The sequence below is a fragment of the Arthrobacter koreensis genome (genome assembly GCF_035792275.1).
Lineage (GTDB): Bacteria > Actinomycetota > Actinomycetes > Actinomycetales > Micrococcaceae > Arthrobacter_B > Arthrobacter_B koreensis_A.
The window spans coordinates 1-55,835 of sequence record NZ_JAMWKK010000010.1 but is presented as its reverse complement, the minus strand read 5'-3'; the positions used below and the strand labels follow the sequence as shown (position 1 = coordinate 55,835).

Here is a 55,835-nt window from a genome sequence, read left to right as displayed (position 1 = left end):
AAAAGACAAAGTCGGCCACGATCATTTCTCCGCTCCGCGCTTTGTACCCGTCCTGGCGATCATCGCAAGCGTCGCCCTCCTCACCCAGCAAACCGGGCCGATCTGGCTCGGCACCGCGGCGTACATTGCGGTCGGGTCCCTGCTGTTCCTCGCGGCGCGGGCACGGCGGAAGCACGAGGAACGGCGCCCGGCCCCGGGTGCGGCCCAGGACTGAGCCGCCGCACCCGCTTCTGGACAGTGCAGCCGGGCTTAGAGCAGCTGGCGGGCGTTCGCCCGGGCCAGGTCGATGAGCTCGCGGCCGTTGCCCGCCAGGACGGTGCGCAGCGCGTAGAGCGTGAATCCCGTGGCCTGCTTCGCCTCGATCTTCGGCGGCATGGAGAGCTCCTGCCGTTCCACGGCGACGGAGACGAGAGCGGGCCCGTCGTAGGCAAACGCTCGGCGCAGCGCGTCTTCGAGGTCTTCGGGGCGGGTGACGCTCTCGCCGTGCATGCCAATGGCCTGTGCGACGGCGCCGAAGTCCGGGTTCTCAAGCCCGGTGCCGAAGTTGACGATGCCCGCGGCCTTCATCTCCACCTCAACGAAGCTGAGCGCGGCGTTCTCGAAGACCACAATCTTGATCGGCAGCTTGTGCTGCACGGCTGTCAGCAGCTCGCCGAGCATCATCGCAAGCCCGCCGTCGCCGGCAAGGACAACAATCTGCCGGTTCCGGTCCACCGCCTGCGCGCCCAGGCCCAGCGGGGTCGCCGCCGCCATGGTGCCGTGCCAGAAAGAGCCGATCAGCCGGCGCCGGGGGCCGATGTGCAGGTGCCTGGACGCCCAGATAACCGGAGTGCCGACGTCGGGCAGGAAGACCGCGTCGTCGTCCGCGAGTTCATCAATCAGATGCGTGAGGTGCTGCGGATGGATGGCGCCAGGTCCCTGTTTCTCCAGGTCGTCGAGCTGCTTTCGGGTGCGCTGGTAGTGGTCCAGCGATTTCTCGAGGTGGGACCGGTTCTGCTTCCGCTCGAGCAGCGGCAGCAGCGCCTCGGCCGTCTCCCGCACGCCGCCAACCATGCCCTGGGTGAGCGGCACCCGGCGGCCGAGCTGTTCGCCCCGGATGTCCACCTGAAGGATCTTCGCCTTCTCCGGATAGAACTGCTGGTACGGGAAGTCGGTGCCGAGCATCAGCAGCGCATCGCAGTCCTCCATGGCGCGGTAGCCGGAGGCGAACCCGAGCAGCCCGGTCATGCCGACGTCGAACGGGTTGTCCCACTCGATGTATTCCTTGCCGCGCAGGGCGTGAACGATCGGCGCGCCCAGCGCATCGGCTAGGGCGAGGACCTCCTCGCGGGCACCTTCCACTCCGCCGCCGGCGAGGATCGTCACGTTGCCGCAGGAGTTCAGAGTGTCCGCCGCTTCCTGCAGCTCCGCCGCAGAAGGCACGGTCACCGGGTCGGTGCGGCGGACCGTAAAGACCCGCTCGTCCGCGGCGTCGTCCAGTGCCGTGTCTCCGGTCATGATGAGGACGGCGACGCCCCGCTTTTCGATGGCCGTCCGCATGGCGATCTCCAGCAGCCTGGGCATCTGCTCGGGGCTCATCACCATTTCGCAGAAGACCGTGCAGTCCCGGAACAGCTCCGTGGGGCGGGTCTCCTGGAAGTACTGGCTGCCGATCTCCTCGGTCGGGATGTGCGCGGCGATCGCGAGCACGGGCACCCGGCTGCGGTGCGCGTCGTAAAGCCCGTTGATGAGGTGCATGTTTCCGGGGCCGCAGCTGCCGGCGCAGACCGCGAGTTCGCCCGTCAGCGCTGCTTCCCCGGCAGCGGCGAAGGCGGCTTCCTCCTCGTGCCGGGCCAGCATCCACTCGATGCCCTTCTCCCGGCGGATGGCCTCGGTCACCGCGTTCAGGGAATCCCCGGGGACGCCCCAGATTCGCCGGATTCCATTGGCTGCAAGATTGCGGACGACGGTCTCGGCGATGGTGGCCATGGTGCTCCTCTGTTAGGCGGGCTAAGTTCGGCGTTTAGGCGGCGCAGTCTAGGGGCCGAAAGCTGGGCAGTGCCACCGTGCGGCTCGCGCTGCGGGGATCCACTGGCCCCCTATCCGCCCGCCGGTTTAAGGAGAATAGTGTCCCGGCCGCATGTGAGTTCCAGGCCGGCTGCCCCGGAACCGAGCGTGCAGTTCCCCTCAGTGACCGCCTCCATGTCTGTCAGCACCTGCCCCTCGAAGCGTTGGTACAGCGGCCCGGCATAAGGCGTCCAGATTTCGACGCCGTAGGACTGCACCCGGACCAGCGCACGATGGCCTTCTCCGTCCGAAAAAGAGGAATAGCTCCAGGTCCCTGCAATGAAGAACAGGAAGAGGGAAAAGAGCGCCCAGACTCCGAGCAGGCCCAGATACGTCATTGCCAGCAAGCCTTTCAGGCACCACCGCAGCCACCGCAGCCGGATTCTGCGCAGCAGCGGCGGAAACAGACACGGAACCGCCGCTGCCAGACAAATGCCGCCGAGGACGTAAAGCAAGCAGCTCCACTGGCTTTCGTCCATCACCAGGTAGAAGAGGAGGGGCTGCCCGCTTCCGCCATGGAGGGAGATCCCTTTCAGGAGGGCGTGGCCGCCAAACAACAGCAGCCCCGCAGCTCCAAGGGCGATGCCCCAGGCCAGCGTCACACGATCCCAAGCCGCCGGGTGATCCAGCACCGTGCCCTCAGCCGGCACAGCATTTGAATCTTCCGGTTCCGCTGCACTCATGTGCCCCCCCCTACGCGTTGTCAGACTGCAGGATACGGGCAGCAGCGCATGATCGCGTTTATGCCGCTCGCGCCGCCGCCGTCGGGCAAGCCGGCCGCACGGGGAACTAGGCTTGGTGGATGGCAACAGTAATCCTCGTGCGGCACGGCCGCACCACAGCGAATGCCTCCGGGCTGCTGGCTGGCCGGACCCCGGGTGTGAGCCTGGACCAGGTGGGCCAGGACCAGGCCGCCGCAGCCGGGAACCGGCTCGCCCCCGTGCCACTGGTGGGCGTGGTGTCCAGTCCGCTCGAGCGCTGCCGGCAGACCGCGCAGTTCATCCTCGACCGGCAGCACGGCACGCCGCATGCCCCGGTCGACGACGATCTCACCGAATGCGATTACGGCCAGTGGCAGGGCCAAACCCTCGCTGACCTCGCCAAAGAGGACCTGTGGAAGGTGGTGCAGTCACAGCCGTCGGCCGTGACGTTCCCGGGCGGGGAGTCCATGGCCACGATGCAGGCCCGCTCGGTCGCTGCGATCCGCCGCCACGATGCGGCGTTCGAGGCCGAGCACGGGCCGGGCGCCGTCTGGGCAGCGGTGAGCCACGGGGACATCATCAAATCCGTCCTCGCCGACGCGCTCGGCATGCACCTGGACATGTTCCAGCGCATCGACGTCGGGCCGGCGTCGCTCTCGATCGTGCGCTACGGCCCGGGCCGCCCCACCGTCCACGCCACCAATACCGATTCCGGGGACCTCTCGTGGCTCGCTGCCGTTCACGCGCCGGAGGATGCTCCGGTGGGCGGTGGCGCAGGACACGCAGCGCCGCCGGCTCAAGGAGCCTAAAGTAGTCCTATGCCTACTACCGTTCATGATTTCGACTGGCCGGACCGCGTCGTCGTCGGCACCGTCGGCGTCCCCGGGCAGCGCACCTTCTACCTGCAGGCGCGGACAGGCAAGCAGCTCATCAGCATTGCGATGGAAAAACTGCAGGCGGACCAGCTCGCCGAGAAGATCGATGAGATCCTCGACCAGCTCATGACCATCGACGGCAACCCCTTCCACGTTCCGGCGAACACCCCGCTGGAGCTCGTCGACAATGACGACCTGGATGAGGTGGAGGAACAGTTCCGCGCCGGTGTGATGAGCCTGGGCTGGGACCCGACGAGGGCGCAGGTGGTCATCGAGGCGTACCCCATCGAAGAAGTTGATGAGGACGACGACGGCCTCGTCGAGGACGAAGACGACGCCGATGCCGCCGAGGTGCTGCGGGTGCGCATGCCGGTGGGCACCGCCCGGGCATTCGCCAAGCGGACCCGCGAGGTGGTGGGTGCAGGCCGGCCAATCTGCGTCATCTGCGGCCAGCCGATCGACGCCGACGGACACACCTGCGCCCTGCCCGAGAACTAATGCCGGAGCCGGACCTGCTCACTGGTGAGCTGACGCTCACCGGGCGGATCACGACGGCGTCGAACGCCACCTTCCTGGGCAGCATCGGCGATGCGGCGGTGGTCTACAAACCCATTGCCGGTGAAAAACCGCTGTGGGATTTCCCCGACGGCTGCCTGGCGCACCGCGAGGTGGCCGCCTATCTGGTCTCCGAGACCCTGGGCTGGAACATCGTGCCGCACACCTGGCTGCGGAACGGTCCGCTCGGCGAGGGCATGGTCCAGCTCTGGCAGGAAACTGATGCGGAGCAGGACCCCGTCGACCTGATTCCCGTGGATGACGTGCCGGCCACGGGCTGGAAGGAAGTCCTCCAGGGCGAGGACGAAAACGGCCGGATCATCTCCCTCATCCATGAGGACACTGAGGCGTTGCGGCGGATGGCGGTGTTCGACGTCGTCGTCAACAATGCCGACCGCAAGGGCAACCACGTCCTGGCCATGCCGAACCGGCACCGGTACGGCGTGGACCACGGCCTCACCTTCCACGCCGAGCACAAGCTGCGGACCGTGCTCTGGGGCTGGATCGGCGAGAAGCTCGCCGATGAAGAACTCGCCGGTATCGACCGGGTGCTTGCCGGGTTGGAGGGTGAGCTGGGAGAGCAGCTGGCTGAGCAGCTGACAGCTGAGGAGATTGAGGCGCTGGCCGCTCGCTGTGCGCGGCTGCGCACGACGGCGGTGTTCCCCGGCCCGAGCGGCGGGATGCCTGCTGTCCCCTGGCCGTTGTTCTAGGGGCTTCCTGCTAGTCGACCGGCCAGCAGATCTGGGTCCGTGCATCCTCTGAGTTCTGCTCGGTTTCGGGATCGGCAAGGTAGTTCTCCCACATCACCGCACTCGGTGTGAGCTTGTGCTCGGCAAAGTAGGTCTCAATGTCCGCATAGGTATTGGCCAGCGTGTCGAACGTCCCGACGTGCGTCGCCTGCACAATCCTGCCGGCCGGCAGCTGCCCGGGCACGACGTTCCCGGCAGGCTCAATGCTCCCGGCGACGGGAAATCCAGCTTCCACATCCACCGTGGCTCTGGGCATCCCGTAGTACTTGCCGAAGGGCGGCCCCGCCGGTCGCACGCCCTGTTTCTGCAGGGCAGCCATGACGTCCGAGAACGTGCTCGAAAAGAAGTCGGCCAGTTCGGCCATCGGCACATGGGCCCGAATAAACGCCGTTGCCTGCTCGGGATGTTCCGTAATCTGGATCTCCGTCATGCTTTCAACGCTAACGGCCGAGCAGTGCGCCGGATAGGGCCGGACTGCTGCGGGGTGGGTTAGGCTCCGTCGCATGAAGCTCCAGAGCGCCGCCGGCCGTCCGTCACGCCGGTCCGTCAGCAGGTTCATCAGGGCAGCACTGGTGGGCTGCATTGCCCTTCTGGCAGCGGGGATCATTGCGGCGGCCGCCGCGGGGATGAAGCCTGCACCCGTCGCAGCGCTGACGGGTAGCTTGGCCTGCCTGGGCTGGGTCCTGGTCATTGTGTTTCAGGGCGTGGGCAAATGGGCGGCTGACTCCGAATATTCGCTGCCTAGCAAAAGCGTCGCCCTGCTGCTGGCGTTCACGGTTGCCGCATTAGGTCTGGGGTTCTGGTCCGTTTCACTCTAACCACAGCTTGGTCCTGCTCTGCTGTGCCGCCGTCATCACGTAACAGCGGCAGCGCTGGTCTTCCAGTAAGCCCCTAACCGACCAATCCTGCCGGTCATGTCAGCGGCTGTCCGGTACTGACCGGCTCCGCGGATCAATTCCCAGCTTCGCCAGGCGACGGTAGACCGTGGCACGGCTGATGCCCAGTTCAGCAGCGGCATCCGCGACGGAACTGCCCGGCCTGGCGAGAACCCTGCAGATCTCGTCACGTTCAAGAACTTCCATCCTTGTCAGTTTCCGTGTAGACGCTCCCCGCAATTCCGGCGGCAGGTGCCGGACGTCGATAGTTTCGGTCAGGAGTGCGGCGGCATGAACTACCCGAATGAGTTCATCAACGTTGCCCGGCCAAGCGTGTTCAGTGAGTGCGCGCTCAGCTGCCGGGGTGAAATCAAGGTCCCGCAGCCTGGTCTGGCGGGCCGCGAACCGTGCCAGCGGCATCACGTCGGCCGTCCGGTCCCGGAGGGCCGGAACCGGAACCACATGAGCGGCAAGGTGGGTCAGATCCGGCGGAATATTCTCGAGGTCCACGGCAGTGAACGCCCAAAGCAGTGAGGGTGCTGCCCCCAAAGCAAACGAGTGCTCCTGCTTCCGGACCCGCAGGATGTTCCGAACCTGTCCGGCGAGCTCACGTGCAGCCCACGCAGGAAGGAAATCGGCATTCTCCAGAATGATGGCTGTGTCTGGTTTGGAGAGCTCCGGTGTCCAGAGCGCCAGCCAGTCTTCAACCAGATCGGGGGCAGGCACGGAAGCGCAGAGAATGCGGCTGGTGGGGCGTGCCTGGCGAATCGCCTGGCCAAGCAGCGTGGCCCTTCCGCTTCCGGGCTCCCCGACGGCGGAGACAACCTTCCCAGCGGACAGTGCTGCCGTGGCTTCTTCAAACGCCCTCAGCCAGGGGCCGGACATAGCCCTCATCGTCCCCGAGGCGGGCTCCAGTCGAGGACGCTGCACACGGAACACTCCGCCCTGGGGCTTCGGCTGCGGTTCCCCGCGGCGGGACCGGCTGGACATCAGGGTGGATGTATTCGCTGCGGCAGACTGCGCCAGGGCCACCAGCAAGCCAGGTGACGCATTGGACCACGTGGTGATGTTGACGCTTCCCTCCAGTTTCCCGGTGACGGGATCCAGCACCGGAGCCGCCGCGCAGGTGTAGGTACGCAAGCTGGCACTGTAGTGCTCCTCTGCCCGAACCAGCGTGGGAACACGGTCGGCCAGGGCCAGCCCGAGCCCGTTCGTTCCAGCTTCCCGTTCGGAGAACGCGAAACCGGGGGCCAGGTACACACGGTCCAGTGCCCGCAGGAGGGAAGAGTCGCCGCTGAACCGGTTGAGGACCAGCCCGTCCGCGTCCGTCAGCATCATGCTGAGGGGCTCATTAACCAGGGACTGGTGCAAGCCGGCCAGCACTTCCTGACCGCACTGGTAGAACAGCGAGTCGTCCGGTATTTCGCCGGTCCACGCCGGATCCACGCTTTCCGCGGAGACGCCGTATTCCTGGCTGCGCTGCCAGGATGCCAGCAGCCGCCGGGCACCGGAGGAGGCCTCGCTGCTGCCGCTTCCGCCCGGAGACCGAAGAACGGTGTTGTTATGGTCCGGCTTCATTGCCGCCCTCCTTGCAGATCGTCCCCCGAGACTAACGTGCGCGGATGCTCCGCGGCAGGGAACGGCGTCTCAAATTGAGACTCGCGTCACATCACGGAGCCAACGAAAACCCGTACGGTCAACCGCATCGTGACTATGGCAGTCATGAGGAGACGGAGATCTGACATGTATTCAAAAGACGGCGAGAACTATTTCATCGTTGACGCTCACATCGCCCTCTGGGACGCGCGGCCGGAGAACCAGCTGAACATCCACGGGAAGCAGTTCATTGACTGCTTCTACGACTATCACCGCAACCTCTCCCCCGCTGAAGAGCTGTGGCCGTATGAGGACTACCTCTACCAGGGCAGCGAGCGCCTGATGAAGGACCTCTTCCAGGACGGCTACGTGGACCACGCGATCTTCCAGCCCGCCTATCTGGGTGAGTTCTACAAGAACGGATTCGGCCAGACGGAGGAAGCCTACGGCCTGGCCGCGGCCAATCCGGAGCGCCTTACCTACAACCACTGCTTCGACCCGCGCAACGGCGAAGCCGGACTGGACCAGCTGCGCGCCGACCATGAGCGGATGGGTTTCAAGGGCGTGAAGCTCTACACGGCCGAGTGGCACGGGGATTCCCGCGGCTACAAGCTGAGCGATCCATGGACCTACAGGTACTTCGAGGAGTGCCAAAAGCTGGGGGTAAAGAATATCCACGTCCACAAGGGCCCCACCATCCGCCCGCTGGACCGGGACGCCTTCGACGTCTCCGATGTGGACCACGCCGCAACGGACTTCACGGACCTGAACTTTGTCGTCGAGCATGTGGGGCTGCCCCGGCTGGAGGACTTCTGCTGGATCGCCACGCAGGAACCGAATGTCCACGGCGGCCTCGCCGTCGCCATGCCGTTTATGCACACCCGGCCGCGGTACTTCGCGCAGATCCTCGGTGAACTCATCTACTGGATCGGTGAGGACCGCATCCAGTTCTCCAGCGACTACGCGATCTGGACTCCGCGCTGGCTGATCGAGGCGTTCGTCGACTTCCAGATTCCAGAGGACATGACCGAGTACGCCCCGCTGACCACCGAACAGAAAAAGAAGATCCTGGGCCTCAACGCGGCGAAGATGTATGACATTCCGGTTCCTGAGGAACTGCGTCTTCCGGACGCACCGGAGACCGCAACGGGGCCCCGGCAGCCAGAACGCGCGGATCTGGGGGCCGTCTAATGACGCAGGTGCAAACCAGGCCCGCGCCACATGCCGGCGCTCTGGGGAGGGACGAGATCCGCCGGGCACTCGGTGCCGTTCAGGACCCGGAGCTGGACGAACCGATCACGGACCTGGGCTTCGTCCGCTCCATCGAGGTGGCCCCCGGGGCCCGCGGTGCGGCTGTCAGCGTACACCTGCGCCTGCCGACGTCGTTCTGCTCACCGAATTTCGCGTACCTGATGGCGTCGGACAGCAAAGATGCCATAGCCGCCCTGCCCGGGGTTGGCACGGTGACCGTGGAACTCGACGACCACCACGATTCGGACCTCATCAACGCCGGCCTGGCCGCCGACGCCGGCTACCGGGGCACCTTCGGGCATGAAGCGGAGGAGAGCCTGGACGAGCTGCGCTGGACCTTCCGCCGCAAAGCCCACACAGCGGCAATGGAGCGCTGCCTCACCGAACTGCTCCGGGCGGACCGGAATCTGGCGGAGGCCGACGTCGGGCAGGTCCTGCTCGCTGACCTGCCCGCCGGGCGCGCCAAGGACGCACTGGTGCGCCGGCGCGAAGCCCTCGGCCTGCCACTGGATCCCGCGGCTCTGGTGCTGGTTGACGATCAGGGGAATTCCTACCCTGCGGAGACCGTGCCCTTGGCGTTGCGCCGTGCCCGGTCCACCCGCATCTCCATCGACGGCAACGCCCATTTCTGCCGCGGCCTGCTGCGCACCCGCTACGAAGGCTCCGGCGCGGACCAGACCGACCGGCCCGAAGGCGCCGAACCGGGCGAGAACCACACCCTGCTTCCCATCACTGTTAAGGAGAATGCGTGAACACCATGCGAGCTGTCCAGGTTGTCGGCTACGGCCAGGGCCTCAAAATGGCCGAAGTCCCCCGGCCGGAAGTCACCGGTCCGTTCGACGTCCTGGTCCGGATCGGCGGAGCGGGCGTGTGCCGCACCGATCTGCACATCCTTGAGGGCCAGTGGGCGGAGAAATCCCAGGTACAGCTGCCTTACACGATCGGCCATGAGAACGCCGGCTGGGTGGAAGCAGTCGGCAGCGCCGTGACCAATGTGAGCGAGGGGGACAAGGTGATCCTGCACCCCCTGGCGACCTGCGGCCTCTGCCGCGCCTGCCGGTCCGGAGACGACGTGCACTGCGAGAACAACAAGTTCCCGGGAATCGACACCAACGGCGGCTACGCCGATTACCTGCTGACCACCGCCCGTTCAGTGGTGAAGATCGATGACTCGCTGGAACCGGCCGACGTCGCTGCTCTCGCCGACGCCGGCCTCACCGCCTACCACGCCGCCGCGAAGGCAGCCCGGCTGCTCACCCCGCGGGACACCTGCGTGGCCATCGGCGCCGGCGGTCTCGGACACATCGGCATCCAGGTGCTCAAGGCGCTCACGCCCGCGCGGATCGTCGTCGTCGACCGCAACCCGGCCGCCCTGGACCTGGCTAAGAGCATCGGTGCCGATGAAACCGTCACCGCGGACGGCACACAGGTACAGCAGGTTTTGGACCTCACCGGCGGCAACGGGGCCGAAGTGGTGATCGACTTCGTCGGCGAAGGCGGGGCGACGTCCGAGGGCATCGCAATGACCCGGCAGGGCGGCGACTACCTGGTGGTGGGCTACGGCGAGAACGTAAATGTCCCCACCATCGACCTGGTGTCCGCCGAGATCAACATCATCGGCAACTTGGTGGGCAGCTACAACGACCTGCAGGATCTCATGGCACTCACCGCCCGCGGCGCCGTCACGCTGCACACACAGAAGTACCCGCTGGATAACTTCCAGCAGGCCATCAGCGACCTCGAGGCCGGGAAAGTCCGCGGCCGCGCCATCCTCATCCCCTGACCAGCCCTGTAAATCGCACCCATAAAGGAGACACCATGTCAGAAAACGGAGCCCGTGTTGCCCTGATCACCGGAGCAGGCCGTGGAATCGGGCGTGCCATCGCCGAACGGCTGGCCGATGACGGCCTGGACATCATCGTCGCTGACGTGCCCGGCGCCCGGGAGAACATCGACGACGTCGTCGCTGCCGTCGAGTCCCGCGGCCGCCGCGCCGTCGGCGTCAGCGGGGACGTGTCGAATCCCGACGACGTGACCCGGATGGTCGCCGAGGGCACGAACGCCCTGGGGAACCTGAGCGTCCTCATCGCCAACGCCGGAATCGCACAGGTGGACGAAATCTTGGATGTGAAGCCCGAAGCCCTGGACCGCATGCTGGATGTGAACATCAAGGGCGTCTACTACTCCTACCAGGCGGCCGCCCGGCAGTTCATCTCCCAGGGCACCGGTGGGAAGATCATCGGGGCAGCGTCCATCGTGGCGTTCCGGCCCTTCCCGGTGCTCGCGTCCTACTCGGCCACCAAGTGGGCGGTGCGCGGCCTAACCCAGGCAGCTGCCATGGAGTTCGCCAAGTACAACATCACGGTCAATGCCTACGCCCCCGGTGTGGTGGGCACCGCCATGTGGGACCTCATCGATGAGCGCCTCACGGAGCGGGACGGCACACCCCGCGGCAGTGCCCTTCAGGCACAGGTGGACAACATCCTGGCCGGTCGGGTGTCTGAGCCGGAGGACGTGGCCAAGCTGGTCTCCTTCCTCGCCGGCCCGGATTCGGACCACATGACCGGCCAGACGGTCCTGATCGACGGCGGGATCAACTTCTCCTGACAGGCGAGACCTCCGTCTGGCCACACTGCGGCGCGCACCCAACGGTGCGCGCCGCAGTCGCCTGAGGGGGTGCCAGTGTGCCGTCACGGAACTAATTACTTCGTGATTAATATCAAGCAGCATGATATTCTCCTCGAAAGTTTGATCCGTGATGCAGCTCACACTCAGGAGATCGCCATGAAGCTCAACCGTTTCAGCACCGTCGCCGTTGCCGGCGCTGTCCTTCTCGCCCTGACGTCCTGTTCGGCGTCGGACAGCGAGGCGGAACCCGCGGGCGGCCAGGGAAGCCAGGCCGCGTCCGGCGGGGTCAACACCGAAGCGCCGGTGTATGACCAGCTGCCGGAGGCCATCAAGTCCGCCGGCGTCATCAACATCGCCGGTGACACCCACCCGCCGTACCGCACGCTCGAGCAGAACGGTGACATCACCGGCATTGACCCGGACATCCAGGCAGCCCTGTCCGAGCAGCTGGGCGTCCCGTTCGCCATCCAGACCGCCTCCGGCCTGGATGCCATGCTCACCGGCATGCTCTCCGGCCGCTACGACGCGTTCAACGGACCGGTCCGCACCACGGCTGAACGGGAAGCCGACTTCGATGCCGTCGTCTGGATGACCACCCGCACTTCCTACCTTTACCTCGCGGAGCGGAAGGATGATCTCGGTGCCCCCGAGGATCTCTGCGGCGCCCGCGTAGCCGGCGTCACCGGATCAGTCACCGAGTCCCAGCTGGAGCGTTACACCGAATGGTGCGCTGAAAAGGGCCTTGAGGCGCCGGAGTTCGTCGGCCTCAAGGACACCAACTCCACTATCCTCGCCGTGCAGTCGGACCGCGCGGACTATGCCGGCACCACGCAGACCGCGGCACTCGACATCCAGGCGCAGGACGAAGGCACCTTCGAGTTCCTGGTGCAGAGCGACGAACAGGGCGCCGGCGTGGACCAGCTGGCCATGTTCCTGCCGAAGAGCAACGAACTCGCTCCCGCCATGCTGGCCGCCTTCGAGGGCATCTTCGAGAACGGCGAATATGACCGGATCATGTCCGAGTGGAAGCTGGATGACGTCACGGTGGAGAGCCCCACACTGAACCCCATGACAGCTGGTGAATCAGGCAAATGAGCATAACGGACACCCCCATGTCCTCCGGACCCGCAGTACGCGCCAACGCCGTGGACGTGGCCCAGGCCCGTCCCCGGATTAGGCCGCTGCGGATTCTGGGCACCGCCTTCCTGCTGCTGATAGCCGGCGGCATCCTCTACTTCCTCATCTCCAACAAGCGCTTCGAATGGCCCGTCGTCGCCGAGTACCTCTTCGCACCCAGCGTGCTCCTCGGCCTGATGACCAGCGTCCTGCTCATGGTGGTCACCATGGTGCTCGGCACCATCCTGGGAACCGTGCTCGCCGCCGGCCAGCTCAGCGACTACTGGCCCGTGCGCGTGGCATGTATGGCCTTTGTGGGCTTCTTCCGGGGCGTCCCGCCGCTGGTCCAGCTGATCTTCTGGTTCAACCTGGCGTACCTCGTCCCCCGCATCGCCGTCGGCGTGCCGTTCGGCCCGGAGTTCTTCAGCTGGTCCACCAATGACCTCATCACCCCGCTGACCGCCGCCATCATCGGCCTCTCACTGCATGAGGCCGCCTACATGGCGGAGATCATCCGCGCCGGCATCCTGTCCGTGGACCAGGGACAGCACGACGCCGCGTCCGCCATGGGATTCAGCCGCTGGCACTCCTTCACCCGGATTGTGATGCCGCAGGCCATGCGCGTGATCATTCCGCCGACCGGCTCCCAGATCATCGCCACCCTGAAGGGCACATCGCTGGTGAGCGTGATTGCCATGGGAGACCTGCTGCACGCCGTCCAGGTCATCTACAACCGCACCTATGACGTGGTGCCCATGCTGATCGTGGCGGTGATCTGGTACCTCGTGGCCGTCACCATCCTGACCTTCTTCCAGCGCCGCGTCGAAGAATACTACGGGCGCGGTGCCACCCGCTCCGCGCCCAAGGCAACCACCAGTTCCAAGCCCGACGTCGGCACCACCGCCGCGGTCCGGACCCAGGAGAACCAATAATGAACACCGCACAGATCCCGGCCGGGGCCGCGGGCACCGCCACGGCAACCCGCCCCGTCCTGGAGGTAGTGGGCCTGCGCAAGCGCTTCGGGGACCACAAGGCCCTGGACGGCATCGACCTCACCGTTGAGGAGGGCGAGGTTGTCGCCATCCTCGGCCCCTCAGGGTCCGGCAAGTCGACCCTGGTCCGGTGCCTGGACCAGCTTGAAACCATTGACGGCGGCGCCATGTACCTGGACGGGGAGCTGCTTGGCTTCGAGCAGGGAAAGGTGCTGCGCCCGCTGACGGATGCCGGTGTCCGCGCCCAGCGCCGCCGCATGAGCATGGTGTTCCAGCAGTTCAACCTCTTTCCGCACTGGACCGTGCTGCGTAATGTCACCGAGGCGCCAGTCGCCGTGCACGGCGTAGCCCCGGCGCAGGCCAAGGCGAAAGCCCTGGACCTGCTGGAAAAGGTCGGGCTCTCGGACAAGGCGTCCGCGTACCCGCGGCAGCTTTCCGGCGGACAGCAGCAGCGCGTCGCGATCGCCCGTGCCGTCGCCGTCGAACCCCGTGTGCTGCTCTTCGACGAACCCACCAGCGCCCTGGACCCGGAACTGATCGACGAGGTGCTGCAGACCATGCAGGCCCTCGCCGCCTCGGGACGCACCATGGTGGTGGTGACCCATGAGATGGAGTTCGCCCGCGAAGTCGCGGACCGCTGCGTGTTCATGGCTGACGGCAAGGTCATCGAGGACCAGCCGTCCGAGGCGTTCTTCCGCAACCCGCAGACGAACCGGCTGCGTTCCTTCCTCGCCCGCTCGATGCGCCGGAATGACGAGCAGCAGTGACAGCTACAACCCTGATGGCCACCGGGGACCTGGTCCTGGAGCGCGACGACGCCACGTCCCTCTTCAGCGCCGCGGCCCCCGTGCTGGCCGAAGCGGACCTTGTCATCGGCCACCTCGAAGTCCCGCACACCACGTCCACTGCCACGGCCTCCTCGGACGTGCCCGCACTGCCGGCCCCGCCGTCGGCCCTCGACGCCGTCGCCGCAGCCGGGTTCGGCGTCCTCACCCTGGCCGGGAACCACGTGTACGACTTCGGCGCGAAAGGAATCGAGGACACCCGGCGGCACTGCCGCGAGCGCGGCCTGACCACCACCGGCGCCGGACGCAACCTCGCAGAGGCCTGGGAACCGGCGGTTGTTGAACACGGCGGCCGGCAGGTCATCGTGCTCAGCGTCAACTGCGTGGGACCCAAGGAGTCCTGGGCCGGCAGCTCGAAGGCTGGCTGCGCCTGGGTGGAGGTCGTCACGCACTACGAGCCGCAGGGCGCCAATCCCGGCGGCCCGCCGCGGACCTACACATTCGCCGAACCGCGGTCCCTGGCCGCTTTCACCGAACAGGTGGCGGGCCATGCCCGCCGGGGTGCCGCCGTCGTCGTCGCCCTGCATCAGGGGCTGGTGCACCAGCCGGTGGAGATCGCGCAGTACCAGTACCAGATTGCCCATGCGGCCATCGACGCCGGAGCTGTGGCGGTGCTCGCCCACCACGCCCACATCCTCAAGGGTGTGGAGGCCTACCGCGGCCGCCCGATCTTCCACGGACTCGGCAACTTCGCCACCGTGACGCGGGCACTGGGCGGCGCACCGGATGATTCGCCCGAGCGCCGGGCCTGGGCCCGCGCAAGGACCCGGCTGTTCGGCTTCCAGCCGGATCCGGCCATGCCCGAGTACCCGTTCCATCCGGAGAGCCGGAACACCCTCATCGCCGTTCTCACCCTCGGCCCGGACGGCAGCGTTGCGGCGGAGGTTCTTCCCTGCTGGATCGACGACGACGCCCGGCCGGTCCCGCTGACCCGCGCCAACGGCGGGGAACAGGTGGGCGACTACTTACAGCGCATTACCCGGGAAGCCGGCCTGGACGCTGTCCTGGACTGGGCAGGAGACCGGCTGACCGTTCACTTGAAGGAGACACCTCATGAGCATTGAGACCAAGCCCCTGGCGGGCAAGACAGTCATCGACCTGACGACGGCGCTGGCAGGCCCTTATGCGACCCTGCTGCTGGCGGGGCTCGGTGCCCGGGTCATCAAGGTGGAGAACCCCACCCGCGGCGGGGACTCCTCGCGCAACAACTCCCCCTATGTCACGTCCCAGGGACTCAACGTCCGGCGCACGTCGGAGGATGACATGTCCGTCTCCATGATGCTCCGCGGCCGCGGCAAGGAATCCGTGACGTTGAACCTGAAGCACCCTGAGAGCAAGCAGGTCCTGTTCGACCTCATTGCCGAAGCGGACATCGTCGTGGAGAACTACAGCGCCGGCGTCACCAAACGCCTCGGCATCGACTACGCGAGTGTGAAACACCTCAACGACAAACTCGTCTACACCTCCATCAGCGGTTTCGGCGCCGGCACGGAGAACGGGGACCGGAAGGCGATGGACACCATCGTCCAGGCGCTCAGCGGCGTCATGATGACCGCCGGTGAACCCGGCCAGCCGCCGGTGCGCTTCGGCCTGCCGATTGGCGACCTGTCCGCTCCGCTCTTCGCGGTCATCGGCACCTTGAGTGCCCTGCTACAGGCCGAGCACACCGGCCACGGGCAGCACGTGGACGTGTCGATGCTCGGGGCACTGACCTCGATGGTGGCCTGCGAACCCTTTGACGCCCTTGAATCCGTGGGCTTCCCGCTGCGCACCGGCGCCTACGTTCCCCGCCTCGCCCCGTTCGGCACGTTCCGCGCGGCCGACGGGTACTTCGCAATCTGCGCCCCCACGGACCAGTTCGCGGCGGGCGTCCTCCGCGCCATCGAGCGTCCCGATCTGCTGGACTCCGAGGACTTCGGTTCCCGCGACGCCCGCGTGTTCAATGCCGACCGCCTGCACGGGCTGATCGCCGGATGGGCCGCCGAGAAACCCCTGGACGAGGTACTGGAGGCACTTACATCCAACGGCGCTCCCGCGGCACCGGTCCGCACCACGGCCGAAGCGGTGCGGGATCCGCTGGTGCTGTCCCGCGGCGAAGTGGTGCCGCTGTCCCACCCCAAGTTCGGTCACTTTGACGGCCTCTTCGGCTCGGGGCTGCCCATGGTCCTTTCCGGCAGCCGCACCACGCTGGACGCGCCGGCCCCGTACCTGGGCGAGCACACGGACGTGGTCCTGAAGGCCCTGGGCTATGACTCCGACCGCATCGAGAACCTGCGCACCGCGGGTGTGTTGTGACAGCAGAGCCTGTGACGGTACCGGTGCCCCGGATCGGGATCATCGGGGCGGATGCGCCCCGGCAGATTCTCCTGGCCGCGGGCGCGACGCCGGTGCGGCTGTTCGGCGCCTGGTCCGGGGACGTCTCGCGGGAAGCGGCTGAGCTCCTGGGCGCGGCCGACGCCGTTGCCGCCCGGGTGCTCGACGGCGTTCTGTCCGGTATGCATGACGGCCTCGCCGGGCTGGTGGTCTGCAACGACTCCGCCGCGAACCTGCGGGTGTACTACGTGCTGCGGCTGTTGGCCGAACGCGGGCGCATCCCGTACCCGGTCCAGTTGCTGGATGCGCCCCGCGGCGGCGGCCCGCACAGGAACCTCTTTGTTGCGCGGCAGTATGAGCGGCTGGCCGGGTTCGTCTCCGGATGTACCGGGCAAGTGCTCGACGCCGAGACGTTGGCTGCCGCCGCCGCCCGGGAGAACTCGCTGGGTGAGGCCCTCGAGCGGGTGCGGGAACGTCGGGTCTCGGGCGCCCTTTCCGGAAGCTCCGCCCTGCGGTGTTACGCGGCCGCGACGCAGCTGCCACCCGAGGAGGCGCTGGCTGCCATCGACGTGATTCAGCAGAATGCTGCCCCGGGAACTCTCCTGCCGGTGTTTATGACCGGCAGTTCACACCCGGACACCACTGTCTATGAGGCGCTCGAGCAGTCCGGCATCGTGGTGGCAGGAGAAGACCACGACGCCGGGGACGCCGCCTGGATCGGACAGACCGTGGACGCCGCGTCGCCCGGCGAGGCCTTTATCGCGCTGGCCGAGCTGCATGCGCAGCGTCCGCCGTCGGCGTCGCGGTCCCTGACCTCCGAACGGACCGAGCACCTGCTCGCCGAAGTCCGCCGGACGGGCGCCGCGGGAGTGGTGGCCCTGGTCCGGGACCTCGACGACGGCCCCGTCTGGGACCTGCCCAGCCAGCGCGAGGCGCTGACTGCCGGCGGAACCTGGCTTGCCGGCGTCGTCCGCGTACCCGCCGACGGAGCCGCGGCTGCCGCCGCCGAACTTATTGCCAGCGTCCAGCTGTCCGGGGAGATTGCCTCATGACCGACACCAGACTCCGCTCAGCCGTGGCGGCTACCCGCTACCAGAAGGAATGGTTCCAGTCGGTGCGCCGGCGGGCCGCGGCAGGCGAACCCGTCGCGCTGTTGAACGCCGATGCCCCGCACGAAGTCTTCCGCGCCCTGGACATCCCCTACGTGGTGACGCAGTGGTGGTCCTCCATCATCGCGGCCAAGCGCGCGGGGCCCGCCTCGATGGAGCGGCTGGCGGCCCGCGGGGTGCCGGACTTCAGCCAGCAGTACGATGCGATGCCGCTGGGCGAGCAGCTGCTCGACGCCGATGACCGCCCCTGGGGCGGCTTGCCGGCGCCGCGGTTCGCTGTGGCCGAGCGCAGCGGCGACGTCACCGCCAAGATTTTCGAGCAGTGGGGCCGGCTCCCCGGCACGGAAACGTTTCTCCTCTCCCGCACGGGCGCTGACCCGCTGCCGGACCGGTGGTGGGAGCTGGTGCCGCACGACTGGGAGAAGGCCTTCGGCTCGGACCGGCTGGATCTGCTGCAGGGTGAAATCGAGGAACTGATTGGCTGGCTGGAGGAGCGAACCGGCCGCACACTGGACCGGGACCGGCTGGCGGAGATCATGGACCTGGGCAACCAGCAGGCCGAATGGAACCGCAAGACCCGGGACCTCATTGCCGCCGCGCCGTTCGCCCCCGTCCTGGTGAATGACACGATGCCCGCCGTCATGGCACCGCAGTGGCAGCGCGGCACCACCTGGGCGGTCGACGCCGCTCGGTCCTTGTATGAGGAAACCGCGGAACGGGTGGCCGACGGCGTTGCCGTATGTCCCGGGGAGAAGCGGCGGCTGATGTGGGTGGGCCGCGGACTGTGGTCCGATCTGGGCCTCTATACCCGGTTCCAGGAGGAGTTCGGAGCGGTGTTCGTGTGGTCGATGTACCTGGCGATCGCCGCTGACGGGTACCTGCGCTACGGCGATGACCCGGTCCGTGCGCTGGCTGCCCGCTTCGTCGGGATCACGGACCAGCTCTACGTGCCGCCGTGGTCTGCCCAGTGGTACGTGAAAGAGGCGCTGAGCCATCGGGTGGACGGGGTGGTGCACTTGGTAGCGGACGATACCCCCGGGAGCGGTTTCATTACCGATGCCCTGGAGGCCGAGGGGATTCCGGTGCTGGAAATCCGGGCCAACAATGCCGACCAGCGCTCCAGCGACGCCGCCCGCATCCCCGAGCGGATGGCCGAATTTATCCGCGACCGTGTCTGATTCCAGCTGCCGTTTCCGCTGCCTCTGCTGCCCGGCCGGGCCCCGCCGTGGGTAGCGGCGCGGGGCCGGCGGGCCCGTTCCGGTACCCGAACTTCTCCTGGTACTTCACCGGTCAGGTCCTCTCCAACACCGGCGTCTGGTTCCAGAACCTCGCGCTGCAGCTGGTGGTCCTGGGGGCTACCGGCAGTGCCCAGGCGCTAAGCGGCATCACCATTGCCCAGTTCCTGCCGATCTTCCTGCTTGGAATACCTGCGGGGCGGCTGCTGGACCGGGTGGCACCGCGCACTGTGCTGCTGGCGACGTCGCTGGCTTCCGCCGTTGTCACCGCCAGCCTGGTCTTTGTGGTGACCCGGGATCCGGATCTGTGGCTGCTCTACGCCATGGTGGGGGTGCTGGGGTCGGTCCAGGCCTTTGAACGGGTGGCTGCGCAGACCATCATCTTCGAGCTGGTCGGCCCGGACGGCCTGTCCAAGGCTGCATCCGTCAGCACCATTTCGCTGGCCGCGGCCCGGTCGGTGGGCCCGGCGCTAGCCGGACTCGCTTTCCAGGGACTCGGACCCAGCGCCTGCATCCTTATTAACGCCGCTGCCTACCTGCTGGTGTTCGCGTCGCGGCTGCGGATCCGTCCGGACGAGCTGCATCGGCGGTCGTCCCAGGCCCAGCGACACCCGGATGTAAAAGGCATCAAAGCGGTTGGGGCGGCAGCGTCGGGTACGTTCCGGCACAGCCGGGATGTGAACACCCTGTTGGTGGTCAACGTGGTGATTTCTCTTTTGGCCATGAACTTTGGGCTGGTACTCACCTCAACCGTGAATCTCTCCTACGGTGGTGATGCCGGAGCGGTGAGAGCTGTCCACACTCTCAACGCCGTGGGCGCGGTACTCGGAGGCATCCTGGCTGCCCGGAGGCCACGTGTGTCGGTGCGGTCCATGATTGCGGCAACCAGCATTTTCGGAGCGGCGCTGGCCCTGAATGCCGCGGCCCCCACGCTCCTGTTGTTCCTGGCGGCCGCCCCCGCTCTAGGCATTGCAGTGGGCTATTACCAGGGGATCGTGAACGCTGCCGCCCAGGAGTCGGTCCGGCCGCAGTTCATTGGGCGCATGATGTCGCTGATGACGATGGGGAGTTACGGCATGGTGCCGTTTGGGGCGCTGCTGATGGGCTGGGTGATCGATGCCAGCTCGGGCCGGGTGGCACTAGCCGTCTCTGCGGTGAGCGCCTTTGTCTGCCTGGTCGTTGTGCTGGTCCGGACGCGGTCCGCGTCGAAATAGGGTGCTTGTCAGCTACCCGGGCTGGCGCCGTCGGCTTCTCGATTGAGGCCTTTCAGGCGGCTGGCCGCCAGCCGGGACGGCACGTGCCGCGGCCGGCTGGTGATCTGGCGGCGGGAGACTGCCGCCGCTTCCGCTTCATCGTCCCCGAAGTAGCCACCTGCAAGGACCTCGGCGGCGTGGTCAAGGACGCCGACAATTGAGTTGCCCAGGTCCTCGCCGATGAGTCCGGTGAGGCGCTGTTCGTGGTCGCGCAGTTCCTGCGTGCAGGCCTCCACAACGTCCCAGCCTGCTTCGGTGAGCTGGACGAGGCGGATCCGCCGGTTGGTTGGGTGGCTTCCGCGTTCCACGAGTCCGAGCTCGAGGAGTTCGTTCGCCACCAGGTGCGCGGCCTGGGAGCTGACGAAGGTCCTGCGTCCCAGCTGGGCGTTGGAGAGCGGCAGCCCCTCACCCAGCACCTGGAGCACGAGGAACTGCGACAGCGTCACGCCGTGAGCCAGTGCCAGGTTTTCGGTGAACCGGTCGAGCGCCCTGCCGAGACGATAGGCCGTGTAATTCAGGCGGTTTGTGGCCGGCTCGCCGCGTTCGTCTCGTTCAAGCTCCATCAGGGGAGAATATCAAGTTATTTGCGATCTCCTTGCGACTTACCGTGATCTGGCGGGGACTGTTCCGTGATCTGGCAGGGACGTCATGCCGTTCACCTTAGCGGGGCGTCGAAGTGCCAGGCGCCCCAGCCAACAATTCAACCCAGTGCAATGAGACCACCAGATACACCCAAGACCGCCTGTTCCCGGAGGGTGCCATCGAGTCTTTGTGGGCATCGATGCTTTCGTGCTCGGTCAAATCAACTCGGCTTTGGGCATGGTGGTCCGGGCGACGCGCTCAAAAGAGATATCTGGTTGTGTCTCTGCACTGCCTGGTCTCTGTCAATCGCTGCGGAGGCCTCGGTGGCGGCCGCGGCCAGCGCCGGCTTTATGGCACGGCGCCGCCACGGTTAATCTTGCCAATTTGCGGTCACAGCGGCAATCTCGACGTCCAACCAATCTTGCTTCCACTCAGTGCGGAAATTAATGTCGTGGGAGTCGGGGAGGTTTTTTATTCTGTGAACCTTAACGACCGATGGCACGGTAACCGAGTCTCCGATAACAATCGCCTCTTGACGCTCCAAGGACGGCAGAGCGTCCGTAATTGCACCCAAGTTGTCGGGCAGGAGCCTCTTCACATACCGCTGATCTGCCGGGTTTGTAAGCCGCATGGCGACGAAGTTATTGCATTGAGAGAACACAGTCTCCGAGATCTCTGAAGGTCGCTGGCTAACTATCATCAGAGAAATACCATATTTTCGTCCTTCTTTAGCAATACGCTCAATCGCCCGCTTAACCGTCCCATACTTCGCACCTTCACTCTGCGGTATGTAGTTATGCGCCTCTTCGTACACCAAGAGGTACGGCAGTTCCTGCGACCCCTTATTCCTCACTTTCTTAAAGTGAAAATTAAAGGTAAATATCAGGCGAGTGATAAGAGATACAACGACACTCAGGACCTCGAAAGGGATACCGCTGAGATCTAAGATCGTTACGTTACTTCGATCCTTGCCGTACCCCATGAACTGAGAGAGCAGAGCTCCCAGATTTTCGGTTTTATATTCGCACCCCTCATGATCCTGGGGCGCGAGCAGAAAATCCAGGCGCCGATCATTCCGCCGCCCCTCCAACCGCATTAGGAATCTATTGAACTCACCATTAAACGGGCCGTTAGAAGCCTTGGTAGCACCTGCAGTACTAGTCTCTACAAAGCTCCTTGGCACCTCAAAATACACTGCTGAACGATCATCTACGAGAGTTCCGTCCTTGAATTTCGGCCTACTCCCCTCCCCCGGCGCCTTCCCGATAACTTCGGCGTTGAGGTTCCTTAGATAGTTAACCACCTCATCAAGACTGAAATAAACGGGCGAATCGTAGGAAATGGAAGGGGCGGAAGCGCTCGCATACTTTTTCTTGTTTTCAATTACCGCGTTTCGAAATTGTGAAACTTGATTGTGCGAATTTTGCTCGTTACTTTCAATAAACATCTCTTCGAGCTCTTCTGAGTTCATCATCCAGTATGGCAACTTGAGATCTTCAACCCCAATCGTCCGCGCGTCTGGAAAGGCACTGCGGTACTCACCGTGCAGATCGAAGATGATCACATGTGAGTTGTTGAGCACCCCCTCGGTTGACTGCTCGGCAGAAGGACGTATTCCCTCTTGAAGGATTGCAGCCACGGTCGAGGACTTCCCGGACCCAGTTGATCCAACGACGCCAATATGCTTCCCGAAGAACTTGTCGCCATCTAGGTGCACGGCAATACTCTCATCTTGCGCCAACTGACCAAAAGAAAAACGCTTACCTACTTCGACATTTGAATATATTTCTTCCAACAACTTCTTGGAGGCAATCTCGACACGTCGCGGCGGTATGGTTATTTGTTTCCCACCTCGCTTGAAGACTCCTTCTTCGAGACGCCCGACCGGCTGAAGCGAGAGCACAAAGTTGATCCTGGGCAGTTCAGCGTCATCTTGGCGGGTGACCGAGTCTTTCACCCTAAAGCTCTGAACGATCGCAATCAGACAGGAATCGTTATCGTCAGAGATCTGCACATAGCTTCCGATTTCAAGCTGGACGTCGCGGTTCTGATACTCCTCCGTGGAGCTGACTTCCACCTCGATCAAGTCAGGGCCAACGGCAACCACTTTTGCCAGGTCGGTGATATCATTTACGTCCATTTGAACTTCCCCCAATTACCTTTTGAATGTGCGCCGCACTGAGGCCCTGATAAAAGATCGGAGGATTTGTGCTTCCGGTGCGACATAAGTCATCCTCCAGGCCCTTAACTGACATTATTTGATCGAAACGATAACCATTTTTAACAAACTCACAGAAACTGGCAAATGAGATAATCCGGATGGCATATGATGCCAGCTTTATTATGTCCCCTCCAGATCGTCGATTAATGACAGGTGGGGTATCAAAGATGTGTGGCTGGAACTCAAATGACTCATAACCATCGTTTATTGATATCCCATTTCGGATCACAGCTAGCTTTATCTGCCGGACTTGATCCTCGCTTCCGTCGACGATTAGTGTCCACGGTTTTGTTGTGTGAATCTTCCCAGGACCATATTCCGTCTCTGCAAGACTGCAAGCAAGCCTTTTTACATCATCTTCATTTGAGGAGACAGTGACTATAATCGCCTTCCGCTTGGTCGGCCTCAACATTTTCTGATCTTTGAGGCGCCGAGCCAATGCTGTGGCGTAGTCGTCTGCGCTAACCGTCTGGGAATGCCACCGCGTGTACAATGCCTCTTTGTTATTGATTAACGTAAGGAAATCTGAACGACGAATCCTTCTGTTCTTTATGTTCGGGTTCATCGCGAGTGCTTGAATATGCGAGAGTGCGGCAGCATAGTAGAGATCATTCACGTCTTGTTCAGTTGCTGACAGGTGTTTTGCGAGACTTATTCGAACAAGGGTGTTTTGTGTATCGAAATCTGGCCCCACGCGGATCGTGAGTCGCTCCGCGAATCCGCTCAGTTCTTCTCTCGTATATGTCAATAGGGGCTTGCCAAGTTCCTTTTGACGCTTTGTTGACCGCGAGGGTGTCAGGCATGCGACGAGGTCATCGACAGTGAACCTTGCCGGAGGGTGGCTCTCGAGTCCGAAGTGTGCGTGCAAAATAAAGCTGTGCTTTGCACCGCTCACGTAAGCTTTAAGCATTAGTTCAATGGGTTCATGGATGGACCGCGGCGTCGCGTACTTCTTTGAAGCCCAATACTTGACCTGTACTGCTGCTACCGTTTTTTGGTTAGGGTCGAGGAGGTCGACGTCTTCGAGGCCCTCCACCAGAACGTCAGTTTCCGCATCTGCCTCGAGTATCTCAAGTATGGTCCGATCGAATTGGTAACAGTAGCCTCGAATTGATGCGTGCGCCGTTCGATCTTTAGGAACCTTCACAGGGCCAGTCATGCCACGTCATCCCCACACGCCATGGCGCCCATAGTCTCGCCTGTAATTGATTCCATCCCGAATAAGGTACCACCGCGCATGGAAATCTATGGTCCATAGGCTGAGCGGAAGTTTCAAACAGACTCGGTGCTTCCTCCACAGCAATGAAAGGTTTGCCTGCCGTATGCCTGCGACGTGCATCCTCCCCACTCAGCTAAAACCAGACACGCCCGTTTTACCCCTTCGTTCCGGGCGGAAAGCGCGAGCGCAGCATGTCCTTCACAGAAAACGCCGTAGCCCGCTGGGCGGAGCTGCAGCGGTTACAGGCCTCGCCCGGCTGGAAATTCATCAACGCGAACCCCTGGGTCCTGGCCCTGTTCCGCGAGGCCTTCACGCGCACCCGCCCGCGCATCCCCCTGGACGAATTCCACAGCATCACCGACTCATTCCTGCAGCAGCTCAGGCTCAACGGGCAGAGCCTGCGCGAAGACTGGACCGGCAAGAACTACGCCGATGACTGGGTGGCCCGCCGCTTCCTGGCCCGCCCCCGCGCCGACGGCCGCTTCGTCTACGAACTCACCGAACCCGCCGTCCGGTTCCTCTCCTACCTGGACGGCTTCACCGGGGACACCACCAGCCTGAACTCCTCCCGCCTGAACACTCTCCTGTCCAGCGTGGAAACCCTGGCGCACGAATCCAACCCCGACCCCGAAGCACGGTCGAGGACAACCCCTTCCATCTCCCCGCGACCACGCCGTTCGAGCTCGTCGACAATGAAAATTTGGAGGCTGATTAAGGAACGGTTCCGCGCTTGCGTAATGAGCTTGGCCGGAACATCTGAACGCGCGACGGTCCTCTCTGGTGAAGCCATGATCCAGCTCTGGCAGGAGACGTGCCCCGCGCAGGGCACGGTGGACTTGGTGGGTATGGTCGAAGTGCCGGACCCGGGCTAGAAAAAGACATAGAAGGCTGGGCGACAGCGGGCGGACGGTCACCCTGGAACAAAAAGGACGCGTCGGCGCTCGACGGATGAGGTGTTCGACGAAGTTATCCCCATCGTGGCAGTGGGATGCAGAACTACGCATATGTACTCTACGAAGGCTAATCCTGGAGTTGTTCTGCCAAATTTTCCAGGCATCCGTATCAGTACCTAGGGCCGACGCAGAGTTTGGGTCCACCCGCCAGCGGTCGCCATGCAATGTCAGTGCTCTCGCATACTGTGGGTCTCAGGAGATGTCATGAGGCGAGGAGACAGCAGATGAGCGCAAGTCAGTACCGTGGTCAGCTCGAACGCAAACGCAAACAGCGTGTTGAGGCCGACAAGAAGACAGGCGAGTTCCGGGCCAAAGAGTCCGCAAGGCGTGCCGAAGCCGCAAAAGCACGACAATCTGCTTCAAAGTCCACTAGCGAGGCGACCGCGAAGAGCAGGCTGCGCGAGGCCGAGCGAAAGGACCAGGAGGCTGCGACTGCTGGAAAAGAGGCCGCTCGCTGGCAGACGAGAGCCGCCGGATACATGAAGGAAGAATCTGCGTTGCAGACGAAACTGGCTCGCGCCGAAAAATCAGAGACTGACGCGGCCGACTTGAAGCGAAAACGTGAGCAGCAGCAGGCAAGGCGACGGGCCGCCACGGAATTCGCTGCTTTGGACGCGCGAATCAGCCAGACGGAATCGGCAGTGGGCCACGTACTTCGTCTGGTGCCCGAGCCAAAGCCGGAAAAGCTCCGAGTCCTCATTCTCGGTGCCTCCTCCGAAGGAGACTTGCGCGTAGGCCGTGAGCAAAAGCGTATACGTGCGGCCGTTGAATCGGCTCTGCACCGCGATCAGATCGAGCTAGACGTACGTCCAGCAGCAACCACGCACGACTTACTTGATGGGATCACAAGATTCCGCCCCCACGTGGTGCACTTCTCCGGTCACAGTAACACCGCCCTAATCGTGTTTGAAGATGAGCAAGACGAGCCGCATGTGGGCGTCGTCGTCACTGCACGGGCGTTTGCCAAGGCTATCGCGGCCACAGATGCCCCGCCCTTACTCGTCCTTCTGAACTCCTGTAAATCTGCGTCACAGATCGACGGACTGGTCGAGTGCGTGGTGCCGTTCGCGATCGGGATGGCCGACAGTATCAACGACGGCGACGCAATCAACTACGCAGCCCAGTTCTACGCCGCCATCGCCAACGGGCAGTCGATCAACTCTGCACATCTGGCCGGCAAGGTCCGCCTCGAACTCGATGGCCTCGACGGCGCTGAGCTGCCGACATTGGCGTGGGCTGCAGACGCTGACCCATCCACGACGATACTCGTTAGGCCTCTACCCCGAGCTGACACGCCCGTCGGTACATTGGAGGATCAGCAGTAAACCCGGTGCCCTGCTGATCCACAAGATGGAGGTTTCGCAGGATAGAGATTTGAACGATTACGGTCGTGGCGATGTCACATCCTTCGGTGCTCTACGACGCGGAGCGGAGCGTCCGCTGTATCGAGTTGAACCTCCCAGATACCATCCGCTCTCCCGCACCTCAGCTAAAATCAGACAGGCCCGTTTTACCCCTTCGTTCCGGGCGGAAAGCGCAGCATGTCCTTCACAGAAAACGCGGTGGCCCGCTGGGCGGAGCTGCAGCGGTTACAGGCCTCGCCCGGCTGGAAACTCACCAACGCGAACCCCTGGGTCCTGGCCCTGTTCCGCGAGGCCTTCACGCGCACCCGCCCGCGCATCCCCCTGGACGAATTCCACAGCATCACCGACTCATTCCTGCAGCAGCTCAGGCTCAACGGGCAGAGCCTGCGCGAAGACTGGACCGGCAAGAACTACGCCGATGACTGGGTGGCCCGCCGCTTCCTGGCCCGCCCCCGCGCCGACGGCCGCTTCGTCTACGAACTCACCGAACCCGCCGTCCGGTTCCTCTCCTACCTGGACGGCTTCACCGGGGACACCACCAGCCTGAACTCCTCCCGCCTGAACACTCTCCTGTCCAGCGTGGAAACCCTGGCGCACGAATCCAACCCCGACCCCGAAGCACGCATCGCCGTCCTCGAAGAAGAGATCGCCCGCCGCGAAGACCTCATCCGGTCTCTCCGCGCCGGCGACGCTCCCCCACCCCTGGATGACGACACCGCCGTCGAAGCCGCCCGCGACATCCTGGACCTCGCCGCTGCCCTGCCCGCCGACTTCAAACGCATGCGCGACGGCCTCGAGAAAATGCTGCACACCCTCCGCCAGGAAATGGTCGAAGCGCAGGCCTCCAAGGGCCTCACCATGGGCGAAATCCTCGAAGCGGACAAGCGGCTGCGCAGCACCAGCGAAGGCCGCACCTATGAAGGCTTCACCGCCTTCCTGAACGACGCCGACCAGCAGGGACGCTTCCGGCACGCCATCGCGCAGGTCCTGGAACGCGACTTCGCCGACGCCATGACCCCCGGCGACCGGCAGGCCCTGTACCGGATGATCAGCGACATGCGCGAACAGGCGGCCGAAATCCAGCGGATCTACGGCCGGCTCTCCGAATCCCTTCACACCTACGTCCAGAGCGACGAATACCGGGAATCGGTCCAGCTGCGCAAACTCATCCGCGCCGCCGAAACCGCCATCCACAAGGCACCGCGCGGACGCCGCCGCGCCGCCGTCGTGCCCGCACCGAAGCTCTATGCGTCCGCGTTTGAATCGCTCAGCATGGTCCGCACCTACGACCCCGCCGAGCACGCCGCACCGCGGAAGCTGTCCGCACCGCCGTCGTTCACCGAAGCGGACATCCACCGCGCCGCCCGCACCCCCAAGGCCGACCGCCGCATACTGCGCGACGCCATCATCCGGGCCGGCAGCCGCCGCGGCCGCGCCACCGTCGCGGAAATCTTCGCCGAACTGCCCGCCGAACACCGCCACCTCAACAGCATCCGCGCGCTCCTCGCCTCGGCCGCCCCCACCGGGGACAGCAACAGCACGACGACGGCCGCCAGCGAAACCATCCCCTTCCTCCAGATCGACGGCAGCTCCCGCACCGCGGTGCTGCCCGTCCTCACCGTCGCCGAAAGCCCCCAGCCATGATCGAAAACCCCACCGCCGAAACCGAAGATCACGACGAGCTGGACGAGGACGCTCAGTTTGACGACTACCCCCAGCCCGCCCGCGACGTCCTGATCGACGGCCCGGAACTGTTCCCCGGCGACACCGGCACCCTGCCGCTGAAGCTGCGCCAGGCCCTCATCCGGCTGTTGCGCGGGCCCTACCTGGACGCCAACTCCTCGGACAACGTGTACAACACCGTGGTGGATAACCAGGAGCAGCTGCGCGTCCGGCTGAGCGAACTGTTCCTGGAACTGGTCGTGGACGAGGACCACAAGGTCGCCCTGCTGCGCCCGGTGGAAATGGCCGAACCGCACACCACCGCCCTGCAGCGCCAGCGCGAAATGACCCGCGAGGAAACCCTGCTGCTGCTGCGCATGCGACTGGTCCTCGACCGTCACTCGGGCACCGGCAACGACGCCACCATCGCCCGGCAGGACATTCTCGACGTCCTGGAGCAGTACGTGGACCCCGAAGCGCACGACGCCAAGGGCGTGGAAGACCTGGCCGACGCCGCCATCCGCAAGCTCGTCACCGAACGCCGCCTGCTGCTGCCCACCGAACTGGACGACGTCTGGGTCATCTCCAACGCGCTGCCGCTGGCCCTGCCGTACGAGCACATCGGCGACATCATCACCTACATGAACTCGCTGACCGAGGCCCCGGCGGAACCGGAGACGCCTGACGAAGCGCCCGCCGAAGAAGCCGCTGAAGACGCGGTTCCTGAAACACAGCACGACGGCGAGGAGCCGGCATGAGCATCGAAACCACCCTCCCCATGGGGGACCTGATCAACCCCGGACAGAACCGGCTCTCCCGGATCCAGATCGTGAACTGGGGAACGTTCGACGGCGCGCACACCATCCACGTGGACCGCGCCGGCACGCTGCTCACCGGTGACTCCGGCGTCGGCAAGTCCACCATCTTCGACGCGATCCTGCAGGTCATGGACGCCCGGCCCAAGATGAACGAGGCAGCGCAGAACAACGGCGGCACCGCCGCAGAGGAAAAGCGCACCGCGTTCTCCTACATGCGCGGCCGGCTCGGCACCCAGGGCAGAGAAGCCGGCGACGGCACCGCCTACCAGCGCCCCGGCGCCACCTGGTCCGCTGTCTGCCTCACCTTCGACAACGGTCTGGGCCAAATCACCAGCCTCTCCGTACTCATGGACCTGCCCGCGACCGGCACCGAACACCACGTGGGCCGGTTCTACGCCGTGCACAACCGTCCACTGGACATTCCCTCCCTCGAAACCGGCATGCGCGGCCGGTTCACCAAGGGTGCCCTGGAATCCCTGCTCCCGGGCGCGCAAATCTTCGATTCGCACAAACTCTTCGCCGAGCGGTACCGCACCGCCCTGAGTGTGGACGACGAGAAGGCCTTCGGACTGCTGCGCATCCTGCAGACCGGCAAGGGCCTGGGCGGAACGGTCAACGACTTCTTCCGCAACCACGTCCTGGACACCCCCAAAACCCTCACCGCCGCCGACGAGGCTGTGGAGGACTTCAGCCACCTGCGCAGCATCCGCCGCCAGCTCGAACGCGCCCGCCAGCAGCGCGATCACCTGGCCAACGTCCCGGACCAGCATCGGCTGTTCCTCACCACGAAGGCCGAACTGGACCGCGTCCGCACCCTCACCGCCGACGGGCTGCCCGCCTACCGCCGTCGTCTGGCGCTGGCCAGCCACGAACGCGACGTCGACCGCCTCACCTCCGCCGCATCCACCGGCCGCGAAGCACTGAAGGCCGCAGAGAAGCAGCGCACCAAGCTCAAGAAGCAGGTCGCCGAGCTGACCGCCCGCTACACGCAGGAGGGCGGCGGCGCGATCGCCACCCTGGAACGCGAAGTCGCGGCCGCGCAGGCGCAGCTGGTTTCCCGTGAAACCGTGGAGAACGCGTTCCGCGCCGACCTGCGTGCCGCCGGCATCGACACGGATCTCTCCCCCGCCGGGCTGGTCACCGCCCGCAGCCGCGCCAATGAGCTGATCAAGACCCTGAACGCCGACGTCGACGCCGCCCGGGAGCGCAGCTCCGACGCGCACGGCGAAGCGTGGGCCCTGAAGGGTTCGATCGCGAAGCTTGAAACCGAGATCGCGTCCTTCCGCCGCCGGCGCAGCAATATCCGCCCGGAAAGCTTGGAACAGCGCGCCCGGATCTGCGAAGCCACCGGCATCGACGAAGCAGAGATGCCCTTCGCCGGCGAACTGATCGACGTTCCGGCCGAACACGCGCAGTGGCGCGCCGCCGCCGAACGGGTGCTCCGCCCGCTCTCCACCGCCCTGCTGGTCCCCGGCGAGCACATGCCCGCCGTCACCCGCTACCTCAGCGAAACCAACCTCCGCGGTTTCCTGCGCTGCATCGACGTCAGCATCCCCGTGGACGGCCCCGCCGAGCCGGGACCCCGGGACCTGATCACCAAGCTCAGCACCTACGACTCCGCCATGGGCGACTGGGTAGCCCGCAAGATCACCGCGCACTACGACTTCGAGTGCGTCGAGAACCCGGACGATCTCGCGCGCGTTTCCCGCGGCGTGAGCCTGGGCGGTGCCGTGAAGCGGAACTCCTCCACCACGGAGAAGGACGACCGGCACACCAAGGCCTCGGACAACGTGCTGGGCTTCGACAACAAGGACAAGGTCGCCGCCCTCGCCGCGGAACTGCTGGCCCTGCGTGCCAGTTTCGAGGAGGCCGACGTCGTCTCCCGCAAGCACGCCTCGGAGCAGGACGACCTGATCCGCCGGCTCGCCGCCGTCCGCAAGGTTGCCGCAGACACCCGCGAGTTCGAGGAGATCAGCGCCGAGGAGCAGCGCGCCGCGGTGACTGCCGCCGTCGAGCGCCTTGAATCAGCCCGCGATGCCAACGCGGACCTGGAGCAGATCCGTTTCGAGCTGGACACCGCGGAGCTGGACCTGACCGCCGCGACCGAGAAGATCGGCGTGCTCAAGGGCGACCTGGCCCGGCTCGAGGCCGAGCTCACCGTCGCCACCGAACGCCGGGACACGTTGGCCGGCCGCGGCCCGGATGCCCTGGCGGAGGACCTGCGCGCCCAGCTCGATGAGCTGTTCGCCCCCTTCGGCGAGATCACCGACGTCGTGCACCTGAACGACGCCGCCGGGCAGGTGGAGCGGAACCTGCTCACCGACGCCGCGCGGCTGGACAAGACGCTGCTGGAAACCCGCACCCGCCTCGAGCGCACGTTCGAAACATACAGCGAGAAGTGGGGATCGGACTTCGGCACGGGCGTGGACTCGGCTGAGGAGTACGTGCGCCGGTATGAGGACATTGTCACCGAGGGTCTGCCGCAGCATGAGTCGGAGTTCCGCGAGTACTTCAACAACCGCACCTACGAGCGGTTTAGCGACCTGCTGCAGCTGCTCGACGAGGAACGCCGAAGCATCTCCGCGCGCCTGCTGCCGCTGAACTCCGTGCTGCGCCGGGTGCCGTACCACGTGGACAGCCACCTGGAGATCGACGTCAAGACCACCGTCCCGGACGACGCGCACAAGTTCCGCATGGAACTGAAGAACGCGCTGCCGATGATGGGCGTGCGGCAGGACAAGGCGGACATGGACGCCCGGTACGCCGCGCTCGAGGGCCTGGTGGAGAAGCTGAAGGACCCGCAGGAGCGCCGCTGGCGGGCCGAGGTCCTGGACGTCCGCGCGCACGTGACCATCACCTGCACCAACAAGCTCGCGAACGGGCAGTCGTTCACCAACCTGCAGGCGTCGCTGATGTCCGGCGGCGAGGGGCAGCGGTTCACCGCGTTCATCATGGCGTCGGCGCTGGCGTACCAGCTGGGCATCGTGTCCCAGGGCTTCAGCACCTACGGCACCGTCATGATGGATGAGGCGTTCGTGAAGTCCTCGCTGTCCTTCGCGGAGGCGTCAATCAACGCGCTGCACGAGTTCGGCTTCCAGCTGCTGCTCGCGGCCCCGGAGGACAAGGTGGATCTGTCCCGGTTCCTGGGGTCGGTCACCGAGATCCTGCGCGACGACGCCGCCAACCGGTCCGGCACGCTCGAGCGGGTTCCGGTGGGGTCATCTGGGGGTTCGCGGGCTGTGGATATTCTCCTGCGGTAGGGGTTCGGGGCGGGGTCGTCACTGCACACTGAAGAGCACCATAAAGATGCTGGCCATACCCAAAGCCACACTAGCCACAGTGATACTGACTACACCCTTGAGGTCAGCTCGGATGCTTTCGTCGGTCAGACCCCATGACTGGCGGGCGTAGCGCGCACGCTGTGTTATCTGGATGGCGGCTCCTGCCCCGGCAGCCATGCCGAAAAGCACGAGTATCCAGACACCATGTGCGGGCAGCCAGCGCAGAAACAGGGCAGCAGAAATGTAAAACGACAGCAGGGTACGTCCCCAGGAAAGGACGGTTCTCTCCGGTTGGAGTCCTGCATCTGTGTGACGAGGACCAGGCGGGAATGCGGCGAGACGCGTCCCGGGGGCCTTGCTCAGACGTTGGCCGGCCCTAGTTCTGCAGGACAAAGGCCACCAACATCCCGGCAGTCAATGCACCGAAGATGCTCAGCACGGGAATTACAAGAGGCAGTGGCAATGGGCGTTTGGCCCTGAGGCTACGTTCGACTCTCAGCCACCGCAGGGCAGCCCCAGAGCTGAGGAGCACACCCATAAGGAGCATCCCCACGCTGAAGGACGTACGCACAGCAGCGGGGAAATAGTCCAGGGTCAGAGCTTCAACGGCTATGCCGCCGGCGAGAAATGCTAATGACGTACGGATCCACGCCAGGAAAGTGCGCTCGTTGGCCAACGTGAAGCGTGGATCTGGCTCCATGCCTCCGCCCATGACGCGGGCATGGAATTTTGGGTGCTTCGGTGAGTCCTCGCCAGTCTTCACTGTGATCCTAGGGGGAGTTGAATATGGGCAGGCCAACCGTTGGGTCCGCGGTGTCCTTCGGAGAGACAGACCCAACGATTGGCAGAGCCGTGAATGCTAGGCGCCAGCGGTGGGCGCTGTTGTCTTGACCGTTTCGGCATCGCTGATCCCAGCTGGCTCGGGAATGGCGTTGTGGTCAAGATGCTGGATATCTTCTCCGGACCGGTCCTTGGCCGCCAGGAGGGAGAGCAGGCTCATTCCTGAGAAGGCTATCCACAAGCAGGCAACCATCCAGAGGGATCCTCCTCCAACCATGACGAGAGCCGTCGCAATCATCGGTGTGAAGCCGGCGCCCAGGGTCGAAGCCAGCTGGTAACCGATCGAGGTTCCTGAATAGCGCACCGAGGTCGGAAAGAGTTCACCGACGAATGCACCGTATGGCCCTGCTGTGAATCCTTGAACAACTGACAAACCTAGAAATATGGCCAACAGGAAGGCAGTCGTCGAACCCATCTCAAGGAGGCTCATGACCGGAAAAGCCAAGGCCATCGCGGCGATGTTTCCGCAGACAAGGACGCGCTTACGCCCCAAGCGGTCTGAGAGCTTGGACGCGAGGATGATCATCGCGATGGTGCCGACACCCGCCAGGGCTTTCATGTTGAGGACGTCTGTCTGCGCGAGAACAGCCTGCTGCACGGCGTAGGACAACGCCCACGCACCCATGAGGCCCTGTGCCATTTGTCCGGACAATCCTGATCCCACCGCGATGAGCAGCGATCGGGGATGCTCCCGAAATAGCTCGGCCGCGGGGACTTTCCGTTTTTTGGACTCTGAAGCTGCGGACAGATCCTTGAATACCTTGGACTCAGAGACCTGCATGCGAATGTAGATGGCCAGCATCATAAGAACCGCAGAGAATACGAACGGCACTCGCCAGCCCCAGGACAGGAACTGTTCCTGAGGCAGCGTGGACATCGCTGACAGCACCAAGGTTCCCAGAATCGTGCCGGCGGGTGCGCCCATGTAGGCAAATGACGAAGCGAATCCGCGAGATTCCCGCTTTGAGTTTTCAAATGCGAGCAGCATGGCGCCGCCCCATTCCCCGCCGACGGCGAGACCTTGAAAAACGCGCAACGTGACGAGGAGAATCGGCGCCCATACGCCAATCTGCTCCGTCGTGGGCAGCAGGCCCACAAGGGTGGAAGCGATGCCCATGATGAGGACGGTGCCCACAAGAATGGTCTTCCGTCCGAATCTGTCACCTAGATGCCCGAAAATGAAGCCGCCGAGAGGACGGGCCACGTAACCGACTGCGAGTGTTCCGAACGAGACAAACAGAGCCATCGCTGGGTCTAGTCCCGCGAAAAACACCTGGTTGAAGACCAATCCTGCCGCTGTGGCGTACAAAATAAAATCGTAATATTCCACCGCCGTCCCCAAGAAGCTGGAGAACAGAATCCGGCGCATCTCTTTGGGACTGGCGTGGTAACTCTGAGTAGATGCAGATGAACTGCGGGAATGCATAGTCACTGTAGTTGTCCTCGTCCTTAGCTTGCCGTAAGAATTGCGGCGCGGTCGGGAGAAACCGGCGTAGTCCGCCCGAACGGGATGATGTCCAGATCTGCGGGTACGGTGAGTTTCCCTTGATAAGTAGTGCGTGCCTCCAACCAGGCCTCGGGTGGCGAATAGCTCGGCACGAGGTGGTGCAGGGCAAGGTGGCGGGCTCCGGCCTTCTGGGCGATCCGGCCCGCTTCAACAGCGGTTGTATGTGCACGTCTGTGGTGGTCCATAGTTGCCCGGAGCATCGTTGCGTCGGTGTACCGGCTGGCCAGGAGTTCCAGGTTTATCGCCTCGTGGAGCAGCAGGTCCGTGCCCTGCGCCAGTTGTACGAGGTTGGCACATGGTGCCGTGTCGCCGGAAACGGTGACGGAGCCTGTCTCAGTGTCGAATCTGTAGGCGTAGGCAGGTGCCGTCGGCTGGTGGGAAACCAAAATGGCCGTCACCGTGACGTTCTGGTCCTGAAACACGACAATCGGATCCATCTCGGGGGCCACCTGGGTGTCCGGATCGAAACCAATGTCTTCGGGCAATTCGATTTCCACCGCTCTGAACTGCTCATTGGGACTCTTGGTCAACGAGTCGAAAATCCTGTCGTTGAAATCCGTGGCGTATGCGCTGTGGAGCCCTTCCAACAGACCGGCGACCCCCGGCGTCGGACGTTGAGGAGCTATGGGGGTGGGCACTTCGATGGCCCGTGAGGACAACGGCGGGAGCTTTCCGCGGTCGCCCGGTCCGAAGACGGGTATGGGCTCTCTGTAGCCATTTGCGAGTTCAAATGCGCCGAAGAGCAACATTGAAGGCAAATCAACGGTGTGATCCGAATGCATATGCGTAATGAAAATGCCTGCCAGGTTCTCCATTGCCAGCCCAGCTGCATGGGCCTGATGGCCCGCCCCCTGGCCACAGTCCACGAGGTACCAGCTGTCGTTGACGACCACGGCTGTGGCTATGCCAAAGCGCGGAGCACCGTGGGGATCGCTCCACCATCGGGGTCCTCCTGCGGTGCCGAGCGTGATTACATACGGGGCCTGCTGCATAACGGATGTCTCCAATCGAGGGCGGCGCATCACTTATTAGTAGGTTGGTGGCCTACATCACATTTGTCGAGCTAAAATAAGTGACATGACCCATTAGGAGAGCTAATGAGCGAAGTAACCCTAAGGCAGCTCGAGTACTTCGCTGCCATCGCTGAGACCCAGTCCCTAAGCGAAGCGGCGCAACGTTGCAGCGTCTCGCAGGGCGCGGTCAGCCTGGCTCTGGGTCAGCTTGAGAACGCCGTCGGGGCAACTCTCGTCATACGGCGTCGAGGCAGGGGGGTGTCGCTGACGCCTGAGGGACAAGTTGTCGCAACACGCGCACGCCAGGTGACGGACCAGATAGTGGATCTCGCCTCGGCGGTGGACCTCGTTCACGGCGCCCTCTCAGGGCGCCTCACCATCGGGGTGTTCAGCACGCTGGCGATGCACGTGATTCCGCCGCTCGTCGAATGGTTTACCCAGCGGCATCCCAGGGTGGACCTGGATTTTCTTGAAGGCAGCGGTCCCGAAGTCCAAGAGGCCATGCTCACCGGGAAACTCCAGCTCTGCGTCGTATATGAGGCCCAGCTGTTGCCGGATTGCACGGCCGAGATACTTAGGCGAACGAAGCGCCAAGCAGTCTTCGGACTCGGCCACCCACTTGCTGCGCACCCTATGGTCACCCTTGCCGAGCTAGGAGCGTATCCTGCCATACTCATGGATGAGGAACCGGCCCTTCAACGAACTCTGGAGGAGTTCGCCCGGGCCGGAGTCGAGCCGGACATTCGGTGGCGTTCCGCCAGCGTTCAGGCAATCCAGAACGTGGTGGGCCGCAACTTGGCCTATTCGCTCCTGATGCAACCAACGCCAGTCAGCCCCGAGGGACGGCCACTCGTCTTTCGGCCGCTGGCAGGCAATATGCCCGACAATTCGGTAACTGCCGCCCTGCCCGCTCACGTGATCCGCAGTGCCATCGTAGAGGAATCACTGCGGGCATTGAGGGAACATTGGCGCCAGCCAGCGCGGCTCGCAGGAGAAGATCAACCGAGCCCTTCGTAGCTCTGGCCGTGCGGGCCGGTGAAGGCCTGCGGCTTACCGTTCAGGGACAGGACCAGGTTGCCTTCGGCGCTGCGGGTCAGCTGGTTCTTCACGGCGGGCAGGGCAGCTTCTCCTTCGTTGCTGATCCACGTGACGTTCAGGTCCTGCACCCGGTCGACGAACCGCTGCCGGTGTTCGGCTTCCAGATACGGCAGCACCGCGCTGTGGAAGACGACGACGGTCGCATCCTTTGGTGCCCGGGCTACCAGCTGCGGAAGTTCTTCGACGATGTCGCCCTGCAACAGGTGCGGCGGGTCTGCGGCTGCAATGCCGGCGACGGCACTCAGGCGGTTCCGGCGTTCCCGGTGTTCGGGCCAGACGAGGGTTTGCAGCCAGGCCATGTCCTGCGGGTCCTGCACACTCAGCGGGTTCAGGTCGATTCCGGCCCGCCAGACGACGTCGGGCAGCCGCTTTGGAGGCTCCGCGCCGGTCAGCGCGCAGGTCAGCTGTACCGGGCTGGGACAGGAATCGGGATGCAGGACCGTCTCGCCGCCGTCGTGCTGGTACCGGTAGCTGTAGCGGTCCGGATAGAGGCAGAAACCCGCTGCCGCGCCGGCTTCGATGAGCGCCACGGGCCCCTCGATCCGGCTCAACAGCGGCAGCAGGACTGCGCATCGGGCGGCCTCATTGGTCTGCGTCATCCGCGCCTGAATGACGGGTTCGACGGCGGGCCAGTGCTCGAGCAGCCACTCGCGGAACTGGGGGTATTTGCCCAGCGGGGCGCCGACCAGCCGTGCGGCGGCAAAGACCAGGTTGGGCTGCCGCTTGGGCCGCGGCAGTCCGTCGATCAGGCCCAGTACGGCGTCGTCCTTGGCAATGGAGGCGGCCCATTCCTCGTAGAGCGGTGACACGCCGTTGGCCTCGAGGGCGGCGAACCGTTCATATCCTGCTGCTGTCTGCGAAGGCATGGCCCCACCCTAAGGGTCGTCGTTGCGGGGAGCCATGCACCCGGCGGGGTGCCGCCGTCGTCATCCTGTGTGGCAATAACGGCGTTCCTGAAGAGCTGCAGAAATCCTGTGGCGCAATAACGTCGTTCTGCACAGCTGAGAGGGACGGTATTGCAGCAGAAGATTCCCGGCGGGCCCCCAAGGCAGCGTTATTGCGACACAGGATGCCGCCACTACCCCAGCCAGTACCACGGATGCCGCCACCCTGCCTCCTCCCAGCCGGCGGGACCATACTGGGACGATGGGCAAGCTTCTTGAATCCTGGCGCCGCCAGCTGGTTGGTACTTTCAGCAACAACTCGGAGACCATCCCGGAATGGGAGCTGGACCTCGCCAACGGCACCGACCGCGGCTACTACAGACCGGGCTCCGCAGTCTGGGCGGTCCACGGATCCATGACGACGATCGTCGCCGGCATCCGCGCCCTGCTCCTGCAGGCGCTGCACCCGGGCGCGATGGCCGGCGTCCGCGACTTCTCCAACTACAAGGAAGATCCGCTCGGCCGGCTGGCAGGAACCATCCGCTGGATCTTCACCGTCACCTACGGGGATACGACGGCGGCACGCGGCGCCTCGAACTGGGTGCTGCGGCTGCATGAACGGGTTCAAGGCACCTACGAGGACGCCGCCGGCGTCGAACGCCCCTACTCCGCGAACGATCCCGAGCTGGCCCGCTGGGTCCACCTCGCCTTCACCGACGCGTTCCTGACCTCCCACATCGAGTTCGGCGGGCCGATTCCCGGCGGGCCGGACCAGTACGTGGCGGAATGGGCCACTGCCGGTGAACTGATGCAGATCGACAACCCGCCCCGGGACCTGGCGGGACTGCGGAAACAGATGGCCGCCTTCGACCCGGAACTGCGCTCCAGCCCCACCGTCGAAGAAGTGGTCCGCTTCCTGCGCCGCCCTCCCCTGCCCCGCAACCAGATGATCGGCTACCGCGTCCTGTTCGCCGGCGCCGTCGCCTCCCTGGAACCGCGGCACCGCGAACTGCTCGGCCTTCGCGAACCGCATCTTGGCCCGGTCAAGCTGCCGGTTCACGGCCCAGTGAAACTCGTACTGCGGGTGATCCGGTTCGGGCTCGGGGACATGGGCCCGTCCGAACGCTCCGCCCGCGAGCGCATCGCCCGCCTGGACGCGGAAGCCGCCGAGGAACGCCGTCCGGCCTAACCCCGCCCACTCCCGCGCCCTTGCATCCACCCGGACCAGGTAAGCCCCGCCACACCCCCGGTCGACCAACATCACCCCTCCTCCCCCTTCAGCCACGCCGCGTCGGGTGGAAACATTAAAAGTGCAGTGAAATCCCAACCCGTATGTGCGCGCACCGGCGCGTGCTGATTTCATACCGGAAAGGAATCATGCGCAAGGCCGTACCTTCAGTACTCATCGCCGGCGTGCTGGTAAGCGGCGGAGTAGTGTCCTGCGGGACCTCAAGCGAACCCGCGGCACCGGAGACCACCGCCGCAGTCGAAGCCGCCGTCCCGGCAGACCAGCAGGACAAGCTGGTCCCCGCCGACGCCCGGACAATCACCAACCCGGCAGATCCGCAGGCCACCCTGGTCCTCTTCACCGACTACCAGTGCCCCTACTGCGCCATGATGGACACCCTGATTCAGCAGGCCAAGGCCGACTACGGCGGCCAGGTTGAAATCGTGGTGCGGAACTACCCGCTACCCAAGCACCAGAACGCGGAGCCCTCCGCACGTGCGGTGGAAGCCGCAGCGGAACAGGGTGCACTGGAGGACATGGCCGCCAAGGTCTTCGAGCACCAGCAGGACTGGAAGAACGAAGCCGACGTAGACAGCATCTTCGCCGGCTACGCAGAGGAGCTGGGCCTGGATATGGAACAGTTCACGGCCGACTACAACTCGGAAGCCATCAAGGAACGCGTGGCACGGGACCTGCAGGACGCACAGGACCTCCAGGTCAAAGGCACCCCCACGCTGTACCTGAACGGCCAGGCAGTCCAGCTCCAGTCCGGCGCCTACAGCGAGATCCAGGAACCCCTCGACGCCGCCTTGGGCAACTAACGCGATCCCTTCCCCCCTCCCGCCCAGGGCGGCAGCAGGCACGAGGGCGGCGCGCGGCACAGTACGCGGCCGCCGCCAAAGCCCGACGCCGGACGGTGCCGTCCAGGACGCCGCAGCACCGGCGCGCGGGCATCACCCAGAACCCGCGCGGAGAAGACCGAAGCGGGAATAGACTCCGCTCATGCGACTGGCGATCATCGGGGCGGCCCTGCTGCTGCTTGGCGGCATCGCTGCCGCGGCGGGAATCGTCACCCCACCTGAGCTGGCCGAACTTGCCGACCGGGTAGTGCCCATCCTGGTGTTCGTCGCCGCCATCACCGTGGTGACGGAACTTGCCAGCGAAGCCGGAGTCTTCCTTTGGGCTGGCCGACGGCTGCGCCGCTGGGGCCTGGGGTCCGGATTAGTTCTTTGGCTGCTCCTGGCACTGCTGGCCGCGCTGAGCACCATCTTCCTTTCCCTGGACACGACGGCCGTGCTCCTGACCCCTGTCGTGGTGGCCGTAGTGCGGCAGGCCGGCCTGCCTCCGCTTCCCTTCGTACTGACCACTATCTGGCTGGCCAACACCGCCAGCCTGCTCCTCCCGGTTTCCAACCTGACCAACCTGCTGGCCCAGCACAGCCTCGGCGGCCTGAGCCCGGCCGGATTTGCAGCGCTGATGTGGGCGCCGGCACTGGCATGCGTGCTGGTGCCGCTGGCCTTCATCGCGATCGTCTTCCGCCGTGACCTGCAGCTGCGCTACACGCGCACCCCCGCTCCCGGAAAAGCGACTCCAGCCCCGGACCGGTTCCTGCTCGCCGCGTCCGGTGCAGTGCTCCTGGCGCTGCTGCCGCTGCTGGTCTCCGGCATCCCGGTGTGGATCCCGGCCACAGCCGCCGCCGTCGTGCTTGTCCTGCTGTTCGCCGTCCGGCGCCGGCAGGTCCTGACCATCCGGCTGATTCCCTGGCCGCTGCTGCTCTTTGCCTCCGGGCTGTTCCTGGCGATCGAGTCCTTCCTCGGACTCGGCGGCTCAGCCTTGTTGGGCGTCCTCGCCGGCGAAGGCGAGAACTTCGCGGACCTGCTCCGGCTCGCAGCCACCGGGGCGGCCGGCGCGAACGCAGTGAACAACCTGCCCGCCTATCTGCTGGCCGAGCCCCTCGCCGCCACCCCGGAGCGCATGGCCGCCCTGCTGATCGGCGTGAATGCCGGCCCGCTCATCACCCCGTGGGCCTCCCTGGCCACCCTGCTCTGGCACGACCGTCTGGCGCGAATGAACGTCCGCATCAGCTGGAAAGGCTACGCACTCGCCGGCCTGATCGCCGCGCCGCTGACCGTTACCACCGCCGTCGCCGCCCTCGCAGCGGCCTCCTAGCTACACCCGCCCGAACGCCACCACGCAGTTCTGCCCGCCAAACCCGAAAGCGTTCGTCACCGCATACTGCACGTCCTGCTCCCGCGCCACGTTCGGCACGTAGTCCAGGTCGCACTCCGGATCCGGGGTTGAATAGTTGATCGTCGGCGGAATGACGCCTTCGACGATCGACATGGCGCACAGCAGCGATGCGAGCGTTCCGGCTGCGCCAATTAGGTGCCCGGTCATCGACTTCGGTGCCGTCACGGCCAGGGACCGGGCATGCTCACCAAACACCGCATGCAGCGCCAGCGTCTCCGTCCGGTCATTGGCCTTGGTGGACGTCCCGTGCGCGCAGACCAGATCCACGGCCGACGGGTCCAGCCGGGCCTGCGCCAGCGTCCGCGAAATCGCCTCCGCCGCATACTTCCCGCTCGGTTCCGGCGCCACAATATGGAAAGCATCCGAGGTCATCGCCCCGCCCAGCACCTCCGCATACACCCGGGCGCCGCGGGCGCGGGCGTGCTCCAGCGTCTCCATCACGCACACCACCGCACCCTCGCCGAACACAAACCCGTCCCGGTCCGCGTCGAAGGGTCGGGACGCTTCCTGCGGCACGTCATTGCTCCGCGAGAGCCCGCGCATCGTCGTGAGTCCGGCGAACATCACCGGGGTGATCGCGGCATCCGTGCCTCCGGCCAGTACGACGTCGGCGTCCCCCGCCAGCAGCGTCCGGCGCGCCTCCAGCAGGGCATGCGTTCCGCTGGCGCACGCGAGCGCGCTGGCGTTGACCGGCCCGTGCACAGCCAGGTCGATCGCGACTTCGCAGGCCGGCATGTTGGTCAGCGACGACGCCACGAAACTGGGGCTGACCGGGCGGATGCCCTCGGCGTCGAACAACCGGGTGGCGTCCTGCACCTCGGGATAGCCGGAGACCGCGCTGTTAATGATGACCGCCGCGTCGGTGCCCTCCATGCTGTCCCCGAGTCCGGCGTCGGCCGCTGCTTCCCGGGCGGCGGCGACGGCGAGCTGCGAGGCACGCGAGGAACGGTTGATCCTTTTCACGGGGAGCCAGGCCGCGGGGTCAAAGCCCTTCACCTCGGCGGCGATCCGGGTGGGGAACTCGGAAGCATCAAACGCCGTAATGCGGTCCACGCCGGATTTCCCCTCCTTGAGCGCCTCCCAGGTCAGCGGCCACGAACCGCCGAGCGGGGTCTGCGCCCCCATCCCGGTGATGACCACCCTCCGCTCATCCTCCATGCCGTTCCTCATTCCGTCGCCACCGAGGATCCGGGAGCAATGAGCCGCCCGGCGCTGTGGTCCTCCACCGCGGTTTCGGCCAGTTTGAAGTGCATCTTCTTGCCGGTGGCGGTCAGCGGCACCGAGTCGACGAACCGGTAGGCGCGGGGGCGTTTATAGTCGGCCAGGCCGGGATGGGCCAGGCAGAATTCCTCCAGGGCGTCCGCCGTCGCGCCCTCGCTGCGCGGCACCACATAGGCCACCACGCGCTGGCCCCACTGCGGATCCGGGACGCCCACCACCACCGAATCCAGCACCTCGGGATGCTCCGCCAGCACTCCCTCGACCTGCACGGGGTGGATGTTCTCGCCGCCGGAAATAATCATGTCGTCCTTGCGGCCCAGGATGGTCACGAACCCGTCCTCGTCCCAGGTGGCCATGTCTCCGGGATAGAGCCAGCCCTCGAAGAACTTCTCCTCCTCCACACCGGGCAGGTTCACGTAGCTGTACCCGGCCTTCGGCGAGCGCATGATCACTTCTCCGGCCTCGGTGCCGTCCTGCGCCGCGAGCTCATCAGGCCGTCCGCGCCGGTCCGGAAAGACCCGAACGACGGCGACGTCGTCATCCGTGCAGGACCGCCCCGCGGTGCCGGCGCGGGCGGGCAGATCCTCCGGGCGCAGGAACGTGTTCCAGAACGCCTCGGTGGTGCCGTAGCCGTTGAAGATCCGCGGCGTGAGCAGCTCCTGGTACCGCAGCGCGGCGGCCCGGTCCAGCGGTGCGCCCATGGTCACAATGCCCTTGAGCGTGGAAATGTCCCTCGGCTGTTTCTCCTGTTCCGCGGCGATCATTTCCAGCGTGGTGGGCGCGCCGATCAGGAACGTCAGCCCGTATTTCCCTACCCAGTCCAGCACGGTGGCGGGGTGAAAGCTGCGCAGCGGCACTACTCCTGCACCGATGTAGAAGGACGGATTCGGCCCGCCGGAGTGCAGCCCGCCGCGGTGGAACCACGGGGTCATGTTCAGCGTCCTGTCCTGCGGGGTGAGCGGGAAGTGCATGATCACGTCATGCGCGCTCATCAGTTCCGCCAGCGACGGCAGGGACACCCCCTTGGGCATCCCGGTGGTGCCGGAGGTGTACAGCCGGGTGGACTCGTCGTAGGCGGAATAACCCGCCGGCAGGTCCGGAACCTGCCCGGCAGCGCCCTGCACTGCGGCGTCGAAGTTCTCCCAGCCCGCCGGCAGGCCAGCGTCCCCCACCACGAGCATCCGCGGCGACGCACCGGAGAGCTCAAGCGCCTGCGCCGCGGAGGCCGCGCATTCGGCGTCGACAATAAACACTGCCGGGTCACTGTCCCGGAGGATGTGCGCGGTCTCCCCCGGGGCGAGCCGGTAGTTGACCGGCACGCTAATCGCGCCCAGCCGGTGGGTAGCCAGGTAGAGCAGGGCGAACTCGACGCCGTTGAAGAGCTGGTACATGACCCGGTCCCCGGCACCCACGCCGTGCTCGGCCAGCATCGCCGCGCAGCGGTCCACCTCCGCGCCCAGTTCGGCGTAGGTCCACTGGCGTCCGGTGGGCGGATCGATCATGGCGACGGCGCTGCCATAGCGGGCGACGTTGCGCCGGAACCCGGCACCGTAGGTCATCTGGGATTCGAAGTAGTCCTTGAACCGCCCTGCGTCGTATGGCATGGGTCCTGTCCTTTCGTCAGTCTTCCGTTCGCGGCCGCCGTGGGCGCTCGGGAAGGGCTACGGGTTCCGTGGTATCGCTGAAGAAGGGCGGGGCAATGACGGACAAGCCGCCGTCGACGGCCAGGCTTTGTCCGGTGATGTACTCCGCGCCCGGAGAAAGCAGGAAGTCCACGGTGGCGGCCATTTCGTCCACGGTTCCGGGCCGGCGCTTGGGGACCCGGGAGATGACGCTGTCCATCGGCGCCATGCCTTCCATGGAGTAGAAGTAATCCAGGGAGTCGGACTCGATCAGGCCGCCGTTCACCGCATTCACGTTGATCCCGTAGCCGGCCAGCTCCACGGCCATAAACCGGACGAAGGATTCCACGGCAGCCTTGTAGGAGCCCAGCGCCGCGTAGGTGGGAAAGGCCCGCACGCTGCCGTAGCTGGTCAGCGCCACGATCCTGCCGCCGTCGTCCATCAGCTTGACCGCTTCCTGCGTGCCGATCACGAACGGCCGCACATTCACGGCATAGGCGCGGTCCAGGTGATGGGGCTTGAGGTCAACGATCTTCTTGAAGGCGGCGGCCGCGGCGTTGTTCACGAAGAAGTCCAGGCGCCCGTATTCCGCGGCGGCGGCGTCGAAGAGCCGGACGATGTCCTCGGGGTCCTCAATGTCCGCCTGCACGGCAAGCCCGCCGCCGCCAAGGCGCTGCAGCTCCGCGACCGTTTCTTTGGCCAGGTCCGCGTTCTTCCGGTAGCCGACCACCACCTGCGCGCCCTGCGCAGCGAGGCGTTCGGCAACCCGCCGGCCAATGCCGCGGGAGGCTCCGGTGACCAGGGCGATCCTGCCCTCGTACTGGCGGCCGGGCTGGACCTGGCGGCCGGGCCCGGTCTGGGACTTGCCGGACTGGGACTGTTCGGACTCTGCAGGCTGTTCCACGGGCAACCTTCCGCACCGTGAACCCGGCGCCGGCGTCTCGATTTCGGGCTGCGGCTCCCGGACGGGCGTTCGGGAGCCGGCAGGGAACGTACGACGCCGGTGCTCCCGGCTAGTTGGCAGGTCCCCTTGGTCCGTAAATCGTTATCCCGCACCGGTGCTGCGTCAAGGGTGTGCGGGCTGGTTTGGGGTGACACCTGCGCGTTGGGTTTGGGGCGGTGCCGCGGAGTGCATGGGGCGTAACGAACTTGGGAACGATGCCCCCGCTCAGTAGCGTGTAAAAACCAATATTGAAATATTGGTTTTGGAGACTACCCGAGGAGCCCGCATGGCAATCGTCCGCAGCATCGTCCAGGTTGAAGAGTCCGAGAAGACAGTGGAGCCGCTCGCGCTTCCGCTGGCCGACCCGCTGGGCGCGGACATCGAGACCAAGACCTACAACCTGTTCTCCACCGACGAGGAAACCATCCACGCCGGCACGTGGGAAACCGCCGTCGGCCTGTCCAAGTGGGACTTCTCGGACGGCGGCGAGGTCATCTACGTGCTCGGCGGCCGCATGACCGTCCAGCGCGACGGCGAAGAGCCCAAGGAAGTCGGCCCGGGCGACCTGGCCGTCTTCCCCAAGGGCTGGACCGGCACCTGGAACGTGACGGAGGCCCTGTCCAAGGTCTACGTCATGTACAGCTAGCCCGCCTGCGGCCGGGGACGGAAACCGGAGCGGACGCGGGTCCGTAAAGTTGTGGAGGGCGGCTGCACCTTGCTTGCCCAGGATGGAGTATCGGATGGCCCGCGGCAAAGAGCTGAAGAAGCGCGCGATCCTCGCGGCGGCACTCGAGTGCATCTCGAAGAGCGGCTACGAGGCAACCCGCCTTCGGGACGTCAGCGACGCCGCCGGCGTGTCCATCGGCATCATCCAGCACTACTTTGGGACCCGCGAACAGCTCCTGGGCGAAGCGCTCGGCCGTGCCAGCGGTGAGCTGGTGGAGCACTTCGCGTCCCTGGATGACCAGCTCGCCCCGTGGGACCGGCTGCGCGGCATGATCGGCGTCGTCTGCGGCATGCCCAGCCTGCACGGCCGCGGCCTGCTCTGGCTGGAAATGTCCAGCCTAGCCCGCCGCCATCCCGAGCTCCGCGAGCGCCTGGACAGTGTCTACGAGCTGTGGGACGCCCACATTCGTGCGGCAGTGCAGCGCGGTGCCGACGACGGGTCGCTCGGCGTCGAGCCCGGTTCGGTGGAGGACCTGACCGCCATCTTCCTGGCCTTCTTCGACGGCTATGAGTATGAGATCGCATCATCCCTGGTGCCCGACGATCCCGCCGTGCTGGAACGCCGCGCCCTCCTGCTGGCGGAGCGGCTGTTCCGTCCGGTCAGCTAAGCCGGCCGCGTGCTGCCAGCAGCAGCCGAAGCAGCCCGGCGTCGTCGGGCAGCGTGGGGTCCAGCCCCGTCAGCGCACTGAACCTGCGCAGCCGGTTCAGGATCGTATTGCGGTGGCAAAACAGCGCTGATGCAGTCCGGGAAATGCTTCCGGTCGACATGAGGTGAAAAGCCGTCTGCAGCAGGTGTTCAAGATCCTGCTCCGGCCGGCTGAAGAGTCCGTCGAGCTGCGAGCCTGCAACGATGCGCAGTTCCTCGGCGAACTGGCCGTCGGGAAGGGCCGGCCACTGCCCTCCCAGGGTGGCTGCGGTGCCGCCATCCGGAACCAGCTTGGCCAGGCGCGTTGCCAGCTTCCACATCACGGACAGCTGCTCGATCCGCACGGCAAAAGGCGCGACGCCGACCGGCGCCGCCGCAAGGAGGTTCCGGTGGGCGGCGGTCAAAGCCGCGTCATCGAGCAGGACAAACTCGCCGCCGTCGAGGCTGTGCAGCCGGATCCGCGGATCGATGGCACGGACGGTGTTCCGGAACTCGTGCCCGCAGCCGGGACCTGCCGCAACCACCAGGTACTTAGCGGTGAGCCGGAGCCCCAGCTGGGCGGCGGCATGGCTGTGCAGCCCCGGGTCGTCCACGGCCGCAACGAGCAGGCGGCGCAGCAAATAGGTTTGTTCAATTTCGAGTTCCCGGTTCATGTCCGCGAGTTCGGCAATGTACCCGGCCTGGACGTTGCTGACATGGGTTTCAATCGTGTCCCAGACCGAAACGACTTCCTCGGCGAAGGCCGCCTGCGAGGCAGGCGGCACTTGGGCGCGCATGGCCCGCCACAGGAACGGAAAGTCCAGCCGGACGGCCCGGAGCAGTGAATCCAGGGGGACGCCCTGACGCGCCCGGCGGCGGCCAATGTTCTCGCTTACCGCCTGCAGTCCGCCGCTGTCCGTGGACCCGGCAAGCACCCCCAGCATGTTTTTCAGGGCAGTGGCAGCTGTCCGGTGCAGGTCCTCACGCGGAATGTTCGACTCGGAGTAACCGGTGAGTGAGCTGAGTTCGTCCACGTAGGAATCTGCGAGACCGGGCAGGCCGGCCAGGCACCCCTCGGCCGCCTGGCGGATGACAAGACTCGGTTCGGCACTGCCCTGGATATGCATGAGCACAGTCTAGGGCCCATATTTGGGCACAATTTCCCGTGCCTGACTGGGCAGTTGGAGAAATGATGGCTTATAGGTGCCTAATTCCCGGCACACCGCATGAACCGATTCGGAGCAACAACCACATGGACTCATCCGCGAATGCAACCCCGGCCGGCACGGCACTGCCCCAGGACGTCCGGGACAGGATCCTCGCCGCGGTAGACGCCGCCTTCGACAACCAGCTCAGCTTCACGCAGGAACTGGTCCGCCACCCCTCACTGCGCACTCAGGAGAGCGGCGCCCAGCAGCTGCTGTTCGATGCAATGGAGCAGCGGGGCCTGGAGATGGACCGCTGGGAACTGGATACCGAAGGGCTCTCCGCGCACCCCGGTGCCGGCGCCGTCACCGTGTCCTACGACGGCGTGACCAACGTGGTGGGCACGTGGCAGCCGGGCGTCGAGAAGGGGCGGTCCCTGATCCTCAACGGGCACGTGGACGTTGTGCCGGAAGGACCAAAGTCCCAGTGGACAGCGGACCCGTGGGACTCCTATGTGAAGGACGGATGGCTCTACGGGCGTGGAAGCGGCGACATGAAGGCCGGCCTCGCAGCAAACCTGTTCGCCTTCGACGCCGTCCGGGCCGCCGGCTATGAACCCGCCGGAAGGATCCATTTCCAGTCCGTGGTGGAAGAGGAATGCACCGGCAACGGTTCCCTTGCGGCCCTGCTGCGCGGCTACACGGCCGATGCCGTCATCATCCCCGAACCGGAAGAAGACATGCTTGTCCGCGCCAATGTCGGCGTGATCTGGTTCCGGCTGGAGGTGGACGGAGAACCCACGCACCCCCGAGAGATGCAGACCGGTTTTAACGCCATCGACGCCGCCTATCACGTGGTGGGCCGTATCCGTGCCCTTGAAGCCGACTGGAACGCCCAGCGCGGATCCCACCGCTATTTCGAGGACCTTCCCCACCCAATCAACCTCAACCTGGGAGGAATCAGCGGCGGGGACTGGCCCTCCAGTGTTCCGGCCTGGTGCCACGCAGACCTTCGGGTTGCCCTGTACCCCGGCACGTCCGCTGAGAGCGTCTGGCAGCAGATCACCGGCCTCCTCGACGGCATCGAGACGGACGGGCAGGGCAACCGCATCCGCGCCAAGGCGGTGCGGACGGGCTTCTTCTCCGAAGGGTATGTCCTGGAAGAGGGCAGCGACGCCGAGAACGTCCTTGCGGATGCGCACCGGAACGTGTTTGGCAGCGAACTGCAGTCCTTCACCACCCCGGGCTACCTGGACGGGCGGGTCTTCACGCTCTACGGCAATACGCCAACACTGGTCTACGGTCCGGTGTCCGAGGCCATCCACGGCTACGACGAGAGGGTGGACATCGAATCCGTTCGCCGCATCACCAAGTCCATTGCCCTGTTTATCGCCGAATGGTGCGGGCTCGAGGAAGCCGCGCGCTAACCCCAACTCCACCCCCCACCGAGAGGCCAGTTACGGCTCTTTTGAGGGCTGATAAGAGCCGTAACTGGCCTCTCGACGGGTTGGGAGGGGGTGCACCCAGGGGCGGGGACTCAGGAACGCAGGTACGCGAGGGTTGCCAGGACACGGCGGTGGCCGGTGTCCGACGGCGCCAGGCCCAGCTTCGCGAAGATGTTGCCAATGTGCTTGCTTACGGCCGTTTCGGACACCGAGATCGACTGCGCAATGGCGGTGTTCCCCAGCCCTTCCGCCACCAGTCCCAGCACCTCGAACTCACGCGGGGTCAGGGAACGGATCGGGTCCTGGGTTCCACGCCTGCTGAAGAGCTGGGCAATGACCTCGGGGTCCATCACGGTTCCGCCGTCCTCCACCCGGTGCAGCGCATCGACGAAATCCCCGACCTTCCCCACCCGTTCCTTGAGCAGGTAACCCACGCCCTGGGCACCGGAGCCCAGCAGCCGGCTGGCGTACCTGTCCTCCACATAGGCGGAGAGAACCAGCACCGGGAAGTTCGGCACCCGTTGCCGAAGCTCCAGCGCAGCCCGCAGCCCTTCGTTGGTGAAGGTGGGCGGCATCCGGACATCGAGCACCGCGGCGTCGGCGCTGCCGGGTTCGAATGCGGCCAGCAGGTCATCCGCGTTATCCCAGGATCCCGCTATCTCGAATCCCTCGCCCTTCAGCAGCAGCTCAAGGCCCGCACGCAGCAGGGCATCATCTTCGGCAATCAGAACGCGCACGGCAGTTCCACCCTCACTTTCGTCGGTCCTCCGGCAGGACTGCTCAGCACCAGCCTGCCGCCAAACGCGGCAGCACGCCGCGCGATTCCGGCCAGACCGGTGCCTGAGCCGGTGTCGGCAGTTCCGGTGTCAGCAGTTCCGCTGTCACCAGGTCCGACGTCGACGGCGGCTGCCGCTTTCACGGCTCCCGGGCCCGCGGTGCCGGCCAGGGAATGCGCGCCCGCCGGCGGCGACCCGCCCGGCGGCAACCCGCCCGCCCGAGACACCCCGCCCGCCGGGGAGACCGCAGCCCCGCCGCGCCCGTCGTCCGTCACTTCAACCACCAGTACGTCCTCCCGGGGCGTCGCTTCGGTGCGCAGCACCACCTCGATCCGCGACGCACCGGAATGTTTCGCCGCGTTGGTCAGCGCTTCGGCGAGGACAAAATAGGCTGCGGATTCAACGGCCGCCGGGGCCCGCAGCAGGCCGGCCACGTCCAGGCTGCAGGGAATGGGCGACCGGCTGGTCAGCGCCGAAGCAGCACCCCCCAGCCCCAGCTCATCCAGCACCGGCGGATAAATGTCATGAACGGCCGCCCGGAGTCCGGCCAGTGCCTCCGAGGCAGCGTCCTGCGCCCGGGCCAGGAACGGCACGGCAGCAGCGGGATCCGTCTCCGCTGCCCGCTGAGCCAGCCCCAGCATCATGACCACGCCCACCAGCCTGTTCTGCGCGCCGTCGTGCAGTTCCCGCTCGATCCGGCGCAGCTCCGCTGCATGGGCGGCGAGCGCACTGGCCCGGGCAGCGGAGAGATCCTGGATGCGGCGGGACAGTTCCTCGTACCGCCGCGGGGAGAGGATCGCGAGCGTTCCCTCGCTGAGCCGGCGTGCCATCCACGGCAGCAGCAGCCAGGCCAAAACACCGTAGACAAGGCCGAGCAGCATGCCAAGGAACGCAGCCGGCCAGCTGGTGATGGTGATCGTCATTTCCAGTGGAGCATCCGCCGGAAACAGCATCCAGAACGGCGACACCAGCAGATAGAGCAGGGCGCCAACGGGCAGGGCAACCGCCAGCGCCCCTGCCAGCAGGGCAAACGCCGCGTGAAAGAGCAGCCAGGAAAGGTCCCGCTTGGTTTCCGGCGCGGTCACCAGCGAGGCGAGTTCCCCGAATGAATACCAGCCGCTGAGGCGGCGGCGGTCAAACGGGATCACAGCTCCGGCGAACCCGGCGGAGCGCCCCTGCGCCCGGGCGGCCAGAAGGTCCAGGACGCGCAGCACTCCGGGCAGCGCATACAGCCCGACGCCAAGTGACAAGAACGGCAGCAGCATCAGACCGGCCACCAGCACCCCGAGGGAAGCCAGCCAGTACACGGCCTCGCGCAGCAGGAACACCGCATCCGCGGCACGGGCCCGCAGGCCGGCTTGGGTTGGCCATCTCATTTGCTCGATTATGCCCGAGCGTCCCGTCCCTGTCGGTATAGCCAGCTACACCATGAACCGGGTTGCTGGCTGTATCGGAACCCGATCCTGCGCTGCGTAGCGTCAAAAGCAGTTCCCCAGCCACCGTTCAAAGGACGCAAACATGTACACCGACTCTTCCCAATTCACCGGCCAGGCAGCCCTGGAGCTGACCGGCGTCTCCAAAAGCTACCGCTCCGGGAGCACCGCCGTGGCGGCGCTCCGCGGCGTATCACTGGCCGTACCGGCCGGCACCTTCACCGCCGTGATGGGTCCGTCGGGATCCGGAAAAAGCACGCTGCTGCAGTCCGCGGCCGGTTTGGACGTACCCGACGCCGGTCAGGTGCGGCTCGGCGGCACCGAGATTTCCCGCCTGCGCGGCAAGGCCCTTACCCGCTTCCGGCGGGACCATGTGGGCTTCGTTTTCCAGTCCTACAACCTGCTGCCGCAGCTCACGGTGACGGCCAACGTCACCCTGCCGCTGCTGTTGGCCGGACGCGGCACGGACCAGGCCTGGCTGGAGTACGTGCTCGACGCCGTCGGGCTGGGCGGCTTGGGCGGCCGGAAGCCGCAGGAGCTCTCCGGCGGGCAGCAGCAGCGGGCAGCGATTGCCCGGGCCCTGATCACCCGCCCGGACGTGGTCTTCGCCGATGAACCAACCGGTGCCCTCGACTCAGGCACGGCACGCCAGGTCCTGCAGCTGCTGCGGCACACGGTCTCCGCGCTGAACCAGACGGTGGTGATGGTGACCCACGATCCGGTGGCTGCCAGCTACGCGGACACGGTCGTTTTCCTGGCCGACGGGCGCATTGACGGCAGCATGAGCGGCGCCTCGGCCCGCGACGTCACCGACCGCATGGCCTACCTGGGAGGGAACTAACATGCTCAGCCTCGCCAAAGCCTCCATCCGGCACCACCGCGGCGGGTTCGCCGGTGTGTTCATCGCCGTGTTCCTGTGCGCTGCACTCATCACCGCCATGGGCGTGCTCATTGAATCAGGGCTGCGCGGAGGCACCGCACCGCAGCGCCTGCAGGCTGCCGACGTCGTTGTGGGCGCACCGCAGTCAATTCCGGTACCGGAAGATCTTCCCGCCGTTTTCCCGGAACGGGTACTGCTGCCGGAGGAGACCGTCAAGGACATCGAAGCGGTGCCCGGCGTCAAGAGTGCCGTCGGCAATGTTGAGATCCCCCTGGCCACCGCCGACGGGACCCCCGTACTGGCCGCCGGCTGGGACTCAGCAGCCCTGGCCCCCTATAACCTCACCGCCGGCGAACCCCCGCAGACGGCCGGTGAGGTGGCCCTGGACGCGTCTTTCAACACGGAACCGGGCAGCCGCATCACGCTCAGCCACGGCGGTATCCCCGCCGAGTACACGGTGACCGGAACCGTGGCCCCGGCGGAAGGGAACACCCCGGCCCCGGCGGCCTTCCTCAGCAGTTCAGGCACGGCGACCCTCTGGCCGCACGGCGGATCCGTCGCCACGATCGGCGTCCTGGCCGAACCGGGTGTCAGCCCGGACCAGCTTGCCGCCGACATCGAAGCCGGAGTATCCGGCGTCGTCAGCTACACCGGGGACCGCCGCGGCGACGTTGAGAACCTCGGTGGCGCCGGCGCCCGCTCCATGCTCCTGCTGCTCAGCGGATCGCTGGCCGGAGTTGCCGTGATGACGGCAGTCTTCGTGACGGCCGGAACCCTCTCACTTTCCATCCTCTCCCGCCGCCGTGAGTTCGCCATGCTCCGGGCCATTGGTGCCGGTGCCAACCAGACGCTCGGCGTGGTCGTCCGCGAAGTCCTGCTGGTCTCCTCCGTGGCCGCCGTGCTGGGAGCCGTTCCCGGGTTCTGGCTGGCCGGATTCCTGGGCGGTCAGTTCACCTCCGCCGGAGTCATCCCGGAGGGCTTTGGGCTCGCCTACAGCCCGCTCCCGGCGGCGGGCGCGGTGCTGGTCAGCATTGCCGCAGCTGTTGGTGCGTCCCTGGTCTCAGCCCGCGGTACGGTCCGCGCCGCTCCGGTCACAGCGCTGCGCGAGTCCGTCACGGAGTCCGGCGGGCTGGGCCGGGGACGGATCATCACGGGACTGTCGCTGCTGGGCTTCGGGCTGGTGGCAGCCCTGCTGCCCGCTGCGGTCCCCGGCAGCGCCGGACTGGCGGCAGCGGCGTCGAGCATCCTGCTGCTGGTGATCGGTGCCGGTGTCCTGGGTCCCTGGATCGTTACCGGGGCGCTGAAGCTGATGGCCCCGCTGCTGCGGCGCAGCAGCTCCGCGTCGCTGGTCCTGGCCGGAGCCGGTGCCGAGGCGTTCCCGCGCCGGCTCGCTGCCGGAATCGTGCCCCTTGCCCTCGCTCTGGCCCTTGGTTCCGTGCAGTTCTTTATGCCAACCACCGTCGAATCCGAAGCACAGCGGCAGTCCCGCGCCGGCGTCGTGGCCGATTACCTGGTCAGCGCCCCGGGCGGCATCTCCGCTGAACTGGCGGACGCTGTCTCCCGCGTGCCGGGTGTGGAAACCACGACGGCGGTGGCCGGTTCAGCGCTCCTCGCCGAGATGCGCTTCCTGGGCATGGAAGACGGCGTGCAGCCCGTCGGCGTACAGGGCGTCGGGCCGGAAAACCTGGGCTCAGCCCTGGACCTGGGCGTCCGCAGCGGGTCACTGGACCGGCTCTACGAACCCGGCACCGTGGCGGTGAGCACCGCGCTGGCGCACGAAACAGGACTGGCGCCCGGGGACACGTTTGGATTCCACTTCGGCGACGGGACCGAGAGCACCGCCATCGTCGTCGCCACGTACGAGCGCGGGCTGGGCTTCGGCGACGTAACCATGGACAACGCAGCTCTGCTCCCCCACACCACCAGCGGACTGAACAGCCAGCTGCTGCTCACCGCGCCGGGTGCCGACGCCGCGGACCTGGTGCCCGCGCTCAAGGACCTGGGGCTAACGGTCCTGGGCCGGGACGGCCTGAATGCGGCGGGGGCTGCGGAGCGCGGCGCCGAGTCCTGGGTGAACATCCTGGCCATGCTGATCCTGCTGGGCTATCTGGCGGTCTCCGTGGGCAACGCGCTGGTCATGTCCACGGCGCGGCGGCGTCCGGAAATGCTGCTGCTGCGCAGGCTCGGAGCCACGGATGCCCAGCTGCGCCGCATGACAGGTGCGGAGTCGGCACTCATGGTGGCTGCCGCCGTCGTGGTTGGTACTGTCCTTGCGCTTCCCCCGCTGATGGGGATCGCCCTGAACATTTCCGGACAGCCGCTGCCCACCATCCAGCCTCTGGTGTATCTGGCGCTGGCAGGCGGGACGGCGCTGCTCGGGGCCGGCGCCGTTGCCGCGGCCACGCGGTTCGCCCTGCGGCCGGAGAGCACCTGAAGGACACAGCGCAGCTGACATATCCCGGACAAACAGAAACGCCCCGGTCATGGACCGGGGCGTTTCTGGTGATGATTTCTCATCTGGCGGAGGATGGGGGATTTGAACCCCCGAGGGCGTTAACCCAACACGCGTTCCAGGCGTGCGCCATAGGCCGCTAGGCGAATCCTCCAGGCTTTGCTCGTCAAGAGCAGATATAAGACTACCGGACTTTGAACCAATTACCGAATCGGCGGCACACAGGCAGTCTCAGGCGTCCGCGCCGGCACTTCGGCGGCGCCGCCCCCAGAACCGCAGTCCCAGGTTGATGACCAGAATCGACAGCCAGGACAGTTCCGCCGCCGCCGGGCTGAGCAGGGCGATCGGAATTGAAAGCAGGAAGACCGCCGGAGTGACGGGCGCCCGGACACGCGCGTACCTGAGCAGGTCCGGATTCACGTCATCACGGAAGAGTCCGCGGCGCCGGCAGTAGGACCACATCAGGGTGTTCACCGACCCGATCAGCCCCAGGGCTGCGGCATAGATAACGACGCCGAGGCTGGTGTTGTCCTGCAGGGCCAGCATGTCGGTGGCATAAGCGAGCAGCGCAACAAAGAAGAGCAGCAGCAGGTTCAGCCGCTGCAGGCCTCCGGTGAATCCTTTCAGCAGCCGGAACAGGCGGTGGTGGCTGAGCCAGTAGGCCCCGGCAACGGCGAAGGACAGGGCGTAGGCGAAGAATTCCGGCCGCTGCTCCAGGACCGCCCGGCCCAGCTCGCCGGCAGGTACGTCCGGGGCCTTGATGTCCACCGCCAGCAGGGTCATGGCGATGGCAAAGACCGCATCGCTGAAGAACATGGTGCGTTCGATGTCCGGCCCGGAGTCGAGTCCGCGTTTGAAGGAGCCGCTGTTCTCCGTCATTTACTCAGTGTGTTCCCCGGACCCGGGGCCGGGTAAGCCTGCCCCGGTCCAGAGGCCGGCCGGAGAAACAGAAAAGGACCCGTACGTCTTTGTACGGATCCTTTTCTTCACAGTATGTCCGGCGGTGACCTACTCTCCCACACCCTCCCGAGTGCAGTACCATCGGCGCTGTGGGTCTTAGCTTCCGGGTTCGGAATGGGACCGGGCGTTTCCCCCACGCTATGACCGCCGTAACCCTTTGTCCTCGCTTGCGCGGGAAAACACGGGTCACGCGCCGCTTCCGGGATTCCGTTTCCGGAACCAGTCTGCGGCGGTGATGCTCTAATATCTTACCCTGTTTTTCGGACTGCTGTGACCACGTGTTCCGTGTGGCCGGCGTCCATTGCGGACGCCTATTGCGGACGCCCCTGCGGGGCCCGGACGGGGAGGCAACGGGGCCCCCGGCCAGGGTAGCGGCTTGTTAAAGCAGTTCAGGCCCCGCAGCGTTGCGGGGCCTGAACTCTAATGGTTGTCCGGCGGTGACCTACTCTCCCACACCCTCCCGGGTGCAGTACCATCGGCGCTGCGGGTCTTAGCTTCCGGGTTCGGAATGGGACCGGGCGTTTCCCCCGCGCTGTGACCGCCGTAAC

50 protein-coding genes, 1 tRNA gene and 2 rRNA genes (1 of these 53 running past the window's edge) are annotated in these 55,835 nt (G+C 65.5%); 31 read left to right on the top strand and 22 right to left on the bottom strand.

Going from position 1 to position 55,835, the window contains the following annotated elements; translation table 11 throughout:
- Positions 1 to 214 carry the final stretch of an APC family permease gene (locus NGB94_RS11080; RefSeq protein ID WP_325790697.1) on the top strand. 1,142 nt of this gene lie to the left of the window's left edge, so the window shows 214 of its 1,356 coding nt (coding positions 1,143–1,356); the start codon falls outside the window, past its left edge; the stop codon is at positions 212 to 214.
- 35 nt (positions 215 to 249) lie between these two features.
- Here the strand turns inward: NGB94_RS11080 and poxB are convergent, their stop codons facing one another.
- Positions 250 to 1,968 carry a ubiquinone-dependent pyruvate dehydrogenase gene (gene poxB, locus NGB94_RS11075; protein WP_325790696.1) on the bottom strand — a complete coding sequence of 573 codons (1,719 nt, stop codon included), beginning with the start codon at positions 1,966 to 1,968 and terminating at the stop codon, positions 250 to 252.
- Positions 1,969 to 2,078: 110 nt separating this feature from the next.
- A complete protein-coding gene (locus tag NGB94_RS11070; protein WP_325790695.1) occupies positions 2,079 to 2,729 on the bottom strand; it encodes a hypothetical protein in 651 nt (216 codons plus the stop codon).
- A gap of 119 nt (positions 2,730 to 2,848) precedes the next feature.
- On the opposite strand from NGB94_RS11070, the gene NGB94_RS11065 reads away from it, so the two are divergent.
- Genes NGB94_RS11065 through NGB94_RS11055 form a run of 3 tightly spaced genes read left to right on the top strand, consistent with a single transcriptional unit; the run spans position 2,849 to position 4,887 of the window.
- Positions 2,849 to 3,556 (top strand): histidine phosphatase family protein, encoded by a 708-nt coding sequence (locus NGB94_RS11065; RefSeq protein WP_325790694.1) that lies wholly within the window; start codon positions 2,849 to 2,851, stop codon positions 3,554 to 3,556.
- Positions 3,557 to 3,565: 9 nt separating this feature from the next.
- A complete protein-coding gene (locus NGB94_RS11060) occupies positions 3,566 to 4,120 on the top strand; it encodes a DUF3090 family protein (RefSeq protein WP_325790693.1) in 555 nt (184 codons plus the stop codon).
- A complete protein-coding gene (locus tag NGB94_RS11055; protein ID WP_325790692.1) occupies positions 4,120 to 4,887 on the top strand; it encodes an SCO1664 family protein in 768 nt (255 codons plus the stop codon). The genes NGB94_RS11060 and NGB94_RS11055 overlap by 1 nt, the downstream gene beginning before the upstream one ends.
- 10 nt (positions 4,888 to 4,897) lie before the next feature.
- Here the strand turns inward: NGB94_RS11055 and NGB94_RS11050 are convergent, their stop codons facing one another.
- Complete coding sequence (locus tag NGB94_RS11050) at positions 4,898 to 5,356, bottom strand: GyrI-like domain-containing protein (RefSeq protein ID WP_325790691.1); 459 nt, start codon at positions 5,354 to 5,356, stop codon at positions 4,898 to 4,900.
- Between the two features lie 73 nt (positions 5,357 to 5,429).
- Between NGB94_RS11050 and NGB94_RS11045 the strand changes: the two genes are divergently transcribed.
- On the top strand, positions 5,430 to 5,744 hold the full coding sequence (locus tag NGB94_RS11045) for a hypothetical protein (RefSeq protein ID WP_325790690.1): 315 nt from the start codon (positions 5,430 to 5,432) through the stop codon (positions 5,742 to 5,744).
- A gap of 99 nt (positions 5,745 to 5,843) precedes the next feature.
- Here NGB94_RS11045 and NGB94_RS11040 read toward each other — a convergent pair whose 3' ends face one another.
- The gene (locus tag NGB94_RS11040) at positions 5,844 to 7,379 is read right to left on the bottom strand and encodes a helix-turn-helix domain-containing protein (RefSeq protein ID WP_325790689.1); all 1,536 of its coding nucleotides are present in this window, start codon (positions 7,377 to 7,379) and stop codon (positions 5,844 to 5,846) included.
- A gap of 165 nt (positions 7,380 to 7,544) precedes the next feature.
- On the opposite strand from NGB94_RS11040, the gene NGB94_RS11035 reads away from it, so the two are divergent.
- The 12 genes from NGB94_RS11035 (at position 7,545) to NGB94_RS10980 (ending at position 20,100) form a co-directional block, all read left to right on the top strand.
- Positions 7,545 to 8,588, top strand: a complete 1,044-nt coding sequence (locus NGB94_RS11035; RefSeq protein WP_325790688.1) for an amidohydrolase family protein — start codon at positions 7,545 to 7,547, stop codon at positions 8,586 to 8,588.
- On the top strand, positions 8,588 to 9,400 hold the full coding sequence (locus NGB94_RS11030; RefSeq protein ID WP_325790687.1) for an iron-sulfur cluster assembly protein: 813 nt from the start codon (positions 8,588 to 8,590) through the stop codon (positions 9,398 to 9,400). Before NGB94_RS11035 ends, NGB94_RS11030 begins: the two co-directional genes overlap by 1 nt.
- Positions 9,397 to 10,431: an NAD(P)-dependent alcohol dehydrogenase gene (locus tag NGB94_RS11025; protein WP_325790686.1), complete on the top strand. Its 1,035-nt coding sequence runs from the start codon at positions 9,397 to 9,399 to the stop codon at positions 10,429 to 10,431. The genes NGB94_RS11030 and NGB94_RS11025 overlap by 4 nt, the downstream gene beginning before the upstream one ends.
- A 35-nt stretch (positions 10,432 to 10,466) precedes the next feature.
- The gene (locus tag NGB94_RS11020; RefSeq protein ID WP_325790684.1) at positions 10,467 to 11,255 is read left to right on the top strand and encodes an acetoin reductase; all 789 of its coding nucleotides are present in this window, start codon (positions 10,467 to 10,469) and stop codon (positions 11,253 to 11,255) included.
- A gap of 177 nt (positions 11,256 to 11,432) precedes the next feature.
- The gene (locus tag NGB94_RS11015; protein WP_152275115.1) at positions 11,433 to 12,371 is read left to right on the top strand and encodes a transporter substrate-binding domain-containing protein; all 939 of its coding nucleotides are present in this window, start codon (positions 11,433 to 11,435) and stop codon (positions 12,369 to 12,371) included.
- On the top strand, positions 12,368 to 13,324 hold the full coding sequence (locus NGB94_RS11010) for an amino acid ABC transporter permease (protein WP_325790683.1): 957 nt from the start codon (positions 12,368 to 12,370) through the stop codon (positions 13,322 to 13,324). The genes NGB94_RS11015 and NGB94_RS11010 overlap by 4 nt, the downstream gene beginning before the upstream one ends.
- Entirely contained in the window at positions 13,324 to 14,151 is an 828-nt protein-coding gene (locus tag NGB94_RS11005; protein WP_325790682.1) for an amino acid ABC transporter ATP-binding protein, read from the top strand. The genes NGB94_RS11010 and NGB94_RS11005 overlap by 1 nt, the downstream gene beginning before the upstream one ends.
- Complete coding sequence (locus tag NGB94_RS11000) at positions 14,148 to 15,293, top strand: CapA family protein (RefSeq protein ID WP_325790681.1); 1,146 nt, start codon at positions 14,148 to 14,150, stop codon at positions 15,291 to 15,293. The genes NGB94_RS11005 and NGB94_RS11000 overlap by 4 nt, the downstream gene beginning before the upstream one ends.
- Positions 15,283 to 16,524, top strand: coding sequence for a CoA transferase (locus NGB94_RS10995; RefSeq protein WP_325787385.1), 1,242 nt, complete (start codon positions 15,283 to 15,285; stop codon positions 16,522 to 16,524). Before NGB94_RS11000 ends, NGB94_RS10995 begins: the two co-directional genes overlap by 11 nt.
- Entirely contained in the window at positions 16,521 to 17,594 is a 1,074-nt protein-coding gene (locus NGB94_RS10990) for a 2-hydroxyacyl-CoA dehydratase family protein (protein ID WP_325790680.1), read from the top strand. Before NGB94_RS10995 ends, NGB94_RS10990 begins: the two co-directional genes overlap by 4 nt.
- Positions 17,591 to 18,829 carry a 2-hydroxyacyl-CoA dehydratase family protein gene (locus NGB94_RS10985; RefSeq protein ID WP_325790679.1) on the top strand — a complete coding sequence of 413 codons (1,239 nt, stop codon included), beginning with the start codon at positions 17,591 to 17,593 and terminating at the stop codon, positions 18,827 to 18,829. The genes NGB94_RS10990 and NGB94_RS10985 overlap by 4 nt, the downstream gene beginning before the upstream one ends.
- Before the next feature lie 47 nt (positions 18,830 to 18,876).
- On the top strand, positions 18,877 to 20,100 hold the full coding sequence (locus NGB94_RS10980; RefSeq protein ID WP_325790678.1) for an MFS transporter: 1,224 nt from the start codon (positions 18,877 to 18,879) through the stop codon (positions 20,098 to 20,100).
- A gap of 8 nt (positions 20,101 to 20,108) precedes the next feature.
- Here NGB94_RS10980 and NGB94_RS10975 read toward each other — a convergent pair whose 3' ends face one another.
- The 3 genes from NGB94_RS10975 to NGB94_RS10965 all read right to left on the bottom strand — a co-directional run bounded on the left by NGB94_RS10975 (position 20,109) and on the right by NGB94_RS10965 (position 24,101).
- Positions 20,109 to 20,702, bottom strand: coding sequence for a MarR family winged helix-turn-helix transcriptional regulator (locus NGB94_RS10975; protein ID WP_325790677.1), 594 nt, complete (start codon positions 20,700 to 20,702; stop codon positions 20,109 to 20,111).
- 389 nt (positions 20,703 to 21,091) lie between these two features.
- Positions 21,092 to 22,861, bottom strand: coding sequence for an ATP-binding protein (locus tag NGB94_RS10970; protein WP_325790676.1), 1,770 nt, complete (start codon positions 22,859 to 22,861; stop codon positions 21,092 to 21,094).
- A complete protein-coding gene (locus NGB94_RS10965) occupies positions 22,848 to 24,101 on the bottom strand; it encodes a hypothetical protein (RefSeq protein ID WP_325790675.1) in 1,254 nt (417 codons plus the stop codon). Before NGB94_RS10965 ends, NGB94_RS10970 begins: the two co-directional genes overlap by 14 nt.
- Positions 24,102 to 24,352: 251 nt before the next feature.
- On the opposite strand from NGB94_RS10965, the gene NGB94_RS10960 reads away from it, so the two are divergent.
- The 5 genes from NGB94_RS10960 (at position 24,353) to NGB94_RS10940 (ending at position 32,218) form a co-directional block, all read left to right on the top strand.
- Positions 24,353 to 25,033 carry a DUF3375 family protein gene (locus NGB94_RS10960; protein ID WP_325790674.1) on the top strand — a complete coding sequence of 227 codons (681 nt, stop codon included), beginning with the start codon at positions 24,353 to 24,355 and terminating at the stop codon, positions 25,031 to 25,033.
- A gap of 305 nt (positions 25,034 to 25,338) precedes the next feature.
- Positions 25,339 to 26,439: a hypothetical protein gene (locus tag NGB94_RS10955; RefSeq protein ID WP_325790673.1), complete on the top strand. Its 1,101-nt coding sequence runs from the start codon at positions 25,339 to 25,341 to the stop codon at positions 26,437 to 26,439.
- A 216-nt stretch (positions 26,440 to 26,655) separates the two neighbouring features.
- Positions 26,656 to 28,122 carry a DUF3375 domain-containing protein gene (locus NGB94_RS10950; RefSeq protein ID WP_325790672.1) on the top strand — a complete coding sequence of 489 codons (1,467 nt, stop codon included), beginning with the start codon at positions 26,656 to 26,658 and terminating at the stop codon, positions 28,120 to 28,122.
- On the top strand, positions 28,119 to 28,898 hold the full coding sequence (locus tag NGB94_RS10945) for a DUF4194 domain-containing protein (RefSeq protein WP_325790671.1): 780 nt from the start codon (positions 28,119 to 28,121) through the stop codon (positions 28,896 to 28,898). Before NGB94_RS10950 ends, NGB94_RS10945 begins: the two co-directional genes overlap by 4 nt.
- Complete coding sequence (locus NGB94_RS10940) at positions 28,895 to 32,218, top strand: ATP-binding protein (protein ID WP_325790670.1); 3,324 nt, start codon at positions 28,895 to 28,897, stop codon at positions 32,216 to 32,218. Before NGB94_RS10945 ends, NGB94_RS10940 begins: the two co-directional genes overlap by 4 nt.
- Before the next feature lie 18 nt (positions 32,219 to 32,236).
- On the opposite strand, the gene NGB94_RS10935 is transcribed toward NGB94_RS10940, so the two are convergent.
- The 4 genes from NGB94_RS10935 to NGB94_RS10920 form a co-directional block, all read right to left on the bottom strand.
- The gene (locus tag NGB94_RS10935) at positions 32,237 to 32,632 is read right to left on the bottom strand and encodes a DUF202 domain-containing protein (protein ID WP_325790669.1); all 396 of its coding nucleotides are present in this window, start codon (positions 32,630 to 32,632) and stop codon (positions 32,237 to 32,239) included.
- Positions 32,616 to 32,939: a YidH family protein gene (locus tag NGB94_RS10930; RefSeq protein ID WP_418910646.1), complete on the bottom strand. Its 324-nt coding sequence runs from the start codon at positions 32,937 to 32,939 to the stop codon at positions 32,616 to 32,618. Before NGB94_RS10930 ends, NGB94_RS10935 begins: the two co-directional genes overlap by 17 nt.
- Before the next feature lie 159 nt (positions 32,940 to 33,098).
- Entirely contained in the window at positions 33,099 to 34,505 is a 1,407-nt protein-coding gene (locus NGB94_RS10925) for an MFS transporter (protein ID WP_325790781.1), read from the bottom strand.
- A 23-nt stretch (positions 34,506 to 34,528) separates the two neighbouring features.
- A complete protein-coding gene (locus NGB94_RS10920) occupies positions 34,529 to 35,479 on the bottom strand; it encodes an MBL fold metallo-hydrolase (protein ID WP_325790668.1) in 951 nt (316 codons plus the stop codon).
- Between the two features lie 204 nt (positions 35,480 to 35,683).
- On the opposite strand from NGB94_RS10920, the gene NGB94_RS10915 reads away from it, so the two are divergent.
- Complete coding sequence (locus NGB94_RS10915; RefSeq protein WP_325790667.1) at positions 35,684 to 36,616, top strand: LysR family transcriptional regulator; 933 nt, start codon at positions 35,684 to 35,686, stop codon at positions 36,614 to 36,616.
- Here the strand turns inward: NGB94_RS10915 and NGB94_RS10910 are convergent.
- Positions 36,598 to 37,563, bottom strand: a complete 966-nt coding sequence (locus NGB94_RS10910) for a DUF2332 domain-containing protein (RefSeq protein WP_325790666.1) — start codon at positions 37,561 to 37,563, stop codon at positions 36,598 to 36,600. The genes NGB94_RS10915 and NGB94_RS10910 overlap by 19 nt on opposite strands.
- Before the next feature lie 280 nt (positions 37,564 to 37,843).
- Between NGB94_RS10910 and NGB94_RS10905 the strand changes: the two genes are divergently transcribed.
- The 3 genes from NGB94_RS10905 to NGB94_RS10895 all read left to right on the top strand — a co-directional run bounded on the left by NGB94_RS10905 (position 37,844) and on the right by NGB94_RS10895 (position 40,978).
- Entirely contained in the window at positions 37,844 to 38,770 is a 927-nt protein-coding gene (locus NGB94_RS10905; protein WP_325790665.1) for an oxygenase MpaB family protein, read from the top strand.
- Between the two features lie 188 nt (positions 38,771 to 38,958).
- Positions 38,959 to 39,630, top strand: coding sequence for a thioredoxin domain-containing protein (locus NGB94_RS10900; protein WP_325790664.1), 672 nt, complete (start codon positions 38,959 to 38,961; stop codon positions 39,628 to 39,630).
- A gap of 181 nt (positions 39,631 to 39,811) precedes the next feature.
- On the top strand, positions 39,812 to 40,978 hold the full coding sequence (locus NGB94_RS10895; protein WP_325790663.1) for an SLC13 family permease: 1,167 nt from the start codon (positions 39,812 to 39,814) through the stop codon (positions 40,976 to 40,978).
- On the opposite strand, the gene NGB94_RS10890 is transcribed toward NGB94_RS10895, so the two are convergent.
- Genes NGB94_RS10890 through NGB94_RS10880 form a run of 3 tightly spaced genes read right to left on the bottom strand, consistent with a single transcriptional unit; the run spans position 40,979 to position 44,806 of the window.
- Positions 40,979 to 42,217, bottom strand: a complete 1,239-nt coding sequence (locus NGB94_RS10890; RefSeq protein WP_325790662.1) for a beta-ketoacyl-ACP synthase II — start codon at positions 42,215 to 42,217, stop codon at positions 40,979 to 40,981.
- A gap of 8 nt (positions 42,218 to 42,225) precedes the next feature.
- Entirely contained in the window at positions 42,226 to 43,884 is a 1,659-nt protein-coding gene (locus NGB94_RS10885) for a class I adenylate-forming enzyme family protein (RefSeq protein WP_325790661.1), read from the bottom strand.
- 16 nt (positions 43,885 to 43,900) lie between these two features.
- On the bottom strand, positions 43,901 to 44,806 hold the full coding sequence (locus NGB94_RS10880; protein WP_325790660.1) for an SDR family oxidoreductase: 906 nt from the start codon (positions 44,804 to 44,806) through the stop codon (positions 43,901 to 43,903).
- Between the two features lie 325 nt (positions 44,807 to 45,131).
- Between NGB94_RS10880 and NGB94_RS10875 the strand changes: the two genes are divergently transcribed.
- Positions 45,132 to 45,491, top strand: a complete 360-nt coding sequence (locus NGB94_RS10875; RefSeq protein ID WP_325790659.1) for a cupin domain-containing protein — start codon at positions 45,132 to 45,134, stop codon at positions 45,489 to 45,491.
- Positions 45,492 to 45,585: 94 nt separating this feature from the next.
- Positions 45,586 to 46,179, top strand: coding sequence for a TetR/AcrR family transcriptional regulator (locus NGB94_RS10870; protein ID WP_325790658.1), 594 nt, complete (start codon positions 45,586 to 45,588; stop codon positions 46,177 to 46,179).
- Here NGB94_RS10870 and NGB94_RS10865 read toward each other — a convergent pair.
- Complete coding sequence (locus tag NGB94_RS10865; protein WP_325790657.1) at positions 46,172 to 47,323, bottom strand: helix-turn-helix domain-containing protein; 1,152 nt, start codon at positions 47,321 to 47,323, stop codon at positions 46,172 to 46,174. The two genes, NGB94_RS10870 and NGB94_RS10865, sit on opposite strands and share 8 nt — an antisense overlap.
- 125 nt (positions 47,324 to 47,448) lie before the next feature.
- Between NGB94_RS10865 and NGB94_RS10860 the strand changes: the two genes are divergently transcribed.
- Positions 47,449 to 48,768, top strand: coding sequence for an ArgE/DapE family deacylase (locus tag NGB94_RS10860; RefSeq protein ID WP_325790656.1), 1,320 nt, complete (start codon positions 47,449 to 47,451; stop codon positions 48,766 to 48,768).
- Positions 48,769 to 48,878: 110 nt separating this feature from the next.
- Here NGB94_RS10860 and NGB94_RS10855 read toward each other — a convergent pair whose 3' ends face one another.
- Positions 48,879 to 49,523, bottom strand: coding sequence for a response regulator transcription factor (locus NGB94_RS10855; protein WP_325790655.1), 645 nt, complete (start codon positions 49,521 to 49,523; stop codon positions 48,879 to 48,881).
- A complete protein-coding gene (locus NGB94_RS10850) occupies positions 49,511 to 50,938 on the bottom strand; it encodes a sensor histidine kinase (RefSeq protein WP_325790654.1) in 1,428 nt (475 codons plus the stop codon). Before NGB94_RS10850 ends, NGB94_RS10855 begins: the two co-directional genes overlap by 13 nt.
- 142 nt (positions 50,939 to 51,080) lie before the next feature.
- On the opposite strand from NGB94_RS10850, the gene NGB94_RS10845 reads away from it, so the two are divergent.
- A complete protein-coding gene (locus NGB94_RS10845) occupies positions 51,081 to 51,836 on the top strand; it encodes an ABC transporter ATP-binding protein (RefSeq protein WP_325790653.1) in 756 nt (251 codons plus the stop codon).
- A 1-nt stretch (position 51,837) separates the two neighbouring features.
- A complete protein-coding gene (locus NGB94_RS10840; protein WP_325790651.1) occupies positions 51,838 to 54,309 on the top strand; it encodes an ABC transporter permease in 2,472 nt (823 codons plus the stop codon).
- A gap of 84 nt (positions 54,310 to 54,393) precedes the next feature.
- Here NGB94_RS10840 and NGB94_RS10835 read toward each other — a convergent pair.
- From NGB94_RS10835 to rrf (NGB94_RS10820), 4 genes are all read right to left on the bottom strand, one after another.
- Positions 54,394 to 54,481 (bottom strand) — tRNA-Ser (locus NGB94_RS10835).
- 77 nt (positions 54,482 to 54,558) lie between these two features.
- The gene (locus NGB94_RS10830; protein ID WP_325790650.1) at positions 54,559 to 55,206 is read right to left on the bottom strand and encodes a TMEM175 family protein; all 648 of its coding nucleotides are present in this window, start codon (positions 55,204 to 55,206) and stop codon (positions 54,559 to 54,561) included.
- Positions 55,207 to 55,322: 116 nt separating this feature from the next.
- Positions 55,323 to 55,439 (bottom strand): 5S ribosomal RNA (gene rrf / locus NGB94_RS10825).
- Positions 55,440 to 55,716: 277 nt separating this feature from the next.
- A 5S ribosomal RNA gene (rrf, locus tag NGB94_RS10820) occupies positions 55,717 to 55,833 on the bottom strand.
- Positions 55,834 to 55,835: the final 2 nt, after the last annotated feature.

What these genes read in the sequence shown, in the direction of transcription:
- NGB94_RS10960 (WP_325790674.1), top strand. Translation starts at nt 24,353, where the DNA reads ATGTCCTTCACAGAAAACGCCGTAGCCCGCTGGGCGGAGCTGCAGCGG.
- NGB94_RS11055 (WP_325790692.1), top strand. Translation starts at nt 4,120, where the DNA reads ATGCCGGAGCCGGACCTGCTCACTGGTGAGCTGACGCTCACCGGGCGG.
- NGB94_RS10875 (WP_325790659.1), top strand. Translation starts at nt 45,132, where the DNA reads ATGGCAATCGTCCGCAGCATCGTCCAGGTTGAAGAGTCCGAGAAGACA.
- NGB94_RS11030 (WP_325790687.1), top strand. Translation starts at nt 8,588, where the DNA reads ATGACGCAGGTGCAAACCAGGCCCGCGCCACATGCCGGCGCTCTGGGG.
- NGB94_RS11040 (WP_325790689.1), bottom strand. Translation starts at nt 7,379, where the DNA reads ATGAAGCCGGACCATAACAACACCGTTCTTCGGTCTCCGGGCGGAAGC.
- NGB94_RS10985 (WP_325790679.1), top strand. Translation starts at nt 17,591, where the DNA reads ATGACCGACACCAGACTCCGCTCAGCCGTGGCGGCTACCCGCTACCAG.
- NGB94_RS10840 (WP_325790651.1), top strand. Translation starts at nt 51,838, where the DNA reads ATGCTCAGCCTCGCCAAAGCCTCCATCCGGCACCACCGCGGCGGGTTC.
- NGB94_RS11020 (WP_325790684.1), top strand. Translation starts at nt 10,467, where the DNA reads ATGTCAGAAAACGGAGCCCGTGTTGCCCTGATCACCGGAGCAGGCCGT.
- NGB94_RS10950 (WP_325790672.1), top strand. Translation starts at nt 26,656, where the DNA reads ATGTCCTTCACAGAAAACGCGGTGGCCCGCTGGGCGGAGCTGCAGCGG.
- NGB94_RS10895 (WP_325790663.1), top strand. Translation starts at nt 39,812, where the DNA reads ATGCGACTGGCGATCATCGGGGCGGCCCTGCTGCTGCTTGGCGGCATC.
- NGB94_RS11060 (WP_325790693.1), top strand. Translation starts at nt 3,566, where the DNA reads ATGCCTACTACCGTTCATGATTTCGACTGGCCGGACCGCGTCGTCGTC.
- NGB94_RS11050 (WP_325790691.1), bottom strand. Translation starts at nt 5,356, where the DNA reads ATGACGGAGATCCAGATTACGGAACATCCCGAGCAGGCAACGGCGTTT.
- NGB94_RS11010 (WP_325790683.1), top strand. Translation starts at nt 12,368, where the DNA reads ATGAGCATAACGGACACCCCCATGTCCTCCGGACCCGCAGTACGCGCC.
- NGB94_RS10910 (WP_325790666.1), bottom strand. Translation starts at nt 37,563, where the DNA reads ATGCCTTCGCAGACAGCAGCAGGATATGAACGGTTCGCCGCCCTCGAG.
- NGB94_RS10890 (WP_325790662.1), bottom strand. Translation starts at nt 42,217, where the DNA reads ATGGAGGATGAGCGGAGGGTGGTCATCACCGGGATGGGGGCGCAGACC.
- NGB94_RS10850 (WP_325790654.1), bottom strand. Translation starts at nt 50,938, where the DNA reads ATGAGATGGCCAACCCAAGCCGGCCTGCGGGCCCGTGCCGCGGATGCG.
- NGB94_RS11015 (WP_152275115.1), top strand. Translation starts at nt 11,433, where the DNA reads ATGAAGCTCAACCGTTTCAGCACCGTCGCCGTTGCCGGCGCTGTCCTT.
- NGB94_RS11065 (WP_325790694.1), top strand. Translation starts at nt 2,849, where the DNA reads ATGGCAACAGTAATCCTCGTGCGGCACGGCCGCACCACAGCGAATGCC.
- NGB94_RS10900 (WP_325790664.1), top strand. Translation starts at nt 38,959, where the DNA reads ATGCGCAAGGCCGTACCTTCAGTACTCATCGCCGGCGTGCTGGTAAGC.
- NGB94_RS10995 (WP_325787385.1), top strand. Translation starts at nt 15,283, where the DNA reads ATGAGCATTGAGACCAAGCCCCTGGCGGGCAAGACAGTCATCGACCTG.
- NGB94_RS10905 (WP_325790665.1), top strand. Translation starts at nt 37,844, where the DNA reads ATGGGCAAGCTTCTTGAATCCTGGCGCCGCCAGCTGGTTGGTACTTTC.
- NGB94_RS10940 (WP_325790670.1), top strand. Translation starts at nt 28,895, where the DNA reads ATGAGCATCGAAACCACCCTCCCCATGGGGGACCTGATCAACCCCGGA.
- NGB94_RS11070 (WP_325790695.1), bottom strand. Translation starts at nt 2,729, where the DNA reads ATGAGTGCAGCGGAACCGGAAGATTCAAATGCTGTGCCGGCTGAGGGC.
- NGB94_RS10885 (WP_325790661.1), bottom strand. Translation starts at nt 43,884, where the DNA reads ATGCCATACGACGCAGGGCGGTTCAAGGACTACTTCGAATCCCAGATG.
- NGB94_RS10965 (WP_325790675.1), bottom strand. Translation starts at nt 24,101, where the DNA reads ATGACTGGCCCTGTGAAGGTTCCTAAAGATCGAACGGCGCACGCATCA.
- NGB94_RS11005 (WP_325790682.1), top strand. Translation starts at nt 13,324, where the DNA reads ATGAACACCGCACAGATCCCGGCCGGGGCCGCGGGCACCGCCACGGCA.
- NGB94_RS10845 (WP_325790653.1), top strand. Translation starts at nt 51,081, where the DNA reads ATGTACACCGACTCTTCCCAATTCACCGGCCAGGCAGCCCTGGAGCTG.
- NGB94_RS10955 (WP_325790673.1), top strand. Translation starts at nt 25,339, where the DNA reads ATGAGCGCAAGTCAGTACCGTGGTCAGCTCGAACGCAAACGCAAACAG.
- NGB94_RS10860 (WP_325790656.1), top strand. Translation starts at nt 47,449, where the DNA reads ATGGACTCATCCGCGAATGCAACCCCGGCCGGCACGGCACTGCCCCAG.
- poxB (WP_325790696.1), bottom strand. Translation starts at nt 1,968, where the DNA reads ATGGCCACCATCGCCGAGACCGTCGTCCGCAATCTTGCAGCCAATGGA.
- NGB94_RS10970 (WP_325790676.1), bottom strand. Translation starts at nt 22,861, where the DNA reads ATGGACGTAAATGATATCACCGACCTGGCAAAAGTGGTTGCCGTTGGC.
- NGB94_RS10830 (WP_325790650.1), bottom strand. Translation starts at nt 55,206, where the DNA reads ATGACGGAGAACAGCGGCTCCTTCAAACGCGGACTCGACTCCGGGCCG.
- NGB94_RS10865 (WP_325790657.1), bottom strand. Translation starts at nt 47,323, where the DNA reads ATGCATATCCAGGGCAGTGCCGAACCGAGTCTTGTCATCCGCCAGGCG.
- NGB94_RS11035 (WP_325790688.1), top strand. Translation starts at nt 7,545, where the DNA reads ATGTATTCAAAAGACGGCGAGAACTATTTCATCGTTGACGCTCACATC.
- NGB94_RS10870 (WP_325790658.1), top strand. Translation starts at nt 45,586, where the DNA reads ATGGCCCGCGGCAAAGAGCTGAAGAAGCGCGCGATCCTCGCGGCGGCA.
- NGB94_RS10930 (WP_418910646.1), bottom strand. Translation starts at nt 32,939, where the DNA reads ATGGAGCCAGATCCACGCTTCACGTTGGCCAACGAGCGCACTTTCCTG.
- NGB94_RS10915 (WP_325790667.1), top strand. Translation starts at nt 35,684, where the DNA reads ATGAGCGAAGTAACCCTAAGGCAGCTCGAGTACTTCGCTGCCATCGCT.
- NGB94_RS10925 (WP_325790781.1), bottom strand. Translation starts at nt 34,505, where the DNA reads ATGCATTCCCGCAGTTCATCTGCATCTACTCAGAGTTACCACGCCAGT.
- NGB94_RS10945 (WP_325790671.1), top strand. Translation starts at nt 28,119, where the DNA reads ATGATCGAAAACCCCACCGCCGAAACCGAAGATCACGACGAGCTGGAC.
- NGB94_RS10975 (WP_325790677.1), bottom strand. Translation starts at nt 20,702, where the DNA reads ATGGAGCTTGAACGAGACGAACGCGGCGAGCCGGCCACAAACCGCCTG.
- NGB94_RS11045 (WP_325790690.1), top strand. Translation starts at nt 5,430, where the DNA reads ATGAAGCTCCAGAGCGCCGCCGGCCGTCCGTCACGCCGGTCCGTCAGC.